The following is a 41,584-nucleotide window of genomic DNA, read 5'->3' as shown; positions in this document are numbered from 1 at the left end:
TGGTGCATTTTACTCAAATATGTTTTTCATAGCATATTTAGGTCTTAAAATGAAAGAAGAAGTCAACAAAGAAATTGTTGGTGAAAAATTAAACTTTGGTGGAGTTCACTACCACTCAACTTCTGGCCACATTTACAATACTGACTTAAAAGCAGCACGTAAATTAATAAAAACAAATAAATAAGGTTATTTAACCTTATTTTACAATACTTATTGTATTTTTAACTGTTTCTCTACCATAAGTAGTAGTTATGGAATATTTAGTAATTTTAGTCTTTTTAGCTATCTTTAAAGTAGCAACACCATATTTGTTGGTTTTAACCTTGTAGGTTTTACCTCTAAATTTAAATGTGACTATTTTATATTTTAAAATATTACCTTTACTATCCACTATTTTTGCTGTGAATTTACCTGTTTTTCCTTTTTTAATGGCCATATCTTTAGTTATAACATTATGTTTTACAGTTATTTTATTAGATACTTTAAATCCATTATAAGTGGCAGTTATTGTATATTTTCCAGCTTTTAAGGATGAAATTTTTAATGAAACATATCCATGTGAATCAGTGTATTTATAATAGGTCTTACCATTCAATTTAATAGTAACTTTAAGGTTTTTCTTAATTTTTCCATTATCATCTACTACTTTAACCTTATAATAGCTTACTACACTGAAATATTTGGTTATGTCTTTATTTCCAGTCATTCTTGAGACAACCTTAATGTTTTGGATTGATTTACCTCCAGTTTCAGGATTAATAACTGTTATTGAATAAGATCCTGGGCTCAACTCAATATTATAGTTAAGAACACCTTCATCATCAGTGCCCAAATATTCAGTTATACCATTAACAATGATTTCTACATTGCAATTTGATAACCGTTTACCATAATTATCCAAAAGAATTACCTTATAATTGGAATTATAAACATATACTTCATTTGCAAGTGTTGTAATAGAAGATTTGAGTGTAATTTTTTTAGTTAAATTGTATCCTTCATTATTTATAACATCATTAAATCCAATCTCAATATTATAACTACCAAATGCTAATTTAAGAGATACTTTTGCAATTCCATTACTATCTGTGCTAACGACATAAACTTTATCATTAATCTTAAATTTGATTTCCTTATTTGCCACAGGGTTTGAATCATCATCAATCAAACGAATTGAATAATAAAAAGTCCCATTATGACATGAAACCATATCATTTGCAACTATTGAAACCTGTTTTGAATGAATAGTTATGTTTGAAGAAGAACCAGTATATTTATCACTGTTAAATGAAACTTTAATTAATTTGACACCACTATTTTTAAAGATATAATTCAATTTTGAAATTCCATTTATAATATCAACAGTGTATTCATTTCCTTCAATGTTAAAAATGACTTGGCCTGAATTAACTGGATTTCCATACTGATTTAAAACTGTCGCAATTATTTCAACTGGATTACACTCATCATTAATGGTTAAAGTGACAGTAGAATTAATTTTATTTAAAACTGTAAACGCTTTAATACATGCAACCTGTGATTTATAAGAATGATTAGGATATGTCCAAGTTAAATTAAATAAATCATTCCAGTTTTCACCATCATAGCTAATATATGAAATATTTTCCCCATAAAACAGATTATTAAGTGAAATTATTTCAGATATCGGAACACCTGCATTGCCTTCAACAGTTATTTTAAATACAACTTCAAAATCATCTCCAATTTTAAGAGGTATAAATTGATTTAATTCAATTGTTGAGTAACTTGCAACTGCATTACCAGACTGAATTAATTTAAGTTCATCATTTACATAAATATATAAATCCCAAGTTGTATCTTTTTGGAAATATGTTGAAACTGCAGTTAAATATTCATCATCGGTTGCTGTGAATTTATTTTTATACCAGACAGAACTAGATGAATTCAATAAGTAATCAGTTTGACCCGGAATATCATATTGATAATTTTTATCATATTTAATTGAATCTGCTAAGACGAATGTATAAGTAGAAGATGGATTGTTAAGGGGTGCTAAACGTACATCATAATATGAAACATAATAATATCCATTTTCACCACCAGAAGTCCCCCAACTATTTTTGATTATCCAAGCACCATCACCCGGAGCGATTTTCTTAAAATTAGTTTTAGAATAATTATTATCCCATCCAACAATAACTACTGCATGGTTAGCACTAGAAGTATGGTCATAATTATAATAATTTTTTCCATTTGCATAACTATTTTTATCCCAATAAATACTGGTTGAAACAGCCCCCTGTTCAATAATAGCTCTTTTTATTTCATTATTATCCGTGTAACTAGTTCTTTTCAAGAATAATATATTTTGAACATGTATAAAACTATTAAGTACTGGAGATAATGCTGATGAACCATAGTAACTGTCATCACTTTCATTTACCGGACCTAACCAAGAAGTAAGATATCCTATACCCATTGCAATGTATCCTCCATCATTCGGAGTAATGTCCCATCCATACTCTGAGTATAATGACATTAAATTTTTCATGTTTTCTTCAGAAAGATCATATGCATTGCCTGTTGCCTTTAATATACAGGATTCCAAACTAGCCAATGCTGCAAATGACCAGCAGTTTCCACCGTTTCCCTGATTTTTTACTGAAGTTACTTGGTTTAGAGTTCTTAAATCATAACTACTTGGAAGATCACCATCATATGATTGATTATAATAAATTAAAATATAATCTCCATTACCAATTGTTAAATTAGGTAATATAGTTTCATAAATATCATTATTAAAGCTAGCAGAATTATTTAAAAATGAAATATTTAAAATTACATAAGTTTCATTTGATATTATATAAACTCCTCCACCAACATTTAAAGCACTATTATTGATGAATTTATTTGAGGATACTGTAAGTAAATCAGGAGAATCAACAAATATTGCTCCACCATCTGAAGCAACATTATTTTCAAATGTGGAATTTACAAGCGTATAATCTCCGTAAACAGAGTATATTGATCCACCACGATATTTTGCTTTATTGTCACGAGCATCAATATTAGTTAAATTCAAATTTGTATTAAGTGCAGTTATTGCACCGCCGAAAGTAGCTGAAGAATTTGAGAAACTTACATAATTGGCAATAATTTCAGAATCTCTACCATATATTACTCCACCAGCATCGTTTTTTGCTTGATTATTGGTGAAATTAGTGTTTGAAATAGTTACTTTTGAATTTTTATCACAATAAATAACACCAGCATAATAATTAGCATAATTTCCACTGAAAACAGAATCTGCAATATTCAAATTAGAATTTGTTGCATAAATAACACCTGCATAATTTGTTGCATGAATATTTGTAAATGTACAGTTAGTTATATTTACAAAAGAATTTGAAGAAGATAAAAATCCACCAATTGAAGCATATGAGTCCTTAAAGATTGAATTTATTAAAGTGATGCTACCACCATTTGTTATTCTTGAATTCATGAAAGTAACATTACAAATAACAAGTGAACCATCAACATCAATATTCATATTTTTAATTATAGTGTTTTCACTGCTTTTACCAATTATAGTTATATTATTAACCTCAATAGAATATCCTGAATAAATACCTTCATTTAAATAAATTACAGAATCATCATGAACATTATTTCTTAAAGTTTTATAAGGAGAATTTAATGATCCATTACCTGAAACATCAACATTAGCATCGAAATAATAAGAATCAGATAAAATATTATCATTTAATTCAAAATCTGTTTGATTATTGCTTGCATATGCTGTTGGAATAACAACGAGCAATGCAATCAAACATATGATGATAACCTTTTTAATATTATACAACAAAATTTCCTCCTTTTTAAACAAGATAATCACAAAACTAATGAAAATTATCTAGTATAATAATATTTAAGGAAATTATAGTATAAATAACCTATTTAATTTTAAAAAAAATAAGATAAAAATTAAAAAAAAGAAAAAATTAATTAATGAAATTGATTTGTTCTTCATTAATTAAAGGATAATTTATCAAATTATCTGAGTCTAAATCTTCATTATTTAGACTTACAGCAGTTATTTGAGCATTTTTATATGTTCTGTAATACAATCTCGCTTCATCCGTATTGTAACATGATGAATAAACTGTATATTCATATAAATCAGGATCATCTATAAATGTACATCCGTTTTGCTGTTCAACAGAGCCCAAAATATGGAAAAATTGACCAACACTGCTTGCTTCATCACTATCAGTATAGGAATTAGCACGTGTAAATGCTGCTTTTGCAAATCTTGAAGAAGAAGATAAGTCCCCAGGAAGTCCTATTGCACCCATACCTCTTGAATATTCATCTAAATCAAAATCTTTGGAAAATGTGTTTTCAGGATTTTTAATAGATAAACTTCTAAAATTATTTAATGAAAATAACTGTTTATCAAAAGGAGGATTATTTGTCAAAACACCGACAGGATTGTCATAAATTTTTAATCCTTCTTCCAATGGTTCAACTACAATGCATTTCCCACTTGGATCAGACAACATCCAATGAAGAGTAGCTAAAGGCAATTCTTCTGCAAAATTAATATTCACAAGATTAATTTTCTTAAATAGTCCAATTGCTTCATCAAGGTTGCTTGCACAGCCAAGTATATATGGAATCAATTCAAATGGTGCAACATTTAACATGTCATCATTTATTTCTTTATATACTGCATTTCCTGGAAAGTTTAGTCCAGCTATTGACAATCCTTTTTCATTGCATGCATCATAATATAATGGATATCCATCAATACCTGCTGCAATTCCAATTATTGCATAATGTGATTTAATATCATCAATTTTTCTAAATTTAAATTCATAGTTTCTTGGAGTAATTGTTACTCTTTCATTATATGAAATTTCATAATCAAAGTTACGACCAAAATAATTCTTATCTGTAATATAATTACTTGCAGTACACATAATACCACCTTATATAAAATTTGAATATTTTAACGCTCTTGATTTGATATCACCGAAAGTGTCTTCGATTAACAATTCACCATTTTTAAATACAGTTTGAAGACAATCTTCACCACATGCATCGATTGGTATTGTTTTAAAAAAATTATTTTCATTAATTAATTTAAATCTACCTGTTTTGGATTTTTTACTGGAATCCAATGGATTTTTATAGATATCAATCCACTTACCATTACGTAATTGTGCAGAACATTTAAATGCATTTCTCTGTGTATCACGATTTACAGAGGTGTGAAGGCCTCCACCCATACCAAAGATAATATTTTCAGCTGCCCATCCATTAGATTTCATTGCAAATAAGATATCTCTGATTTTATGATAGTTTAAACCGTCACCCCATAAAAGGCCAATATTTGAGTCAAATACCTTATATCCCTTATCTGTCAGATAAGATCCAAAACCTTTCTCAAGGATATTCAAACAATCAATTGTTGTTGCTACGGGTTCACCACTATCAGGTCTAAATACAACTTTATTTCCTTCAATAGCTAAAAAATCTGTAATTGCGTTATTTAATCTAGAATTTGATTTTCCAGCTTCGGTTAAAAAGTTTTTATAGTTATATGAGTCTATAACCATAGACAATATTCCATTTTTAGCATTATCAATAACATTCAAAATTTGGTCAAATTCACCTTCAGGACCTAATGATGTCATCACACTGTGTTCAGTTGCCTGAACTGAAAAACCATATAGATTTGAATCGTTGTAATAATTTTCAGGAATGGTCAATGAAGGAATAGTGTCTGTTCCAGAAAAGCTAAGCAAATGCGCTGATCCAGATAGCATTGAAGATTCAGTTGAACTAGCTCCACGATATCCAAAGTCATGTAACATGAAATCCAAATTATCCTTTGAAGAACCAGTGACTTCAAGGTAAAATTTTGATAATTTCCTTACCTCAGCAGATAATGTTGCAACAGTTGAAGGGTACCAAACTTGTAAAAGTAGAGATTCAAGATAATTTACCAACCAGAAAGATTTTTTATCAGTGTTTTCAACAGTCATTAAGACATTGTTAACATTTACAGGTGTTCCTTCCGGTACTGATTTTATTTCTATTGGAAGATATCCATCATATTCATCTAAAATATAATACCAACCCTTTTTGTTGAATATATCTTCACCAATATGATTAGAAATAAGTTTATCGGCTTCTTCAATTTTTTGCTGATTTACGACTTGACCTTCCAAATATTTTTTTATGATATATTGCAGGCCGTAAAAAATAGTTTTATTAAATTCAGCACCTAATCTGCTTTCAAGGTATGAATAGATTTTTTCTGTCCCTTTTGGGTAAAAATAATGATGAGTTACTTTATAACTGTCTGTTAATAAACATATGTTGTTTTCAATCATAATATCAAGTCAATAACTAACCAGTTACTAAATTGTTATTATAAAAAGGTTGGAGTTGTAAAAACTCCGGTTTTTAATTAGATATAACTAGTATCTTGTTTTCTGAAATGTGCTTGTGGGTGATCACATAATGGACATACTTCAGGAGCATCGGTTCCATAATGGATGTAACCACAGTTGTTACATTTCCATGCGATTTCTTCATCTTTTTTAAATACTTTACCTGCTTTGATTTTGTCAGCTACAGCATTGTATCTATCTTCATGAGCTTTTTCAGTAGCAGCTGCTGCATCAAATAATTCTGCAATATCATCTAAACCTTCTTCACGTGCGGTTGCAGCGAATTCTTTGTACATTGAAGTCCATTCTTCATGTTCTCCAGCTGCTGCATCTGCGAGATTGGTTTCAGTATCAGGTACTTTACCACCGTTTAAAAGTTTAAACCAGATTTTTGCATGTTCTTTTTCGTTGTCAGATGATTCTTGGAAAATATCTTTAATTTCAACATAACCATCTTTTTTAGCTTGGGATGCGTAAAATTCGTATTTTACACGTGCTTGAGATTCACCAGCGAGTGCTGCTTTTAAGTTTTCTTCAGTTTTGGTTCCTTTTAAATCTACCATAATTTTTCCTCCTTAAAATAAGATATAAAAATAGAAAATGAATTTTAGTAATCAAGTTACTAACTTAAAATTAAAAAAAAATAAAAAAGTAGAAAGACTATTTAAAGTTAGTAGCTCTTTCTTCAAAGTGTGCTTTTGGAAGTCCGCAAACAGGACATTTTTCAGGTGCATTAGGACCTGAGAAAATAAATCCACAGTTTTCACATTTCCATTCAATATCTTCTGCTTTGTTAAATACAGTTTCGTTTTCAACATTAGCGAGTAAAGTTCTGTATCTTTCTTCGTGTTCTTTTTCAATTGCACCTACTTTTTCAAATAAGAATGCAATCATTGGGAAACCTTCTTCTTTAGCGGTTTCAGCGAATTCTTTGTACATTGAAGTCCATTCTTCGTTTTCACCATCAGCTGCACTGTTGAGGTTTGCAATAGTGTCAGGAATAACTTCATCATTTAAGAGTTTATACCAAATTTTAGCGTGTTCTCTTTCGTTTTTGGAAGTTTCCATGAAAATATCATGGATTTGAACATAGCCTTCTTCTTTAGCTTTAGCTGCGAAGTATTGGTATTTAGTGTGTGCTTGAGATTCACCAGCAAATGCTGCTTTTAAATTTTCTTCAGTTTTAGTACCTTTTAAATCAGACATAATATACATCTCCAATAATATAAAATATATTCTCATTAAATAAAAAGTTTTTCATAACCACAATACAATAATTTTTCTATATATTAATAAAAAAAGCAATAATGTTAAATGAAAAATAAATAATTTGAATAAAATTAAATAAAAATAAATATTAATGAATATTTTTTAAAATAAACTCATTTTACAAAATACCATTAATAAAAAATATAATAAAATTAAGTTATGTTAAATATATTTTATACAGACATATAAAAAACATACTTATTATTTAATTAATTGTTTTAAATCATTTCTGATGATTGAAGTTGCATTGAATCCTTTGATTGCTTCAATCATTTCAGGGAATTTTGCTTTTGGAATTAAAACATTAATTTGTGAGAAGCTAGAACATTCAGTGACAGTCGGTTCGTCAGCACAAAGTTTATTTTCAACCAAATATTCACTAACATCACTAATTTTATCATTAGCTAAATTAAATTTAACATCAAAATAATTTTTAGCAGTTATTGCACCGAACAATTGTTTATAGATCAATTGAGCTTTGACCATTTTTTCACAGTGCAGGATACACCAGCGTATAATCCTGCTGAAGAGTGCAATATTGTTTCAAGTTCTTTTAAACCTGCTTTTCTTAAACTACTTCCAGTCTGAGTATTATCAACAATTAAATCTGCACCTTTAGCAATATATACTTCAGTTGCACCATCAGAATTGATAACTTGTACTTGTTCGTTGTCCCCATCAGTTAATCCTCTGACTTGGACAAATAGTACTGCATCACCGAATATTTCTTTATATCCTTCATTTTCCATTATGTGTTTTCTAGTTAAGTTTGGATATTCAGTGAAACATAAGATTGGAGTTTTTCTATCTTTATTAGCTCTGAAGAATTCAGTTAAATTTTCATACGGAGAATCATTTGGAACTGCAACAATTAAACGAGTTTTACCATAATCCAAATCACCTATTTTAACAGTTTTGGTATCTCTTAAAACGGATTCTTCTTTAATCCAATCTTCACCGACAATAGCAATATCCACCATACCTCTGTTTAATTCCACAGGAACAGATTGTGGACGAGTTAAATATGCATTTATTTCCGGATCATTAACTATATCAATTTCGTAAGATTCATACCCCGATTCATAACCTCTAACTTCATAACCTGCATCTACAAATAACTGATAAGTATTTCCTCTTTTAACATTGTTCAAACTTCCTTTTGGAAGACCGAGAATAATTTTTTCATTCATAATTGTTCTTCAACATAATTACATTATATGAAATTTGATAAAGTTCAAAAAAATTCTTCACTAATGGATTAAAAATTCACACACCATCAAAAAAATAATTTTTTAATTCAAATTAAGTTTACAATAATTATCAATTCCACAATAAAATAATCTATTATTTAAATAATTTAAAGTTTATTAAAATTTAATCTGAAAAATAGAACTGGAATCAAGTTCTTAGAATATAACTTTTGGATAAAAAAAGTAAAAAATAGGAAAATAAAAGTTATTTTCCTAAGCTATATCAGAATATAATAATCCATATGCTCTTTGGGTAAAGAAAATCAAGTATGGAGTTATTACAACTGAAATAATTGAGATTTGTGGGATTTGATTGGTAAGATATCCTACAATTCCTTGAATAACTACAACAATTACAACAACTAAAATAATAAGAGCAAGTACTTTAGCCACTCCAATTCTTGGAATGTCTTTTGCTGCTTCAATAACATTAAGAGCATTGCCAAGACTGCCTGTGTTTGCTAATCTTGCTTGACCCATTGTTTCAATAAATCCAAAGATTATAAACAAAATAATTGCAACAATTGCAGTAATAGCAATAGAAGTAAATAAGGAAGCCCAAGCAGCATCAGATACAACAGGCATAGCAGTTGCAGTTGAGTTAGCAACAGCAGTTGCATTTATATTTGCAGTGTATTCTTCAATTATTTGCATAAAACTACCCGGAACATTTGCAATAATTGCAACAATTCCAGTAATAATAGCAGGAATAATAAAGTATACAATATTAACAATTAATAGTTTAATACCATTTATTCCATCATTTATCCAATCAAATGCAGGAGCGTTTTCATCAAAATCAATACCTGACTTCATGATTCCTAGTTGATAACCCATCATTACCAATGATACAATGAATGAAGCAATGAATAAGATTATACCAAGAATTACAAGAGCAGTATTTTCATTACTAAATGCACAAGCAAATACTCCACCAACCATTAAAATTGCAATTACAAATGTTAAAGCTATGTAAATTGCAAGTTTTTCTATATTTTGTGATGGAAAAATAAATGCCTCTTTAATAATATCCATAATTTCCATTATTAACACCTTTTTTAATTAATCAACACTCAAAGAGTAGTTAGTATTATTTTAAAAATGATATTATTTAAAATTAATTGAAAATTAGAATATAAATACTAAGAATATAAAAAAAGAAAAGAAAAAAGATGAATAAATTTATTCATCTAAACCGAAGGATTTTTTGAGTAAATCTACGTTTACATATCCTTCTTTGTAAATTTTACCAGTAGTTAAGTCGTTAATTACAACTTCAGCAGGAGCGAACATTCCTTTGTCGATTTTGTAGAAGTCGAATTCAGCTTCTTTGAATACATCGAAGAATGGTTTACCATATCCATCAGCTGCGGAAGATGGTAATTTAGCTGCAACATCAGCAATGTCATCGTTTTCATCGGATTCTACGTAGTAGTAAGTTCTTCCACCGAATAATACTGCATCATTGGTTTTACCCATTGCTTTGAGTCCATTAGGATCAATTGGTGCAATAGGTGCAATACCTGCTGCGTGTTTTACTTTAGTCACATCGAATTTGATAGCTTCTAACATTTTGTAGGTTCCGTTTTCAACTACTCTTCCGGAAATTTGAATAGATCCAACAAGAGATGAAGTAGGAGCTACGAGTAAGTATACGTTTTTAACATCAACTTTACATTCATCAGCAATGTATTGAGCAACTTCTTCACCAGGTAATACGTCAGCTTCTAAAGTTAAAATAGCTAAATCAGCTTCAGTGTCTGCGTAATCAATTTCTTCATAAGTTTCAGCTGGTTTTAATGCAATTGCTCTTGCAGGACCGGAACCGAGTGCAAAGAAATCTCCAACAGATACAGACCAACCTGCTTTTTGAGAACCTAAGGTTGAGATAGAAGGTGAGTCAGTTTTAATTTTTACTGAAGGAAGAGCGAATTTTTCAGATAAATCTCCAGGAATTGAAATTCCAACATCTGCAAGTCCACCGAGACAAACTTTAGTATAAAGTTCACCTGCTTTAAAACTTCCATCTACATTTACACCACAATCTAAAACGGTAGCACCATTTTCTAAGGTTTCTACAGCGATGTTTAATGCATCTGCTTTTTCAATCATTACATCTACGGTTTTTTTTGCTTCTATGTTTACACTTACCATAGTTTAACCTCTATAAAAAATATCAACTTATAACTTTTAAGTTATTGAATAAAAATTTATTTCTATTCTTATTTATATTTGCCTAAATGATTTTAGGGATAAATTAAAAGAATTTTTTAAAAAAAGAAAAGATGTAGATGAAAAGTCATCTACTTTTTAGTTTTATTTTTTCTTACGTGAAAGTGGAATGAAAGCTACAATAATTAATACTATAACCAAAGCAACAATAGGAAGTCCTGTGTTTTTTAGTTTATTTTCAGTTGTGTTAGTATTATTCTTTTTAACTGGTTTGTCTTCTTTTTTGACTATTTTATGTTCCTTATTGGATGTTGTGGTTGGAGCTTTTGAAACATCAACAGTCTGATTTTCATCCATTGTATTGTTTTGATCTTCAGTCTGATTAGAATCATCAGTTTCATTATCAATAGTACTATCTTCATCTGAAGAATTATCAGACACCTCCTCTTCAGGAGCATCATCAGATTCATCTGGAGAATCTTCATCAGAAAGATCATCATCTGCACTGGCTTTAAGTGGAGCTTCTTTAATAGTGTTTGTAATTACAAAGCCACTATCTGCATCTCCATCCATTGACACATCATAAGAAGAAATGTCATTGATTTCTTCTATTTCATAATTCCCATCATCAGTGATTTTAAATGAAGCCTTCCATGAATTGCTTTCATTTAAATTAACTGAATCAACAACATTACCATCACATAAAAGTTTTACAGTTATTGAATCCGGCCTATCTGTTGTTTGACCATCATCCTCCCAGATAACTTTTACATTTATTGTCTTTTGAATATTATCTCCACTACCATCCAAAACAGCATCAGATTCGGCTGAAATAACACTAATAGAAATCATTAAAAAGACAAGAATAGTCAATATCGCAAATATCTTTTTATACATGAGTTCACCTCTAAAAATGAATATAACTTTAATAATATATAAAATAACTATTAATTCAAACCAATTTATTAATATCTATCAAAATGAACTTTAGATTCACATATCTAAGTTTTACTTCACTCTCAAAAGCAGGATATCCGACACAGATTACTGAAAATGGAATGCAATTGTCAGGAATATTCAAATATTCCTTTAATTTTAATGTTCTATCTTCAATCAGATGGAATCCCAACTATACTACACCAAGTCCTTCATGAGTTGCCTGAATCAAAATATTCTCATTACATGCCCCCAACTCCTGTTCAATCATCCTAATGACTTTTGCTTCATTGAGATTTCCCACAGTAATTATCAAATGGGATGCATTGGCAGCTGGCTTTGCAAATTGATGCATTTGAGAAATTGCCTGTTTATCATCTTCTTTTGATACAACAATGAACTCCCAAGGCTGTGAATTACATGATGATGGAGCCTGCATACCTGCCTTTAACAAATTATTAATTTTATCATCACTTACTTTTTCTTCTGTAAACTTACGAACACTTTTTCTTTTAAAAATTAAACTCATCTAACCACCGAATAAATCTTCAATTTCTTCACGAACATAAGGATAATCATTGACATCAGTTAAGATATGAATTTGATCACCATATTTGATGTTAAAATCTTCAGTTGGAATTACATATTTTCCATTTCTGATTACAGACACCACAATAGCATTTTTTGGGAATGGAATATCTTTAATTTTGAAATTAATATAATTACAGTCAAGAGGTACCAAGTATTCAGACAATACATGATTTGAAGGTTTTTTAACAAATTCTCTGTTTTTATTAAGGAGCAACCTGTCGTATAATGACTCATAAATCGGTTCATTTCCTAAAAGTGTCGGTACAACATAAGCTATTAAAGAAACAATAACCATTGCAATTAATGATTCTGTTGATCCACACATCTCAGCAATTAAAACAACACCAGTTATTGGAGATCTTACTGTTGCAGCAAAGAATCCTGCCATTGAAATGACAACAAACTTGTAGACCAATGTTTGTTCAAGTCCAAATACTGGAACAACAACAGAACCAAATACTGCTCCAATATATGCTCCCAGTACCAATATTGGTAAAAATATACCACCAGGTGCTCCAGATGAAAATGAAAACATTGAAAAGAGGTATTTCAATACTAAAAGTAATATTAAAACACCAAGAGAAGGCATAGCAACATCAAGCATATCAAGCATGAAATGTCCACCATCACTTATTTCAGGAATTGTCAATGCAACAACACCAGACATCATAAATACCAATACAAATTTGAGCCAAGACGGAATTTTAAGACTATTTACCAAATCACTTGATTTAATCATTCCAATATTGTAAACATATCCTAAAAGACCAATTATTACACCAAGAATAATCAATATCCAATAGTCATTCAACGGAATATTATGAATTGGAAATGTTAAAGCAGTAGACTGGCCGAATATAACTTTAGATATAAAATCAGACACAATAGCTGATACTAATGCAATGAATACTAATGTTTTATCAAAACCATGATTGATTTCTTCCAAAACAAACAATACTCCCGCAAGAGGTGCATTGAATGCTGCTGTAATACCTACAGCAGAACCAACTAAAATCAATCTGAGCTCATCAGTCTTAGATCCATTAAATAAACGTGCTACACCTTTACCTGCCATACCACCAATCTGAACTGACGGACCTTCAGGACCAAGTGACAAACCACCAAGAGCAGTCAATACTCCAGATACAATTTTAGAAAACAATACTTTTACCCAATTAGCTTCCATATGGCCTTTTACCTCTGCATATATTTGAGGTATTCCACTTCCATCCGAATCGACTTCCCATTTAGTTAAAAAATCGACCAAAAGTCCCATAATGGCTAAAGCAATGAAAAATAGAATGATGTAAAATACATTTCCATGTATTATACTTAAGTAATCTCTCAAAACATATTCAGAACCATAAAGCAAATAACGATATAAACATACCATCAATCCTGCAAATACACCTACCATAATACCTTGAATTGTTAGACGGAAGATATATTTTGGATTTTCAGACACTGATTTTAAGGTTTTTTCAAGATTTTTCATCAATTATAAATTTAATTTAATAATATAAATTATTTTCATAATTGTAATTTGAAAATAAATATGATTTTATAATTTTAATGCATTATTATTACAGTTATTAACGCAATTCCTATTTAAAATTAATTTTATTTACATTTTATAATATCATAAAAAATACTGAAATTATACTTAAATCAAAAAAAGAGATAAAAAGGAGATAAACTCCTTAACTTATTATTTTTTATTTTTTCTAAATCTAGTGCATCCAATTAATGAGATAACAACAAGCAACAACATTAATGGATTTCCTGTTGCAGTTTTACCAACATTGAATGTTTCGGTTTTAGTAGTTGTTTTATTTTCACTAACTGGAGTGTCAATGTCTGTTTCATTGAAATATTCAATACCACCATCAACTTTCTCAGTTATGTTTGTTTTGTTTTCGACTTCCACTGTATCATTATCAGTTACATTATCAGTGTTATTAGAACCAGCAGTTACAAAGTTTGTAAGATTTCCTGATTTAATTACTTTAAATATAACTGTAAAATTTGCAGATTCGCCAATTTCCAAGTATCCATCATATGACCATTTATTTACACCATCAAAAGTCCATTTTCCTGACGGATCATTATAAGAAACATATTCCAAACCATCATGTTTACCTTCTTTTACAAAGACATCCTTCAAGTGGATATCACCAATATTTTTAACTGTAATTAAAAATTCTGTCAAGTTTCCAACTTCAGCGGTTTTGTTCAATGCCTCTTTTGACACAGTCATGTTAAAGTTAGCCTCTGATTTTAAGATTTCAACATCAGTTATTTTATATCAAAATAAATCCTGATATCTTTCCGGAGTCAAAAATGCTGTAAAATCATAAGTCCTTACAGTACCATTATCCAAATGCTTATATGCCTTTTCAGGAATACGAACACCATTGTCATAATCTTCAATTACTTTATTTACAACATCCGTAATTGTGTCACTTGAAGTATAATTCCTATACTCATAATTAGTTAAACGCCAAATTGCGGATTGACGTGAATAATCTCCACTGAATTCATCATTATAATTATAGATTAATATTTTTAACAATTCACCAACATTATTCCCATAAACAGTATTGTTTAAAACAGAAGTATTTCTAATGGACAAAGGAGTACTATGTGAAGGAGCGGAATTTCGAACATTCGCACAGAATATTGTATAACCATTAGAAGTTGTTCCACCACAGTAACTTCCAACAATAATGTACTCAATATCATCTTCAGAAGAACTTCCATCACTATCAGCAGCATTTACTGTAGAGACTGAACTACTAACACCCAAACGATTAGCATTAGCATTATTGCTTTCTAAATTTCCACTTACACTGGATTCAACCAATGGATCTTCAACCACATTAGTATCAGACAACTCATCAGCTGAATCTATTCGCGTAGCTAAATCATTATCAAACACATCTGCATCAACATCCACATCAACTGTTGCTGACACAATACCTCAAGAAACAATCAAGCACACGAATATGAACATGCATGCAATTTTTTTATTTCCCATTATTGATTTCCTCCATAAACTGTAATATTTATATTACTGTTTAAACTATTTTATTCAACCAATATATAAAGTTTTCTTAAAAATAGTATACAAATAAACTAATTTTAATAAAATATTTATTTAATTGTATATTAAATTTTAAAAAATCAAATATTTGTATAATTTACAATTTTTTTATATAAAATATAATATTTATTATAAAAATTTAATAGAATAACTAAAAATTTTATAAAAAAGTTCATAACATTATTTTAAATATGCACAGTCCTGTAATATGAAAAAAATATTTTGAGAAACTGATTATTAAAAATAGAAAATATCTAAATATTTAAAAAAATTTAAATTAATAATTCATAATAAAACCTTAAAATATGAACATAAATAGAAAATAAAAATAATAATTTACCATATAAAAAGTAAAAAATTAATTTTTAATAAACAAAAATAAAAATGAACATAATATAAAAAAATAGTATTAAAATCAATAATGTAAAAATTACAAAACATATTTAAATTGAAATTACCGAAATTTAATCAGAGAATATAAAATATTCTTGGAGGATTTTAAATGAAAATGAAAAAATTATTGATGGCATTACTTTTAATGTCAGTAATTGCAATTAGCGTAAGTGCTGTTGCAGCAGAACAAGCACAAATTGGACAAAATACATTTGATGTTCCTGATGGTTATACAATAGTTCAAACAGAAGACAACATGATTATGATGCAAATTGATGAAAACAATGCAGTTACAGTAACAATTGACATTCCTGATGATATTGAATCATCAAAACAAACAATACTTGACCAAGGATATGAACTTGTAAATGAATCTACCGTTCAATATGCTGACAAAGATATCAATGTTCAAGGTTTTACCAAAGATGATATAACAAGCTACAACTATATTGTTCTTTCAGACGATGGCAATTATGTTGTTGGAGTAGTATCCAATGACCCTAACTTTGATGGTGACCTTGAAAGCGGAAGCAACCCTGCAGCAACCATCTTTGATACCTGGGCTTAATTAATCATTAAGCCTTTTTCTTCTTTTTTTTCTTAAAACATAAAAACTATTAAACATATATAAAAAATACATGACTAAAACTGAAAACATTGATATTTTAACAGGAAATCCAAAAACAGCTATTAAAAAACTAGCTGTTCCAACAATGTTATCCATGCTTTTAATAATAGCTTACAACCTTGCAGATACAATTTGGGTATCTGGACTTGGTCCAAACCTATTAGCTGCTCTTGGTTTTGTTGCTCCATTGTTTTTCATTCTTGTAGGATTCGGTAATGGTATTGGTGCGGCCGCATCTTCCACAATTGCAAGAGCAATTGGTGCTAAAGATAAGAAATTAGCAGAAAACAATGCAACACATAGCTTAATACTTACTGTAATATCTTCAATCATAATTCCAATAATTATTATATATTTTTAGATGATATCCTAATATTCATGAGAGGAAGTGGAGCAGCACTTGATGACAGTTTAATATATGGAACAATCATATTTGCAGGAATGTTCTTTATGATAGTTCCAATGGTTTTGTCTTCAATTTTAAGAGCAGAAGGTGATGTGAAACGTCCAATGTATTCAATGATAGCAACAGCATTATTAAACATAGTTTTAGATCCAATATTCATTTACATATTCGGTTGGGGTGTTGCAGGTGCTGCATGGGCATCTATTTTATCAAGTGGAATTTCCACAATCATCATGAGTTACTGGATTTGGATTAAAAAAGACACATTCCTAAGAATTAATCATTTTAAATACAATTCAGGTATTTTAAAAGATATATTGAGCATATCTCTTCCAGCAACCTCAGAAACATATTAATGTCACTTTTTATATTATATATAAACATGACACTCACTACTGTCGGCGGAACAGTGGCTGTTGCATGCTATGCATCTGCACTTAAAGTGAATCACATGACATTAATTCCACTTCAAGGTATTTCAACAGCACTACTGACAGTTGCTGGTGCCAGTTTTGGTGCATGTGACTACGACAAACTAAAAACAGCATTCAACTATTCAAATAATATGGGCCTCATCATTTCAATTATTTTAGTTGCAATAACAATTGCGCTTGCTCCTGAAATCGCAAGATTATTCTCATATACTGCACAAAGCGCTTCACTTGAACCTAAAATAGCCAGCGTTATCCAAATATTTAACTTATTTGCAGTAGTATATGTGTGGGGAAACAATGCAACATCAATGTTTCAGGGAATAGGAAAAGGATTAACATCATTAATGATAACCTTCGGCAGAACATTATTTGTAGAAATAATATTCATTTATTTATTCACATACACATTGAATATGGGCGAATTTGGAGTGTATTTAGGTATAATTGTAGGATGCCTTGCTGCTTCATTAATAGCTTTAATCTATTCAAAATATTATTTATCAAAAATTAGGAGAACACTCAATGAAAATCAATCCTAAAATACTCGTATACATTTTAATGATATCAACTCTTGCAATTAATACACCATTAAGCCTTGTAGGTATTGTAGGTGAGATATCACAATACTTCAACATTTCAATAGCGATTGTCGGACTTTTCATTAGTTCATTTACATTCACAATTGCAATCTGTGGACTGTTCATACCACTTGTATTCTCAAAATATGAAAGGAAACATACATTCATGTTTATTTTAGGAATATTTTCAATATGCAATTTCATAAGCATATTCGTTCACAATTTTTATATTGCATTAATATTAAGAATAATACCTGCAATCGCATATCCTGCTTTTGTAGCTATTGCACTTACATTTACAGAAGAAATTGCTCCTGAAGGTGAAAAACAATCATATATTACCTTGATTTTGCTTGGTATTTCAATAGGAAGTATTATTGGGCTTCCAATTACCACATTTATAGGAACTACAATCGGATATCAGGCAACAATAACTTGGATTTTTGCAATTAACTTCATTTCATCCATATTGATTGCATTGCTATTTCCTAAACAAAAAGGAAAAGAAAAAAGTTATGAAGCCCCATTATCATCTTTAAAATCAGGAAACTTCTTGCTTGCAAGTCTTGGGATCATTTTAATGCCAATAGGATTCTGTATTGTTTATAGTTATATGAGCTATTACTTGCAGACTATCACACATATCTACACATACCAATTAAGCGCCGTATTATTTGTATATGGGCTTGTTTCAATAGTAGGTACATGGATGGGCGGAAAAATTCTTATGAAAAAAGACAAAATAACCCTTGTAATGTTTCAATTAGTTTGCATTGCGATGATTTCCCTATTATACTTCTTTGGTGCACTAACAATTTCAGCTATAATCTTAATTCTCATTTTAGGATTTTTGGATGGAATGGGTTATAATTTAATACAATATATTGAAGCTTGTGCCCTTCCAGACACACCAGAACTTGCAAATGGTATTTTTGTTAGTATACTGAATGGTGGAATAGCTATCGGATCTGCAACAGGAGGATTTTTGGTTAATGGGTTTGGAATAATGTCCATTTTTATTGGGGCGATAATTCCATTATTTTTAGCAACAATAATTTTATATTATGTTGTTTATGGTGGAAAGATTAACTTGAAATACAGTTAATCACCTTCTTTTTAACCAACAACAATAAGTACATCAACGTAAGATCATTTATAAAATAACAACCAGCCATCCTATTTAAAAATTATCATCTACTTTGATTTTTAAACTCATCACGCATGCGAATACACAAAGGAGAATGTCAAATATCCATAACAAAGTATAACCTCCAAATGCATCCCTTATTACTCCACCGAACATTGCACTTAAAAAAGCACATACCTGATGGGCAAAAAACAGTATTCCAATTACAAAAGCAACTTTACTGATTAAAAAATTCTCATTTACAAGACCTGCTGTTGGTGATACTGTTGCATCACCAGTCATTCCAAGACCTATTGAAAATAAAACTGCAGTGAGCATAGTTTTTGGAAATAGCCATAAGTATAAAATAACCCAAATAGCTCGAAAACCATAATAAAAACCAAGTAATTTTCCTTTATTTATACGAACACTTAAAAATCCTGATAAAAGTGCACCGAATATTGTTGCAATTCCATAAACAGAAAATGCCCAACTCACATCCAATTCATTTAAGCCAAATAGAACAAACTGAGAGAATAAATGAGACTCTATTATAACCATGTGAAATCCACAGGTAGCAAAACCTGCAAATAACAAACAGAATGTACGATTTGAAAATGCTTCCCTGAATAATGACCTGTTAATTTCAATATTTTCGTTTTCAATATCATCTATTGAATTATTGTCCTTTGAAGTTACAACAATAACTATTGGAACTAAAAGAACCATCATTAAGATTAATACATTTAATGCAAAATAAAGTCCATTATAAGATAAAAATGACTGGAGCACTGGAGATAATATAAAACCAACCATTCCCGCTGATGCATTGAGCATTCCAGATATAATCATTGCATTTTTGGGTCCAACAAAATGTATTGCTGAGGTTAAAATCAAACCGAATGAAAGTGCACCTGTACCCAAACCGAACAATATACCTAAAGATATCATTAATGTAACATAAGAGTTTGCTAGAATCATTCCAAGTAAACTCAATACCAAAAAAGAATACCTAAAAGAATTACAAAACGATTTGAACGCTTTGATGCTAAAATTCCGAAAAATGGTTGTGTTGCTCCAAACAAGAGTTGCATCACTGCAATGCACACACTAACATCCGCATACTTCAAACCACAGTGAATAGCTAAAGGATTTAGCAAAATCCCAACATCTCCACGAAGTCCTGCACCAGCACCATAAAGAGCACATGCTACAAGACCAAAAAGGATTACACCAATCCAATTTTTTTACAGTCTGATTTTCTTTTTTTAACATCAAAATACTCCAAAATACTTACATTAAAAATAGATTATCCATAATTTTCTCCAATCCAACCTTCATTGTTCGGCCAGACACATTCATCACAGTAATCATCAATAAAATTAGTTATGAACCAACAGTTTGTTAAATATTTCATTTAATACAAAGAATGTTTAATAAAACATAGGAATTATCAACATTAAACCGATTAAAATCATCACCATGTTCGGCAAATACTCTTTTAAGAATTCAGGAACATATCCCATGACTTTACATCCCACTGTAGAACCTAATGTAATAGCCAGTGCCTCAAAAACTGTTAATATAGGAACATAAATCCAACTTAAAGTAGCAAATATTACAAGACTGTCTGAACCGAGCAATATTGCATTAATTTTTTCAGGAAATTCAATTCCAATTATGCCAATTATTTGAATTATAATAATAAGAATACCACAAATTAATTTAAATATATCTTTAGATAAATAAAGAAGAACTAAACTTCCGATTAATACTCCAACAATACTGAAAAGAGTTTCAATTCCTAAATAGGATCTGATATTTTCTTTAAGAGTAAATCCATTAACACTGGTCATAATAAATGTATCAATCACAAGACCAGCTATTATAATAATTATTTCTACTGTGTTATTTATCATGATATCAAGATTATAATTTTTCTAGTTAGAACTACGCCATGTGTTTCCACATTTAGCACATCTTATAAAATTAGTCGGTGCCTCATCAGCAGACCTTGTCTGTACTGTCCACCAATATCCTTTTGTTCCACCACATTTATAACATGTTATTTTTGTTGTTGGCAATGCAACATTGTTACTGTCAGTCACAACAACTTTTGTTTCAGGATTAGTTTCACCTTTCATGTGATATTGCTCCTCCAAATCATCATTTGTAAGAGATTTTTCATAACCACATGTACATTTAATCTTGCCGTTATTCGGCATCAACATTGCACCACAATCAGGACAGAATTCCATATTATTAAACACCGTTAAAAATTCGTAAGTATTAGTTTAGTAAAAGTAGTTTATAAATATTCGTGTTTTAAAAAAATAGTTAAAAAAAAGTTTTTGTGAAAGGATTAACCTTCCACCATAATCAGCTTACCCGTAGATGGGTCTTTGTATACTTTACCCATTTCAGTATATCCTTGACCAGAACTGTTTGAAGTGTCTGGTGTTTCGTTTAACTGTTGACCTTGGTCTACTACAGTAGTCTGTTGTTGCTCCATCTGTTCCTGTATGCTTTGGTCCGGATCAATCATTGCCTGCATGTTCCAGCTTATGATAACAAAAACAAGAAAACCGACAGCAATAACAAGCATTGCATCTACAAGGTTAGATGTACCTGCCATAGGGTCTTCTTCTACTCTTTTTGACCTACGTCTACCGCCTCTTTTTCTTACCATAAAATCACTATCTATTCATATAATCAAGAACAGCATCTATTAAAGCATCCAAATCTGATAAATATCTATCATACCATGAAGATCTGATTTTACCAATGAAATAACATAAAGCACCTGAACCAATACCTACAATAGTAGTATTGAATGCAACAGTCAAGGAACTTGCAAGAGTATTTATGTCCCCTGCACCTAATGCTGCAAGACCAGGACCCATCGGAATTAAAGTACCCATTAAACCAAGAGTTGGTCCAATACGAGTAATAATATCTGTTTTCTTTAATGAATCCATTGTTTTTTCTTCTTCAAATTCAAATAATTTACGAGCTAAAGCTTCTCTTGAAGGTTCACCCAATTGTTCAGAAGATGCAATTTCTGTTAGAACTTTCTTTTGAGCTTTAGGAATTTTAGCTTTTGAAATTACATTTTTTAATGCATCTGCAGATTCAGCTGCATTGATATCATAAATCAAATCTCTAATTGTTCCAACTGGAACTTTTTTTCTTGAAGTGTATTCTGCTATAGCTCCACCCAATGTAATGATTGAAATTATAACAATTACAAGTAAAATAACCATTACTGGAATTGTTAAACTTTGTGAGATTACATCAAGAGAACCAGTTAAGAATTCTCCTCCAGGAATATTTAAAACCATATATTTCACCTAAAATTTAATCTAAAATGTTTCTCCCTTTTTTAGTTAAAATCATACCACCAATAATCAAAATAGCAAATGATAAAATCACCATTAGTATATCTTGTGGAGAACCAATAGTAATAGGGCTTGTTGTCTTTGTTAAGGCACTTGCAATGTTCGGAATTACAATTGCTGAAAGTAAGAAATATGCACCAAGCAAAAGCATGAAATTGCCCAGAACAATAGGATACGGCTTATTAATAAATTTAATAATTGTATTTGATGCAAAATAAGTTACAATCATAACAGCAACCAATGCTGCTGCAGCATACCAACTTAAATTAAGTGAACTAATTCCAATTGTTGGTGCAACAATCAAAACACTTGCAATAATTGAACCAAAACAACATGGACAAGGAGCAATAATTGCTAGAGAAGTAGCAGTTGATGTATTTTTATCATGTATTTTCCATTCTCTTATTGTAAATAAACCTGCAATAATCATGATTGAAGCCATTATAATATAAAAAATTGTATTATAACTATAGATCGCTTGAACCAATTGTTCTGCAAAGAATGAAGCAATGTATGAGATAAGGATTACTCCACCCCCATAAGAGATACAGATTACCGCAAATAGTTTTCTTGGCAAATTAGCTAGTCCTGACGCAAGTCCTATCTTTATTCCAAAAACAAGAACTGAAGCAAAAATACCCACTTGCCATAAAACACTCATCATATCCATATTAATTTCCCCATAATCAATTATAATTTAATTAATTACAATTTATTATTACATTAACTAACTATATAAATTTTTTAAAAATAGATGTGCAAATAAATGAACATCAATACTATATTTAATTTTATTATTTAAATAATGAACACATTTAAAATTAGTAACTTTTAAGGTATTGGAATGATATAATTAATATGTTAATAAAGAAAATGAGGCATAATATGTTTTGGAATGAAGAAATTGAAACTATGTCAAGGCAAGACCTTGAAGAATTGCAATTAAAGAAACTTCAAGCGACTGTAAAAAGAGCATTTGAAAAAATACCTTATTATAATAAACGATATTCAGAAGTTGAAGTTTATCCAGAAGATATAGAAACTTTAAAAGATATTGAGAAACTTCCATTTATTACAAAAGATGACTTAAGAGAAAGTTACCCATTTGGACTTTTCGCAGTTGACATTAAAGATATCAAAGAATTACATTCATCATCTGGAACCACCGGAAAACCAGTAGTATCAGGATATACTGAAAAAGACTTAGACACATGGGCTGAAACAATAGCACGTGGACTTAAAATGATGGGACTTGGTGAAAATGACATCATTCAAAATACTCATGGATATGGAATGTTTACAGGTGGTTTTGGAGTTCACTACGGATCACACAAAATCGGCTCAACAATCATTCCGATTTCAACAGGTCAAACCAGAAGACAGATTGAAATCATGAAAGACTTTGGAACTACCGGATTAATATTTACCCCATCCTATGGAATCCACATTGGAGAAGTTGCTCTTGACGATGGAATTGACCCAAAAGAATTAGGAATCAAAGCTATTGGATTTGGAGCTGAAATGTGGACTGAAGAAATCAGACAAAGAGTGGAAGAACTCTTCGATGCAAAAGCATATAACATCTATGGATTAACTGAACTTATGGGACCTGGTGTCGGTATAGAATGTAGTGCACAACAAGGTCTTCACATTCCAGAAGATATTTATTACCCAGAAATTATCGATCCAAATACCGGAAAAGTTATTGGTGCTGAAAAATCTGGAGAATTAGTTTTAACCAACCTTGAAAGAGAAGGAATGCCAATCATCAGATTCAGAACAAAAGACTTAACCACACTTACCTATGAAAAATGTGAATGTGGCAGAACACATGCAAGAATGAGTAGAATCACAGGTAGATCTGACGATATGATTAAAGTAAAAGGAGTAGCTATTTTCCCATCACAAATTGAAAAAGCATTACTTAAAGTTGGTGATGTAGAGCCTCATTACATGATTATAGTTACAAGACCAGGAACTTTAGATGAAATCGAAGTCAAAGTAGAAGCATCACAAGATATTTTCTTCGACGGTGTAAAAGAAATGATGGCAATCCAAAAAGAAATTGGCAAATCCATTGAAAATGAAACTGGTATTCGCGTAAAAGTTACATTAGTAGAACCAAAAACATTACCAAGATTTGAAGGAAAAGCTAAAAGAGTTATTGATGAAAGGAACTTACATTAGGTGATATAATGAAAATTAAACAATTATCAATATTTTTACAAAACAGAATGGGAAGTTTATCAAAACCTTTAGAAGTACTTACAGAAAATGAAATCAACATTAAAGCCATGTGTATGGCAGATACTTCTGAATTCGGTATTTTAAGACTTGTTGTAGACAACCCTGAAAAAGGACAGGAAATATTATCTGAAAACAACTTCCTCGTTAAAATTACAGAAATCATCGGTGTTGAAATGAATGATACACCAGGTGGACTTACAACTGTTTTAAAAGTTATTAAAGACAATGGTATTGATTTAGAATACCTCTATGCATTTACTCATGACAAAGTTGGCAAAGCAATCTTATTACTCCATGCTGACAATATTGATGAGTTAATTTCAGTTTTACAAGATAATAACATAGTTATTGTACCATCTGAAGAAGCATACAATTTATAGATAATTTCAAATTATCTATCCTTATTTTTTTTACGTGACCTAAATGGAAAACAATAGAACAATATACATTGATTATTTAAAAGTGATTGGACTTTTATGCATTATTTTAGCCCATATCACAACAGATGCCAATATATTGCAAATTAGAAATTTTGATGTTCCTTTAATGGTAATAATATCCGGATTTCTTGCAGTAGATTCATTGAAAAGAAATCTAAAGCAAAAACGACCCTTTTTAAGATATTACTGGAAAAGAATTAAGCGTTTATTATTCCCAACATGGATATTTTTAATTATATTTTTCATAATAATGACATTTTTCCCAGTAAATGGAATGTATCCTTACGACATCAACTTTATAATCAATAGTTTTCTATTGCTTGATGGAATTTCATACGTCTGGATTATAAGAATATTCCTTATTTGTGCATTAATAACTCCAGTAATCTATTATTTTGACAAGATTGAAAATGACTACATCCAGTTTTTAGTTTTAGTTTTAATATACATTTTATATGAAATAGCAATAGCCCTTAAAATAAATGAAATGAATATCATTTTTGAGTTCATATTAGCTTATATCATCCCATATGGAATAATTTACTTACTTGGAATGATTTCAACTAAAACAAGTCCTAAAGCGGATTCCATCATTTCAGCAATATATCTAATTGCATTCATAATATCAGGATATTTAATTTATTTAAGTACGGGGATTTTCCAGCCAACACAAATTATGAAATATCCTCCAACAATATATTATATAAGCTATGCATTATTCGTTTCATTCCTATTATTGAGCATATTTAAAAGAATCAACTTAAAAGAGAATAGATTCATTGAATTTTGTTCTAAATCATCTTTATGGATTTACTTATGGCATATATTATTCCTAACCATCGTTCCGATATTATTTGGAGAATTAGACTGGATTTTAAAATACACAATTGTTTTAATATGTGCAGTAGGATTAACATATATTCAAAATAAGGTTCTTGATTTACTCGAGAAGAAGAATATAAAAATAAAAGTTTTAAGAGGATAAATTCCTCTTTTTTATTAAAAAAAAGAAATATTATTTTTCAATGACAAAACCATGGTTTTGTGCTTTTGTTACAAACACAGTACCATTTTCACCAATGATTTCTTTAGTTTTTTCTACAATATCTTCATTTGATTCATCAAAGAAAGTATATAAAACTGGTCCAAATGAAGAAATACCTACACCATAAGCTCCAGCCTTCTCAATAGCTTGCATAATTGGTAAATATTTATCATCAAGAGAGTGTTCTAATTTATTGAACCCAACTTTTTGAAGTTCACTTACAGCCCAGCCAAAGTTTTTGATGTCTTTTTCAAGCATGAATGGAACAAGATTCATTAAAATCAAGTGAGATACTTGCTCTACTTCTTCTTTTGGAATCGGACAGTATGTTTGGAAAACATCTACCTCATCGTCACCTTCCATATGCTTTTCGATTTCTGGAATAGCAATTAGAATTTTCCATTCTTCAGGGAAATCATATCTTGCAATTAATGTTGCAGGTTTTGCTTGTGATGCTCCTGAAGGTAAGAATAATGGTTTTTCTTCTTTACTGTGTCCACCATCAAGGATAAAACCACCTAAATCGTGAGTGTATGTACCGATTCCAGAGGTTCCACCTCTTCCAACAATACTACTAATTATTCTGCTTTCCACTTCAATGCCCATAGTTTCAGTTATTAAATGAGCAGTTGAAATAGCGATTTGAGTTCCACTTCCAAATCCTGAATGTGGAGGATATGTTTCATGAACAATGAATTTAAAACCAGAAGCTATATCAAAGTGTTCAATAGTTTTTTTAGCTGCATCAGGGATTTTTTCCTTACATTCTTCAATAGCTTCCTCATCTGTTACAGTATCAGCAAAAATAAGTTCTATTCCACTTTCAATTTTTTCAATTTCTAAAACAAATTGTGGATCTGCCAATGCAACACCAATTCCACCATCGACTCTTCTATATGACCCATTTAAATCAATGAGAGACATATGTATTCTTGAAGGTGCTCTAATTATCATTTTCTCACTTCCATAATTAATTATCTTATATTAATTATGTAGATAAAATATAATAAGTTTTATTATATTAATTTAGAATTAAAATAAATTATCAACAACAGAAATTAATTTTTCTGCTAATTTTAATGTGAAATCAAATGGTTCAGATGAATAACATTCATAAACCAGTGTTGGAATTCCGGCTTTTGCAGTTGGTTCTGTAATAAAAGCAGGACTTGACCTGAATTCAGGTGCATAATATACAATTTCCTCAATTTCTGCAAGAATTTTTTCCATAAACTCAATAGATTCATCATCAAATCCCGGAGCAAATAGAAAATTAGTTATTATATAATCTCCAGGACCATCAGGACCTCTGTTTGAGTGAATATCTAAAAATAAATCATAATTTTTAGAAATGATGTCTTTTTGAACAAATTCCTGAGCCAAAAATTGGCCTTCATCCCTTCCTTCAGAATCACTGGTCTTATCTAAAACATTTATATTATACAAATAATAGCAATAATTTAAATCATTTCTAGCAATTAATTTTTCAAACAAGGCTCTGTGAGACTTGCTTTCAAGTGGATGCATTCCTATCAAATATGCTATTTTAACATCTGATTCAACGTTTCCAAAAGGACCATGAACATACACACTACCTAATTCATTTTCACCGAGCAGTACAGAGTCATAATCAGTTGAATCAATTTGAGCTTCGCTAGTTGGACCATCAGGATAATTCATAAAAATACCTAAAAAAATAAAAATCGACTAGATTAAATCTAGTCTTGAGATTGGGAAGGTACACGAGTTGCTAATTCTTTGTTTAACTCGTATATTAATCTGTTATCGCCGTCAGCTAATTTAGCTTTTGCGAGTAATTCCATTGCGTTTTCTTCTTCTTCGACTTGTTCTTCAACAAACCATTGTAAGAAGTTGTTGGTTGCGTGATCTTTTTCTTCAATTGCAATGTTTACTAAATCATTAATAAGGCCAGTTACCATTTTTTCATGTTCTAAAACATGTTCAAATGCTGCAAGTGGGCTGTCCCATTCAGTTTGTGGTGCTTCAATTGCAGTTAAAGTAACGGATGCTCCTCTTCTGATGATGTAATCATAGAATTTCATTCCATGTTCTAATTCTTCATTTGCTTGTACTCTCATCCAGTTAGCAAATCCAGCTAAGTCTTCATCTTCAAAGTAAGCTGCCATAGATAAGTATAAATATCCTGAGTAAACTTCAGCGTTTAATTGTGCGTTTAATGCTTTTTCCATATTTTCAGATACCATAATATCACCTATTAAATTTACATTATAAATATTGTCTGTAATCTAATATAAATTTTAAGTAATTGAAAAACATATTAATCTACATGATTGAAAAGTCCCTCTATGAAAATTACCAAATTGATTTTGATGAAACAATTACACCCTCAAATGATGATTATTTATTTATTTTTAATGAAAAAAGAGAATTATTTTTAGATAATGATAAAAAATTACCTAAATCTTTAGACAATTTTGATGTGAATTTCTGTTTCTATATAGGAATATATAAAACCAAAAAGGCATTTGTTGTCAATGTGAATAGTAATGAATCATTTTATGAATTAAGAGATGTTTATGAACTTAATCATGATCTTTACCACATTGCAGGAAAGGCTGTTTTAGTTAATGACTGGTATATCTCCCACCAATTTTGTGGAAAATGTGGTACAAAGACTCAATTTGATGAAAAAGACATGATGTTAAAATGTCCTGAATGTGGTCAAGTGCATTATCCTCGTATCGCTCCTGCAATTATTGTGGCAATTCGAAATGGTGAAGAATTACTCATGGCAAAACATAGTTACCATGAGACAATAAGATATGCACTAATCGCAGGATTTGTTGAACCTGGCGAAACAATTGAAGAAGCAGTTCACAGAGAAGTTTCAGAAGAAGTTGGAATCAATATTAAAAATCTAGAATACAAAAAAAGCCAATCTTGGCCATTTCCAAATTCATTAATGCTCGGATTTGCTGCAGAATATGATTCCGGAGACATTAAAGTTGATGGTGATGAAATTCTAAAAGCAAAATGGTTTAAAAAAGAAGAAATTATAAGATATGGATCAGATATAAGCATATCTGATTGGTTAATACAGGATTTTATCAATAACTACTAAATTACTTTATAATAGTTAAAGCAGTTATTCCTGCTTTTAACCTACCCAAACCTTCTTTTAATAACTTTTGAGGGCATGCAATATTCATTCTCAAGAAGTTATCACCAGATTTTCCAAAATCAATTCCTGCTGATAAAAACAGTCCCTGATTTTCTCTTAAAAATCCAGACAATACTTTTGATGGAACATTCAACGCAGAGCAGTCAAGCCATAATAAATATGTTGAGTTACATTCAACCAATTTTATAATTGGCAGTTCTTCTTTTAAATATTTTTTAACAATCTGTTTATTTTCAAATATTTCATCTTTAAGCTGATTTAACCATTCTTCAGACTCATTATATGCTGCAATTACTGCAGTTGTTGCAAATACATTAGTAGAATCTGAGTTATCAACATGCAATTGTGTTTTAATTATTTCTAACAGTTCACTATTTTTTGTATGAACAATGGAACTTTGAAAACCAGCAATATTAAATGATTTTGAAGGAGATAAACAGGTTATTGCTTTTTCATAGTCAGATGAAACCTCAAAAGGATTGTAATAAACATCAGGATCAGTTAAATCACAGTGAATTTCATCAGATATTAGAATAACATCATGTTTACAGCATAGTTCACCGATTTTAGACAATTCTTCTTTTGACCAAATTTTACCTATTGGATTGTGAGGATTGCAGAGAATCATCATTTTTACTTTTGACAATTTTTCATCCAGATCATCAAAATCAATGTTATACTCACCATTTTCATAAATCAATTCATTTTCTACAACTTTACGGTTATTATCCTCAACCACATAGTAAAACACGTGATAAACTGGAGATTGAATCAATATTTCATCACCAATATCTGTCAAGCATCTAATCATGGAAGAAATTGAAGGCATTACCCCTATTGAGTATAACATGTCTTCACGAGACATTTTAAAGTCATATCTTCTATTCCACCAGTTGATATATGAGTCATATAATTCATCAGATACAACTGTATAACCATAAACAGGATGATTAGCTCTTTTTAAAATAGATTCCGTGATTGCAGGAGCTACCTTAAAGTCCATGTCTGCTACCCACATTGGAATATCATCATCAAAATAATCCCATTTCAGGGAATTTGTATTGTGTCTGTCAATGACACTTTTAAAATCGTATTTAATATTTTTCATAGTGAATCCTACTTTCATCAAATTTATCCATAAACTTATTTTCCAAACCATCTGCAGGATAACCCACTGTAATTATACAATACGGTTTTAGATTACTAATCTCATCAATTCCAATTATCCTACCAATTTGACCCATTCTCTCTTCGTCAGGTGCAACACCATTCCAAAGACCACCCAATCCAAGATTGACTGCTTCAAGCAACATATTTTCAGCAGCAGCACCCATATCCTGTTGCCATACAGTCTTGTAAAAAGCTCTTTCTATGTTTGCAACAAGAACAATCGCAACTGGCGCACCAGTTACACGTGGTTTTATTTCACCAAGCTTTGCTAATGTTTGTTTGTTTTTTACTACAACAAATTCCCATGGTTCAGCACCCAATCTTGATCCAGGAGCCTGCATTCCTGCTTTGAGAATTTTTAAAATTAAATCATCATCAACATCTTTATCTTGATATTGACGAATACTTCTTCTTGTGTTTATTATTTCTTCAAAATCAGACATATATTATAAATAGCATTTTAGGTATATAAATAATTAGTTTTACGGAGGTGAAATAATGGAAAGTGAAAAGTTAGCAGGTATTTTCAGTATCGTTCTTGGTTTGATATTCATTTTATTCCCAATGTTTTCATCAACTTTAGTTTCAGTGATTGTTGGGTTAAGCTTACTATTCTTTGGAATTACCATGACATTCTTCGGATTTAACATGAGAAATTCCATAAGCAAATTACCATTGATTACAATAATCATAGGAATTATAACAATAATACTTGGATTTGCATTCATATTCTATCTTGATGCAATTTCATTCTTAGTCGGATTCCAATTCTATATTGTCGGATTCATCATGATTGTATTTGGAATAACTGGATTGATATCAAAAGTAAACAGAATATCTTCTTTTACATCAATACTTGTTTTATTAATGGGTATTGTTTCAATCGCACTTGCTGTATTTGCACTTAACCAACCAATATACATAGCAATCATCATTGGTATTGTTTTAATTATTGAAGGAGCATCTTTCCTTTTAAGTGATTAAGACTTGGTTAATGTAAAAAATAGCATTTAAATCATCGAAAATTAACCATCACCATAACCATATTATTAACCAAGCCTTTAGGGCAAAGCCCAATTAATAATTTGGTATAAAAATAAATAAAAATTATTGAAGTGTGAAAAAGCACATTTACACACTTCCGAAATGTTTAAATCTCTTAATTTTCACTTTTGACAAATGCAATATTATTTTCTTCACAGAATTTATCAATGTTAGAAATAATCTCATTAATATCCTCATTTGAATACTCATTTTTGAAATAATATGCAATTGGCTGAGCATTGGTATAAACAGTTATAACTAAATACTGATTATCATATAACTGAACCTTAAGAGTATTATAGATTTGAATATCTTTTATAATATCACTTTTAGCTTTTACAGCAGGTGTCTCATTTCCAATAGTTTTTATTTCACTATTCGGATAACTGTTTTGTAGTTTTACCAAATTATCTTCATCTGTCATAACATCATTTTGAGGTTTTATCTCAGATAATTTGTCTTTGAATAACTTTGCATTGTGTAATTTTTCCTGGATTTCAGCTAACTCTTTCTCTAATTGTTTTTCATCCTCAAGTAGAGAGTTAATGAATGCTTCACTCCCATTATTAAATTCTTCATACATTTCAAGCACCTCTCTTGGTGACAACAATGATTGTTGTTTGAAAAACTCTTTAGTATGTTGTTTAACACGAATACTTAAAGGTTTTAGATTTTCTTTTCTTGACTTGTAATCGAACATTTCTTCTGCAAAATCATTTCCTCTTTTATGAAGAGCTTGCATTCTAGATGTAAACATTTTTTCAAACTCTTCACGAGTCATGTCTTCTGCAAAATTAAATTCGAATTCACCTGGAGTATATGATCCTCCAAATCTTTCGTTTCCAAATGCAAATTTTCTAGTTCTTTTTTGGTTTGTCATATTATCACATCCGTCGTATTACAAAATACATTTTTGTATACAATTAAATATTGTGATGAGGTAGTATATAAATGTATTCATTTTTAAAAAATGTATACATCAAAAATTTTAAAAAAAATAATAGATTAATTACTTAATCTAGCACCAATTACAAAAGATTCATCCAAATCATGCAAAAATTGCTCTTCTTTTGATTTTAATGAAATATCATCATCTTTAGAATAAGCATTCTGTGAAATATTCTCAAAAGTATGAATTTCAAATTTACCATTTAGCATTTTAAATAATTCTTCAGACTGTTTCAGGTGTGGTCTAACTGACTCTTCAAAGTAATCTTTAGAGTAATTAACTGTATAAATAAGTCCAACATTAATTTTACCTTTAAATGCATTTCCAACATCATATGAAACAATACAAAATATTAATCTTTCAATCAAAGCCCTGTAATGACTTGTCGGTTCTGTAAAAAAGATAGGTGCAACAATGATTAAAGAATCAGCATCCAAAATTCTATCAATTAATGGTGAAACCTCATCCCTCCAGTAACATTTACAAGGGTCCTTCTTTTTACAGATTAAACAGCTCATGCACCCATGTAAATCAAATTTATATAAATCAACATATTCGACTTCACTACCTGCAGATTCAGCACCATCAACTACAGATTTAGCAATTTGGGCATTCAATCCTTTTCTTTTAGGACCAGCATTAATTACAATAGTTTTCAAAAAATCACTTTTTACTTAAATTAGCACCAATCTCAAAAGCTTTTTCCAAATCTTTTGGGAATTGTAAAATCCACTGCTTTTCTTTTGCTTCCTGTGAAAAACCAGCCATATTAAATTTAGAGTAATCACTTACCTGAATTGTATCACAGACAGGATAAGTAACAATTTCACCATTTAAAAATGAGAATAAAAATTCAGTACTGGATAAACTTTCTTTCATAGCTTGCTCATAAAAGTCCAAAGGTGCATTCATAGTATAGAAAATTCCAACATTTACTTTGCTGGTGTAATAGCTTGATCCATCATCATAAGACATTATGCAGAAGATTAATCTTTCAACCAATGCTCTGAATTCACTTGTAGGCTGTCCAAAGTAAATTGGTGAACCTATAAGAAGTGCATCTGCATCCAAAATCTTTTCAATAACATCAGTTAAGTCATCTCTCCAATAGCATTTACCTTTTGTTTTTTCTTTGAGTTTACAGGCAAGACAGCTTCTGCAACCTGTGAAAACCAAATCATATAAATTGAAATATTCAGTTTCAGCTCCAACAGATTCTGCTCCCTTTTGAGCAGATTGCATAATCTCTGCTGTGTTCCATTTTTTTCTTGGACTTGCATTAATTACAATTGTTTTCATAATTACACCTTTTTAATTTATTTAAATATCTTCAATTCATCAATATCAATATTTGGATTTTTATATCTTCCATTGGATTCCGTAAATTTACCAAACTGAATAGCTCTGTTCGGACATGCATGAAGACATGCTAAACATTTATAACAGTTATCTCCCCAAACAGGCTTCTTATCAGGATAAGTCAATGTCTGACCATTGCAGACTTCAATACATAATTTACATCCAACACAATCATCAGTAACATAGAATTGAGATGGATCGTGAAGTCTATTGTTGAACCATTCGTTCATGTTCGCTGCAGCTTCAGCACCAGTTCCTTTAGATGCTTTGGAACCGTTGATTATAGTTTCAATATCAAATATATCTTTTCTTTCGTTTAGAATTTCACAAATATTACCAATTCTTTCTTCAGCTTTTTTTAGACAATCAATCTGTTTTGCTTCATCCCAAACCATAATATAATTATTTGGCATGTTAAGTGAAAAAGCACTGTTTAGATTCATATTTTTATCATTTAATGCTTCTTTAATGAAATTATCAAAACGACCAATGTTTTGTCCAAAGGTAGCTATTGTGAATGTATAATTGTTATTATAGTTAGTAAATTTAACCTGTTCAATGAACTCAAACACCATTTGAGGTGCAGACCATGCAAATAATGGGAAAATAAAACCAATTACCTCATCATTTTTTAAGCTGAATGTACAATCAGCATCAGAATCATTCATTATTGTTGCAATGTTAATAATGTCCTCACCAAGGTTTTGAGCAATAGTCTTTGCAGCATAAAGTGAGTTTCCGGTTGCAGAAAAATAAAATATCATAATTACCACTGTAATTAAATTTATAAAAAAAATAAAAAAAGAAAATAAGAGAAGCTAGTTTTTAGCTTCAATAACAGTTTTTCCATTCATGTAAGGGACTAACACTTCAGGAACTTTAACACTACCGTCAGCTTGTTGGTAGTTTTCTAAAATACAACACATTGTTCTTTCTGTTGCAATAGCTGTACTGTTTAAAGTGTGTAAAACTTGAGCATCTCCAGAACCTGCTCTTCCATAACGTGTTTTTGTTTTACGTGCTTGGTAGTCTTTACAGTTAGTACAGGATACTAATTCCCTGAATGCTTTGGAACCTGGGAACCATGCTTCCAAATCGTATTTGATAGCAGCATTATCGTTCAATGCAGAAGATACAATAGCTATTACTTGGTATGGAATACCTAATTTTTGATAGATTCTTTCGGTTACTTCCATTAAGTGATCATGTTGGTTTCTTGAATCTTCAGGTGTGGAATAAATGAACTGTTCGATTTTTTCAAATTGGTGAACTCTAAATATTCCTAAAGTATCTTTTCCGTGAGATCCTGCTTCTTTTCTAAAACATGTTGAAAGTGCACAGTATCTTAATGGCAAGTCTTCAGGTGCAATGATTTCATTTCTGTGAAGTGCTGCTAATGTTTGTTCAGCAGTTGCAATTAAGTACATGTCTTCGTTTTCAACTTTGTATAAAGTTTCTTCAAATTCACCAAGTTCTGAGGTTTCTGCTGCAACTTCCCCTTTTACAAAGAATGGAGTTTGCATTGGTATATAACCTTCAGCTTCTAGTTCTGCTAATGCAAATTGAATTAATGCCAAGTTTAAGTGCAAGATATCTCTTTTCAAGTAGTAGAAACGTGCTCCTGAAATAGCTGCTGCAGTTTCAAGATCTGCACCATCAATTTTCTTAATTAAATCCACGTGATTTAAGAGTTCGAAATCATGTTCTGGGATTTCACCGTAGGTTCTCACTACCACATTGTCATCCTCAGTATCAGAAATTGGTACATCATCATCAATGAGGTTTCCTACTTTGTATCTATAGTCATCTCTGAGTTTAAGGTATTCTGCATTTTTTGCAGTTAACTCTTTGATATCATTAGCTACCTGTTTGGATTTAGCAATTACCTCTTCAAAGTTACCTTCTTCTTTTGCTTTTTTAAATGATTTGGATAATTTATTTTTTTCAGCTCTAAGAGCATTGAGTTTTCTTTCTCCTTCTCTCCATAAATTATCGTATTCAATTACTTTTTCGACATTTACTGTGTCTCTAAATCTCTTCTTTTCAGAGTCTATAATTATTTCTGGATTTTCTCTGAATAATTTTATATCTAACACTTTGTGTCCCCTAATTTTTTAATCATTATATAATATGATTTTCTTGTTTTTTAAATGTAATGCTTAAATAGGGAAAATTTCTATTAAAAAGTAGTAGTTTTTAAAAAAATAAGTAAAAAAGAGGATGATAAATCCTCAAAAAATTAAGAAAAATTTATAATAATTTTTCCTTGAAAACCGATTTGAGTTCAGTTTTTGTTTTGTCCGTGTAATTTTCTGTATCTACACTGAAAATTGCCATTTCATAAATAATCTTATTTAATGATTGACCTTTTTCTGTTAGATAATACCTGACATTCTTTTTGTCGTATTTGTCTGCAATACGTTTAATTAAACCATTATCTTCCATGTCTTTAAGACAACTGCTTAAGACTCTGTTGGATAATTTAGGTTTATTTTCTTTAAATTCATGGAAACGAGTTTTACCAAAGAACAAATCGTTTATGATTTGAACAACCCATTTTTTCCTAATTAATTGTATAACATTATCAATTGGAAAATTCATTAGTTGAGCATTTGCATTCATAATAAAACCTCCAATAAAGTTATTATTAATTAATGGATTATTTTTTATACATATATAGTTACCGATTTATGGTGAGCAAAAGGTTACCAAAAGAATTTAAATACTAACTGCCCATGTTAAATTGAAGATGCAAAATTTGTATCTTTCCAGAGATGGCAAATTAAATCAAGAAATTAAGAAAAATGAACATGAAACATTATTATTCTCCATTATAACACACTATAATAATAAAAATTAATCATGGGATTTTTTAGAATAATTTTTTGATATAGCGTTAAGTTAAAATCAACCTCAAAAAAATTTTCCTATACATAAATTATTAAAAACACCATCTCTCACTTTTTTATTTTTTTTACAAAGATCATTACTAACAATTTTCAATAATATGCATTGTCCCCAATTTTTATCATCAACAACTTATGGTGAGTGAATGGTTACCAAAAGCATTTAAATATTAATTACCTATGTTTTAATTGAAAGTACAAAATTTGTATCTTTCAGAGATGGCAAATTAATCAAAAAACATGAAACATGCTTTCCTCCATTATAACACACAATAGAGAAAAATTGATCATGGGATTTTTGATAAAACCAAAATCAACCTCAAAAAAATTTTCCTATACATAAATTATTAAAAACACCATCTCTCACTTTTTTATTTTTTTAAAATTATCTTATTGGAAATGTCAAAATAAATCCAAATCCATTTTCATTGATTATTTCATATTCACCATCCATTTGACCAGATAATGAACCGATGATTTGCCAACCTAAACTTTTTGATGTAATAAATTCATTTTCATCTTTTAATCCTCTACCATTATCTTTATATTCAAACCTGACGAAATCTTCACCATCTTTTTCAAATAATTTCAAGGATTTAAAAATTGTTTTATTTTCAGATGCATCATCAAATACATATTTAAAAGAATTTGTGGTTAATTCATTAATAATTAAATGTTAATGGAGTAACTGTATCAATTGCGAATGCTAAATACTCCGGAACATCACTATTGAAATTAATATCAGTATATGGTGAAAATTCCATCAAAGCATCATCCAATTCATTTAAAAATGGATGCATCAAAATATAATTCATATCATCCTGATTGTAAATTCTGGTATGGATTGAAGACAATGAATTAATACGCTTTTCAGTAACATTGAGAATTGTCTCATAATCCCCCGGATGGAATCTTTTTTCTAGACTGATGAAACTTCTGATAAGCTGAAGGTTGTTCTTAACACGATGATGAACCTCTTTAATTAATATCTTTTGATTTTCCAAAGATTTTTCCAAATTCTTTTAAGCTACTATTTCATCAGTAATATCTTCAACAAATGCGTTAATTACTCTTGATTCAAAATCTGTTTCAATATAATTACTTGAGAAATATTTGAGATATTTTCTAGTTCCTTTTCCAGTAGTAATTGTTAATGTTATTTCAAAATTTATTACATCCCCAGGTCCAGCATCCTTTGCAGATTCCCATTTTTCATACACTAAATCCACTGAATCTTGTGTAGCATATTTTAAAAGTAAATTATAATCAATCAGACCATCAGTTGATTCAATTTCTAAAATTTCAAATATTTCAGTAGTCCAGTTGAATTTACCAGGACTACCATTCAAAATAGCTATTTTTGATATTGATTGTACATTTTCAATTGTATTCTGTAAGTTAACTGCTTCTTGTTTTAATATTTGACTGTCCAGATCTTTTTTAACCCATTTTCTTGAATAATATATCATTAAAATCAATATAAAAATCAATGAACATACAGTTGTTACAATAGATAAATGTCCAACTACACCGGATATTATTGGCATTAATTCATTATCTTATTATCCTCCCATTAAAATTAATTCTTTCGTGTTTCTTCAATTTTTTCAATTAACAATAACACCCTAGAATCTGTTGAATTTAGTTGCTTTGCTTTTGTAACATATTCCATGGCTTTGTCATATTCTTTTAATTTATAATATACTTCAGCGATAGTGAACAATATCCGAAAATTATTAGGTTCAATGGAACAAGCTTTATCCAAATATTCAATTGATTCATCATACCTATTTAATTCCACTAATACTTTACCTTTAAAGTACCAAAGAAGATGCAGATTTGGATTAAGTTCTATTGCTTTATCAAAACATTCAATAGCCTCATCATATTTTTTTAGGCGAACTAAAGCAGAAGCTTTATTAAACCAATACCTGAAATCTGAGTTTTATTTTCATTTGCATTATCCTCTAAATAATCATCTATTGATTAATATTAAGAGATTTAATCAATTAATTTTTTTAATTATCCTCTCGCCTTTATCAGTAAGTCAGTACAACCTGCCTCTTTTTACTTCAGGATTAATACATTCAATAAGTTTATGTTCCTTTAATTGTCTAAGGGTATTGGATATATGGTTCTGAAATATTTCTGTATCATTAGCTATTTCAGATGGAATCTTTACTTCGCCATCTAAAGATTTCATTACTTTTAGCCTATATTGGGATCTGTTAACACAATCAATGTCTTCCACATTACCACCTAATTACTATCTATTATGGCTGCAGATTCTCCTTTTTTAATTTTTTCAATAATCTTTTATCCGCCAAAAATTTCTTCTTCTAAACAGGACAGCGCATATTCTTTTAATGATAAAACTGAATGTTCATTAGGATATTCAGATAATGCCATATCAAGACATTCAATAGCTTCATCATATCTTTCCAAATCAATCAATAATCTTCCTATTTCCCTTAGATTCCTAACATAACCTAGAGATCCAACTAATTTACCACAACACTCCAGTGCTTCTTCATATCTTCCCATATGTACTAAAACAATTGCTTTACCGTACAAGTCATCTATTGCATCATAACAGTTAAAAGCATCTTCATAGTTTCCCATTTCAATAAAAACAGATGCTTTTCCACTCCAGTCGCCCATCATGTCATAACATTTAAGTGCTTCATCCCATCTTTTTAATGAACATAAAAGTTCTGCTTTACGTTCCAAAGAATATTCATCATCAGGATTTAATTCAAGTACATCATTATAACAGTCCAAAGCTTTAGAATATTCTCCTTTCCTTTTATGCCTGTTAGCCAGCCTTAGATTAATATATCTATCTTTTATTATCTTGGCAACATGATAGCTATCACAGTAATTCATTATATATTTTGAATAAGTAATTTCAGGAAGGTCTTCAATGTCATTTGCATCAGTTGTGAACTCACAGGTTGCATTATCTCCATTTGCAACATATCCAATTTTATTAGCGTCTAAATACACTGCAATGACATTTATACCATATATGTTATCTGATTCCTTTATTAGCTTAAATTCCATTTTTTCTTTAAAATCAACATCACTATCATCCAATTCAACGATAGTAATTAAATCATCTTTAGAATAACTATTTAAGATTTTTCTTGTTTTAATTTTAATTCATGTTTTCCTTTTAATTTTAATGTTTCTCTTATTAATGTTTTAAGAGATGAGTTATTTGGAAATATTGCTGATGCATTTTTCAAACATTCCGTTGCTTCGTCAAATCTTTTCATTTCAGTTAAATTAGAGGCCTTGCTCTTCCAATATCCAATATTATTTGAATCTAATTCAATGAGTTTATCATAACAATTATCAACATCCTCATATTGGTTTAGCTTTTCATAACATGAACATTTTATTGTCCAGTAATCTATATTATCATGTTCAGTGATTAAAAGATGATCAATATAAATAATAGCTTTATTATATTCCTTTTCGGATATGTAATCGTTAACAGGTTTTAATTTATTTATTATCCAAGCAATGTGATAGTTGTCATCATATTTCATCAGATATTCTGCATGACAAACATCAGGAATATTTTTAAGGAGGCAGGCCAGTGTAGTTAATCTGCAATTGGATGCTACGCGATTAGCAACAAAACCTATTTTATTGTTGTCCAAATATACTCCAATCGCATCAACGGCCTTTTTATTATCGGAATCTTTTTTTAGTGTAAACTTCATTCCTTTTTTAAATTTTTCATATTGTCTTGTGTCAATGATTGTGATTAGTTCTTCTTTAGGATAGTTATTTAAGATTTTTTCTTGTTCTATCCTTAATCTTACCCTTTCTTTTTTTATTGCATTTTCATCAACCTCAATTATCTCAAATCTTCCGTATTTAAGATAATATTTGGCAGCTGAAACTTTTGGGAGATATTGGAGTTCAGAAATATTGGAAAATAGCTTTTCAAAATCACTGCTAAGGTTATTAGAGACTATACCAATAGGCGTATCTTCATAATATATTGTAATGGTATCTCCAGAATCTTCTTTTTGTAATTTTAAATCAGTTCCTGGTTTTCCATCAAATTGATTATTTAAATATTTGTTTCTATCAATCAAAAATAATCTATTTTTATCTGCATCAATCATTCTTTCAGTAATCTTTTCTTCTAACTGATTAATCTCAATTTTTAAACTTATTAAATTATGATATTGTTTTGGATTTTTATTTTTTAGAAAATTGGAGATATCATTTTTTGCTTCAGCAAGTAAATTCCGCGCTTCCTGTAAATCTGCATTGCCCTTGGTTGAAGAGATATCTTTTGCCTTTTGCATTTTATCTCTGGCATCAATTTCAATCTCAAGTGATTTAATTTCACTGGAATCAGAACTGCTAAAGATTCCTTTAAAAATATTTTTTATACTATTTTCTTCGGAGTATCTCTTTTCTAATTCATCAATTTTCTTTTGGTTTTTTATAAATAATTTGACACCATTATCCCTATATTTGGAATTTACATGTGAAAGAATATATTTGATAC

General features: G+C 29.9%; 51 protein-coding genes. 11 read left to right on the top strand and 40 right to left on the bottom strand.

All coding sequences use genetic code 11. The features are described from left to right. A partial coding sequence (locus MR875_06465) for a thymidylate synthase (GenBank protein MCI6994477.1) occupies nt 1-184 on the top strand: 184 nt, incomplete at its 5' end. Nucleotides 185-196: 12 nt separating this feature from the next. Here the strand turns inward: MR875_06465 and MR875_06460 are convergent. From MR875_06460 to MR875_06390, 15 genes are all read right to left on the bottom strand, one after another. Then, nucleotides 197-3,847: a lectin like domain-containing protein gene (locus tag MR875_06460; GenBank protein ID MCI6994476.1), complete on the bottom strand. Its 3,651-nt coding sequence runs from the start codon at nt 3,845-3,847 to the stop codon at nt 197-199. Between the two features lie 136 nt (nt 3,848-3,983). Beyond that, complete coding sequence (gene bsh / locus MR875_06455) at nt 3,984-4,964, bottom strand: choloylglycine hydrolase (protein MCI6994475.1); 981 nt, start codon at nt 4,962-4,964, stop codon at nt 3,984-3,986. A 9-nt stretch (nt 4,965-4,973) separates the two neighbouring features. Continuing rightward, complete coding sequence (locus MR875_06450) at nt 4,974-6,383, bottom strand: nicotinate phosphoribosyltransferase (protein ID MCI6994474.1); 1,410 nt, start codon at nt 6,381-6,383, stop codon at nt 4,974-4,976. 77 nt (nt 6,384-6,460) lie between these two features. Further along, nucleotides 6,461-7,006 (bottom strand): rubrerythrin family protein, encoded by a 546-nt coding sequence (locus MR875_06445; protein ID MCI6994473.1) that lies wholly within the window; start codon nt 7,004-7,006, stop codon nt 6,461-6,463. Nucleotides 7,007-7,103: 97 nt separating this feature from the next. Further along, nucleotides 7,104-7,649 (bottom strand): rubrerythrin family protein, encoded by a 546-nt coding sequence (locus MR875_06440; protein ID MCI6994472.1) that lies wholly within the window; start codon nt 7,647-7,649, stop codon nt 7,104-7,106. A gap of 264 nt (nt 7,650-7,913) precedes the next feature. Continuing rightward, nucleotides 7,914-8,198, bottom strand: coding sequence for a hypothetical protein (locus MR875_06435; protein ID MCI6994471.1), 285 nt, complete (start codon nt 8,196-8,198; stop codon nt 7,914-7,916). Beyond that, on the bottom strand, nt 8,180-8,902 hold the full coding sequence (locus MR875_06430) for an ATP phosphoribosyltransferase (GenBank protein MCI6994470.1): 723 nt from the start codon (nt 8,900-8,902) through the stop codon (nt 8,180-8,182). The genes MR875_06435 and MR875_06430 overlap by 19 nt, the downstream gene beginning before the upstream one ends. 273 nt (nt 8,903-9,175) lie before the next feature. Then, the gene (locus MR875_06425; protein MCI6994469.1) at nt 9,176-10,006 is read right to left on the bottom strand and encodes a DUF4013 domain-containing protein; all 831 of its coding nucleotides are present in this window, start codon (nt 10,004-10,006) and stop codon (nt 9,176-9,178) included. 138 nt (nt 10,007-10,144) lie between these two features. Beyond that, nucleotides 10,145-11,116, bottom strand: coding sequence for a methenyltetrahydromethanopterin cyclohydrolase (mch, locus tag MR875_06420; protein MCI6994468.1), 972 nt, complete (start codon nt 11,114-11,116; stop codon nt 10,145-10,147). Nucleotides 11,117-11,278: 162 nt separating this feature from the next. Next, nucleotides 11,279-12,031: a Cna B-type domain-containing protein gene (locus MR875_06415; GenBank protein ID MCI6994467.1), complete on the bottom strand. Its 753-nt coding sequence runs from the start codon at nt 12,029-12,031 to the stop codon at nt 11,279-11,281. A gap of 55 nt (nt 12,032-12,086) precedes the next feature. Beyond that, entirely contained in the window at nt 12,087-12,263 is a 177-nt protein-coding gene (locus MR875_06410; GenBank protein MCI6994466.1) for a hypothetical protein, read from the bottom strand. Further along, nucleotides 12,264-12,599, bottom strand: coding sequence for a nitroreductase family protein (locus MR875_06405; protein MCI6994465.1), 336 nt, complete (start codon nt 12,597-12,599; stop codon nt 12,264-12,266). Further along, nucleotides 12,600-14,156, bottom strand: coding sequence for a ClC family H(+)/Cl(-) exchange transporter (locus MR875_06400; GenBank protein MCI6994464.1), 1,557 nt, complete (start codon nt 14,154-14,156; stop codon nt 12,600-12,602). 213 nt (nt 14,157-14,369) lie between these two features. Then, nucleotides 14,370-14,918 (bottom strand): DUF11 domain-containing protein, encoded by a 549-nt coding sequence (locus tag MR875_06395; GenBank protein ID MCI6994463.1) that lies wholly within the window; start codon nt 14,916-14,918, stop codon nt 14,370-14,372. 48 nt (nt 14,919-14,966) lie between these two features. Next, complete coding sequence (locus MR875_06390; protein MCI6994462.1) at nt 14,967-15,635, bottom strand: hypothetical protein; 669 nt, start codon at nt 15,633-15,635, stop codon at nt 14,967-14,969. Nucleotides 15,636-16,266: 631 nt separating this feature from the next. On the opposite strand from MR875_06390, the gene MR875_06385 reads away from it, so the two are divergent. The 5 genes from MR875_06385 (at nt 16,267) to MR875_06365 (ending at nt 19,308) form a co-directional block, all read left to right on the top strand. Then, nucleotides 16,267-16,725, top strand: a complete 459-nt coding sequence (locus tag MR875_06385; protein MCI6994461.1) for a hypothetical protein — start codon at nt 16,267-16,269, stop codon at nt 16,723-16,725. Nucleotides 16,726-16,795: 70 nt separating this feature from the next. Then, nucleotides 16,796-17,146: an MATE family efflux transporter gene (locus MR875_06380; GenBank protein MCI6994460.1), complete on the top strand. Its 351-nt coding sequence runs from the start codon at nt 16,796-16,798 to the stop codon at nt 17,144-17,146. Nucleotides 17,147-17,163: 17 nt separating this feature from the next. Beyond that, the gene (locus MR875_06375; GenBank protein ID MCI6994459.1) at nt 17,164-17,547 is read left to right on the top strand and encodes a polysaccharide biosynthesis C-terminal domain-containing protein; all 384 of its coding nucleotides are present in this window, start codon (nt 17,164-17,166) and stop codon (nt 17,545-17,547) included. Between the two features lie 26 nt (nt 17,548-17,573). Next, nucleotides 17,574-18,164 (top strand): MATE family efflux transporter, encoded by a 591-nt coding sequence (locus tag MR875_06370; protein ID MCI6994458.1) that lies wholly within the window; start codon nt 17,574-17,576, stop codon nt 18,162-18,164. After that, nucleotides 18,148-19,308: an MFS transporter gene (locus tag MR875_06365; GenBank protein MCI6994457.1), complete on the top strand. Its 1,161-nt coding sequence runs from the start codon at nt 18,148-18,150 to the stop codon at nt 19,306-19,308. Before MR875_06370 ends, MR875_06365 begins: the two co-directional genes overlap by 17 nt. A 75-nt stretch (nt 19,309-19,383) precedes the next feature. Here the strand turns inward: MR875_06365 and MR875_06360 are convergent, their stop codons facing one another. From MR875_06360 to MR875_06330, 7 genes are all read right to left on the bottom strand, one after another. Continuing rightward, entirely contained in the window at nt 19,384-20,331 is a 948-nt protein-coding gene (locus tag MR875_06360; protein MCI6994456.1) for an MFS transporter, read from the bottom strand. Beyond that, on the bottom strand, nt 20,322-20,489 hold the full coding sequence (locus tag MR875_06355) for a hypothetical protein (protein ID MCI6994455.1): 168 nt from the start codon (nt 20,487-20,489) through the stop codon (nt 20,322-20,324). Before MR875_06355 ends, MR875_06360 begins: the two co-directional genes overlap by 10 nt. Before the next feature lie 273 nt (nt 20,490-20,762). After that, a complete protein-coding gene (locus MR875_06350) occupies nt 20,763-21,248 on the bottom strand; it encodes a hypothetical protein (GenBank protein ID MCI6994454.1) in 486 nt (161 codons plus the stop codon). A gap of 21 nt (nt 21,249-21,269) precedes the next feature. Beyond that, nucleotides 21,270-21,587, bottom strand: a complete 318-nt coding sequence (locus MR875_06345) for a transcription factor S (protein ID MCI6994453.1) — start codon at nt 21,585-21,587, stop codon at nt 21,270-21,272. Between the two features lie 104 nt (nt 21,588-21,691). After that, nucleotides 21,692-22,018 (bottom strand): DUF2149 domain-containing protein, encoded by a 327-nt coding sequence (locus MR875_06340; protein MCI6994452.1) that lies wholly within the window; start codon nt 22,016-22,018, stop codon nt 21,692-21,694. Between the two features lie 7 nt (nt 22,019-22,025). Next, nucleotides 22,026-22,670 (bottom strand): MotA/TolQ/ExbB proton channel family protein, encoded by a 645-nt coding sequence (locus tag MR875_06335; GenBank protein ID MCI6994451.1) that lies wholly within the window; start codon nt 22,668-22,670, stop codon nt 22,026-22,028. Nucleotides 22,671-22,686: 16 nt separating this feature from the next. After that, a complete protein-coding gene (locus MR875_06330; protein ID MCI6994450.1) occupies nt 22,687-23,397 on the bottom strand; it encodes a DUF2162 domain-containing protein in 711 nt (236 codons plus the stop codon). 215 nt (nt 23,398-23,612) lie between these two features. On the opposite strand from MR875_06330, the gene MR875_06325 reads away from it, so the two are divergent. Genes MR875_06325 through MR875_06315 form a run of 3 tightly spaced genes read left to right on the top strand, consistent with a single transcriptional unit; the run spans nt 23,613 to nt 26,399 of the window. After that, nucleotides 23,613-24,914, top strand: a complete 1,302-nt coding sequence (locus MR875_06325) for a phenylacetate--CoA ligase (protein MCI6994449.1) — start codon at nt 23,613-23,615, stop codon at nt 24,912-24,914. A gap of 8 nt (nt 24,915-24,922) precedes the next feature. After that, nucleotides 24,923-25,354, top strand: a complete 432-nt coding sequence (locus MR875_06320) for an acetolactate synthase (protein MCI6994448.1) — start codon at nt 24,923-24,925, stop codon at nt 25,352-25,354. A gap of 43 nt (nt 25,355-25,397) precedes the next feature. After that, a complete protein-coding gene (locus MR875_06315; protein MCI6994447.1) occupies nt 25,398-26,399 on the top strand; it encodes an acyltransferase in 1,002 nt (333 codons plus the stop codon). 30 nt (nt 26,400-26,429) lie between these two features. Here MR875_06315 and MR875_06310 read toward each other — a convergent pair whose 3' ends face one another. From MR875_06310 to MR875_06300, 3 genes are all read right to left on the bottom strand, one after another. Then, on the bottom strand, nt 26,430-27,413 hold the full coding sequence (locus MR875_06310) for a beta-ribofuranosylaminobenzene 5'-phosphate synthase (protein ID MCI6994446.1): 984 nt from the start codon (nt 27,411-27,413) through the stop codon (nt 26,430-26,432). 78 nt (nt 27,414-27,491) lie between these two features. After that, complete coding sequence (locus MR875_06305) at nt 27,492-28,139, bottom strand: adhesin (protein MCI6994445.1); 648 nt, start codon at nt 28,137-28,139, stop codon at nt 27,492-27,494. 38 nt (nt 28,140-28,177) lie between these two features. Then, nucleotides 28,178-28,684: a ferritin gene (locus MR875_06300; protein ID MCI6994444.1), complete on the bottom strand. Its 507-nt coding sequence runs from the start codon at nt 28,682-28,684 to the stop codon at nt 28,178-28,180. 62 nt (nt 28,685-28,746) lie between these two features. On the opposite strand from MR875_06300, the gene nudC reads away from it, so the two are divergent. Further along, nucleotides 28,747-29,562: an NAD(+) diphosphatase gene (nudC, locus tag MR875_06295; GenBank protein MCI6994443.1), complete on the top strand. Its 816-nt coding sequence runs from the start codon at nt 28,747-28,749 to the stop codon at nt 29,560-29,562. A gap of 1 nt (nt 29,563) precedes the next feature. Here nudC and MR875_06290 read toward each other — a convergent pair whose 3' ends face one another. Then, nucleotides 29,564-30,730: a pyridoxal phosphate-dependent aminotransferase gene (locus MR875_06290; protein MCI6994442.1), complete on the bottom strand. Its 1,167-nt coding sequence runs from the start codon at nt 30,728-30,730 to the stop codon at nt 29,564-29,566. Further along, complete coding sequence (locus MR875_06285; GenBank protein MCI6994441.1) at nt 30,717-31,235, bottom strand: nitroreductase family protein; 519 nt, start codon at nt 31,233-31,235, stop codon at nt 30,717-30,719. The genes MR875_06290 and MR875_06285 overlap by 14 nt, the downstream gene beginning before the upstream one ends. 55 nt (nt 31,236-31,290) lie before the next feature. On the opposite strand from MR875_06285, the gene MR875_06280 reads away from it, so the two are divergent. Continuing rightward, nucleotides 31,291-31,776 (top strand): DUF308 domain-containing protein, encoded by a 486-nt coding sequence (locus tag MR875_06280; protein ID MCI6994440.1) that lies wholly within the window; start codon nt 31,291-31,293, stop codon nt 31,774-31,776. A 175-nt stretch (nt 31,777-31,951) separates the two neighbouring features. Here the strand turns inward: MR875_06280 and MR875_06275 are convergent, their stop codons facing one another. From MR875_06275 to MR875_06215, 13 genes are all read right to left on the bottom strand, one after another. Continuing rightward, nucleotides 31,952-32,716, bottom strand: coding sequence for a hypothetical protein (locus MR875_06275; protein MCI6994439.1), 765 nt, complete (start codon nt 32,714-32,716; stop codon nt 31,952-31,954). Nucleotides 32,717-32,841: 125 nt separating this feature from the next. Then, nucleotides 32,842-33,444 carry a flavodoxin family protein gene (locus tag MR875_06270; protein MCI6994438.1) on the bottom strand — a complete coding sequence of 201 codons (603 nt, stop codon included), beginning with the start codon at nt 33,442-33,444 and terminating at the stop codon, nt 32,842-32,844. 4 nt (nt 33,445-33,448) lie between these two features. Further along, nucleotides 33,449-34,084 (bottom strand): flavodoxin family protein, encoded by a 636-nt coding sequence (locus tag MR875_06265; protein ID MCI6994437.1) that lies wholly within the window; start codon nt 34,082-34,084, stop codon nt 33,449-33,451. A 17-nt stretch (nt 34,085-34,101) separates the two neighbouring features. Beyond that, nucleotides 34,102-34,908 (bottom strand): EFR1 family ferrodoxin, encoded by an 807-nt coding sequence (locus tag MR875_06260; GenBank protein MCI6994436.1) that lies wholly within the window; start codon nt 34,906-34,908, stop codon nt 34,102-34,104. Nucleotides 34,909-34,962: 54 nt separating this feature from the next. Then, on the bottom strand, nt 34,963-36,240 hold the full coding sequence (serS, locus tag MR875_06255) for a serine--tRNA ligase (GenBank protein ID MCI6994435.1): 1,278 nt from the start codon (nt 36,238-36,240) through the stop codon (nt 34,963-34,965). A gap of 154 nt (nt 36,241-36,394) precedes the next feature. Beyond that, nucleotides 36,395-36,766, bottom strand: coding sequence for a helix-turn-helix transcriptional regulator (locus MR875_06250; GenBank protein ID MCI6994434.1), 372 nt, complete (start codon nt 36,764-36,766; stop codon nt 36,395-36,397). Between the two features lie 669 nt (nt 36,767-37,435). Continuing rightward, nucleotides 37,436-37,642 (bottom strand): hypothetical protein, encoded by a 207-nt coding sequence (locus tag MR875_06245; protein ID MCI6994433.1) that lies wholly within the window; start codon nt 37,640-37,642, stop codon nt 37,436-37,438. A gap of 70 nt (nt 37,643-37,712) precedes the next feature. Further along, complete coding sequence (locus tag MR875_06240; GenBank protein MCI6994432.1) at nt 37,713-38,066, bottom strand: sensor histidine kinase; 354 nt, start codon at nt 38,064-38,066, stop codon at nt 37,713-37,715. A gap of 6 nt (nt 38,067-38,072) precedes the next feature. Then, entirely contained in the window at nt 38,073-38,597 is a 525-nt protein-coding gene (locus MR875_06235) for a hypothetical protein (protein MCI6994431.1), read from the bottom strand. Nucleotides 38,598-38,629: 32 nt separating this feature from the next. Beyond that, nucleotides 38,630-38,851: a tetratricopeptide repeat protein gene (locus tag MR875_06230; protein ID MCI6994430.1), complete on the bottom strand. Its 222-nt coding sequence runs from the start codon at nt 38,849-38,851 to the stop codon at nt 38,630-38,632. Nucleotides 38,852-39,097: 246 nt separating this feature from the next. After that, nucleotides 39,098-39,301 (bottom strand): transcriptional regulator, encoded by a 204-nt coding sequence (locus MR875_06225; protein ID MCI6994429.1) that lies wholly within the window; start codon nt 39,299-39,301, stop codon nt 39,098-39,100. 65 nt (nt 39,302-39,366) lie between these two features. After that, nucleotides 39,367-40,146: a tetratricopeptide repeat protein gene (locus tag MR875_06220; GenBank protein MCI6994428.1), complete on the bottom strand. Its 780-nt coding sequence runs from the start codon at nt 40,144-40,146 to the stop codon at nt 39,367-39,369. A 38-nt stretch (nt 40,147-40,184) separates the two neighbouring features. Beyond that, nucleotides 40,185-41,584, bottom strand: a 1,400-nt coding sequence (locus MR875_06215; protein MCI6994427.1) for a hypothetical protein, incomplete at its 5' end; no start/stop codon positions are given.

Source organism: Methanobrevibacter sp. (assembly GCA_022775905.1).
In the GTDB taxonomy this organism is placed as follows: domain Archaea; phylum Methanobacteriota; class Methanobacteria; order Methanobacteriales; family Methanobacteriaceae; genus Methanocatella.
This window is presented reverse-complemented; position numbering and strand designations above follow the sequence as displayed.

Bases quoted from the DNA above. Each gene is read 5' to 3' on its own strand.
- MR875_06305 (MCI6994445.1), bottom strand. From the start codon at position 28,139: ATGAATTATCCTGATGGTCCAACTAGCGAAGCTCAAATTGATTCAACT.
- MR875_06235 (MCI6994431.1), bottom strand. From the start codon at position 38,597: ATGCCAATAATATCCGGTGTAGTTGGACATTTATCTATTGTAACAACT.
- MR875_06425 (MCI6994469.1), bottom strand. From the start codon at position 10,006: ATGGAAATTATGGATATTATTAAAGAGGCATTTATTTTTCCATCACAA.
- MR875_06350 (MCI6994454.1), bottom strand. From the start codon at position 21,248: ATGATAAATAACACAGTAGAAATAATTATTATAATAGCTGGTCTTGTG.
- MR875_06385 (MCI6994461.1), top strand. From the start codon at position 16,267: ATGAAAATGAAAAAATTATTGATGGCATTACTTTTAATGTCAGTAATT.
- MR875_06375 (MCI6994459.1), top strand. From the start codon at position 17,164: ATGAGAGGAAGTGGAGCAGCACTTGATGACAGTTTAATATATGGAACA.
- MR875_06400 (MCI6994464.1), bottom strand. From the start codon at position 14,156: ATGAAAAATCTTGAAAAAACCTTAAAATCAGTGTCTGAAAATCCAAAA.
- MR875_06280 (MCI6994440.1), top strand. From the start codon at position 31,291: ATGGAAAGTGAAAAGTTAGCAGGTATTTTCAGTATCGTTCTTGGTTTG.
- MR875_06345 (MCI6994453.1), bottom strand. From the start codon at position 21,587: ATGGAATTCTGTCCTGATTGTGGTGCAATGTTGATGCCGAATAACGGC.
- MR875_06435 (MCI6994471.1), bottom strand. From the start codon at position 8,198: ATGGTCAAAGCTCAATTGATCTATAAACAATTGTTCGGTGCAATAACT.
- MR875_06395 (MCI6994463.1), bottom strand. From the start codon at position 14,918: ATGACTGTGTCAAAAGAGGCATTGAACAAAACCGCTGAAGTTGGAAAC.
- MR875_06335 (MCI6994451.1), bottom strand. From the start codon at position 22,670: ATGGTTTTAAATATTCCTGGAGGAGAATTCTTAACTGGTTCTCTTGAT.
- MR875_06370 (MCI6994458.1), top strand. From the start codon at position 17,574: ATGACACTCACTACTGTCGGCGGAACAGTGGCTGTTGCATGCTATGCA.
- MR875_06325 (MCI6994449.1), top strand. From the start codon at position 23,613: ATGTTTTGGAATGAAGAAATTGAAACTATGTCAAGGCAAGACCTTGAA.
- MR875_06315 (MCI6994447.1), top strand. From the start codon at position 25,398: ATGGAAAACAATAGAACAATATACATTGATTATTTAAAAGTGATTGGA.
- MR875_06340 (MCI6994452.1), bottom strand. From the start codon at position 22,018: ATGGTAAGAAAAAGAGGCGGTAGACGTAGGTCAAAAAGAGTAGAAGAA.
- MR875_06380 (MCI6994460.1), top strand. From the start codon at position 16,796: ATGACTAAAACTGAAAACATTGATATTTTAACAGGAAATCCAAAAACA.
- MR875_06440 (MCI6994472.1), bottom strand. From the start codon at position 7,649: ATGTCTGATTTAAAAGGTACTAAAACTGAAGAAAATTTAAAAGCAGCA.
- MR875_06415 (MCI6994467.1), bottom strand. From the start codon at position 12,031: ATGTATAAAAAGATATTTGCGATATTGACTATTCTTGTCTTTTTAATG.
- MR875_06405 (MCI6994465.1), bottom strand. From the start codon at position 12,599: ATGAGTTTAATTTTTAAAAGAAAAAGTGTTCGTAAGTTTACAGAAGAA.
- MR875_06285 (MCI6994441.1), bottom strand. From the start codon at position 31,235: ATGTCTGATTTTGAAGAAATAATAAACACAAGAAGAAGTATTCGTCAA.
- MR875_06275 (MCI6994439.1), bottom strand. From the start codon at position 32,716: ATGACAAACCAAAAAAGAACTAGAAAATTTGCATTTGGAAACGAAAGA.
- mch (MCI6994468.1), bottom strand. From the start codon at position 11,116: ATGGTAAGTGTAAACATAGAAGCAAAAAAAACCGTAGATGTAATGATT.
- MR875_06290 (MCI6994442.1), bottom strand. From the start codon at position 30,730: ATGAAAAATATTAAATACGATTTTAAAAGTGTCATTGACAGACACAAT.
- MR875_06365 (MCI6994457.1), top strand. From the start codon at position 18,148: ATGAAAATCAATCCTAAAATACTCGTATACATTTTAATGATATCAACT.
- MR875_06250 (MCI6994434.1), bottom strand. From the start codon at position 36,766: ATGAATGCAAATGCTCAACTAATGAATTTTCCAATTGATAATGTTATA.
- MR875_06260 (MCI6994436.1), bottom strand. From the start codon at position 34,908: ATGATATTTTATTTTTCTGCAACCGGAAACTCACTTTATGCTGCAAAG.
- MR875_06330 (MCI6994450.1), bottom strand. From the start codon at position 23,397: ATGGATATGATGAGTGTTTTATGGCAAGTGGGTATTTTTGCTTCAGTT.
- MR875_06300 (MCI6994444.1), bottom strand. From the start codon at position 28,684: ATGGTATCTGAAAATATGGAAAAAGCATTAAACGCACAATTAAACGCT.
- MR875_06450 (MCI6994474.1), bottom strand. From the start codon at position 6,383: ATGATTGAAAACAACATATGTTTATTAACAGACAGTTATAAAGTAACT.
- bsh (MCI6994475.1), bottom strand. From the start codon at position 4,964: ATGTGTACTGCAAGTAATTATATTACAGATAAGAATTATTTTGGTCGT.
- MR875_06430 (MCI6994470.1), bottom strand. From the start codon at position 8,902: ATGAATGAAAAAATTATTCTCGGTCTTCCAAAAGGAAGTTTGAACAAT.
- MR875_06265 (MCI6994437.1), bottom strand. From the start codon at position 34,084: ATGAAAACAATTGTAATTAATGCAAGTCCAAGAAAAAAATGGAACACA.
- MR875_06320 (MCI6994448.1), top strand. From the start codon at position 24,923: ATGAAAATTAAACAATTATCAATATTTTTACAAAACAGAATGGGAAGT.
- MR875_06310 (MCI6994446.1), bottom strand. From the start codon at position 27,413: ATGATAATTAGAGCACCTTCAAGAATACATATGTCTCTCATTGATTTA.
- MR875_06445 (MCI6994473.1), bottom strand. From the start codon at position 7,006: ATGGTAGATTTAAAAGGAACCAAAACTGAAGAAAACTTAAAAGCAGCA.